Annotated in this window: 60 protein-coding genes and 1 tRNA gene (1 of these 61 running past the window's edge); 39 read left to right on the top strand and 22 right to left on the bottom strand. The window is 69.9% G+C overall.

Features of this window, described 5'->3' with window-relative positions; translation table 11 throughout:
* Window positions 1-91 precede the first annotated feature (91 nt).
* Complete coding sequence (locus BC793_RS37985) at window positions 92-1,621, bottom strand: peptide deformylase (RefSeq protein ID WP_109601456.1); 1,530 nt, start codon at window positions 1,619-1,621, stop codon at window positions 92-94.
* Between the two features lie 335 nt (window positions 1,622-1,956).
* Here BC793_RS37985 and BC793_RS37990 point away from each other — a divergent pair, with 335 nt between their 5' ends.
* Window positions 1,957-2,739 carry an IucA/IucC family C-terminal-domain containing protein gene (locus tag BC793_RS37990; RefSeq protein WP_109601553.1) on the top strand — a complete coding sequence of 261 codons (783 nt, stop codon included), beginning with the start codon at window positions 1,957-1,959 and terminating at the stop codon, window positions 2,737-2,739.
* A 372-nt stretch (window positions 2,740-3,111) separates the two neighbouring features.
* Here BC793_RS37990 and BC793_RS37995 read toward each other — a convergent pair whose 3' ends face one another.
* The gene (locus tag BC793_RS37995; protein ID WP_373871293.1) at window positions 3,112-4,992 is read right to left on the bottom strand and encodes a DUF6311 domain-containing protein; all 1,881 of its coding nucleotides are present in this window, start codon (window positions 4,990-4,992) and stop codon (window positions 3,112-3,114) included.
* A gap of 373 nt (window positions 4,993-5,365) precedes the next feature.
* Here BC793_RS37995 and BC793_RS38000 point away from each other — a divergent pair, with 373 nt between their 5' ends.
* Entirely contained in the window at window positions 5,366-6,079 is a 714-nt protein-coding gene (locus BC793_RS38000; RefSeq protein WP_109601458.1) for a class I SAM-dependent methyltransferase, read from the top strand.
* A 51-nt stretch (window positions 6,080-6,130) separates the two neighbouring features.
* Here BC793_RS38000 and BC793_RS38005 read toward each other — a convergent pair whose 3' ends face one another.
* The 4 genes from BC793_RS38005 to BC793_RS38020 form a co-directional block, all read right to left on the bottom strand.
* A complete protein-coding gene (locus tag BC793_RS38005; protein ID WP_109601459.1) occupies window positions 6,131-6,661 on the bottom strand; it encodes a YbhB/YbcL family Raf kinase inhibitor-like protein in 531 nt (176 codons plus the stop codon).
* Between the two features lie 305 nt (window positions 6,662-6,966).
* Entirely contained in the window at window positions 6,967-8,115 is a 1,149-nt protein-coding gene (locus BC793_RS51885; RefSeq protein ID WP_239170521.1) for a C40 family peptidase, read from the bottom strand.
* A 161-nt stretch (window positions 8,116-8,276) separates the two neighbouring features.
* Window positions 8,277-8,873: a DUF4352 domain-containing protein gene (locus BC793_RS38015; RefSeq protein ID WP_239170522.1), complete on the bottom strand. Its 597-nt coding sequence runs from the start codon at window positions 8,871-8,873 to the stop codon at window positions 8,277-8,279.
* Between the two features lie 159 nt (window positions 8,874-9,032).
* Window positions 9,033-9,995 carry an NAD(P)H-quinone oxidoreductase gene (locus BC793_RS38020; RefSeq protein ID WP_109601460.1) on the bottom strand — a complete coding sequence of 321 codons (963 nt, stop codon included), beginning with the start codon at window positions 9,993-9,995 and terminating at the stop codon, window positions 9,033-9,035.
* Between the two features lie 67 nt (window positions 9,996-10,062).
* Between BC793_RS38020 and BC793_RS38025 the strand changes: the two genes are divergently transcribed.
* A tRNA-Ser gene (locus tag BC793_RS38025) sits at window positions 10,063-10,147 on the top strand.
* Window positions 10,148-10,270: 123 nt separating this feature from the next.
* Here the strand turns inward: BC793_RS38025 and BC793_RS38030 are convergent.
* Window positions 10,271-10,669 (bottom strand): TipAS antibiotic-recognition domain-containing protein, encoded by a 399-nt coding sequence (locus BC793_RS38030; RefSeq protein ID WP_109601461.1) that lies wholly within the window; start codon window positions 10,667-10,669, stop codon window positions 10,271-10,273.
* Window positions 10,670-10,916: 247 nt separating this feature from the next.
* Between BC793_RS38030 and BC793_RS38035 the strand changes: the two genes are divergently transcribed.
* Entirely contained in the window at window positions 10,917-11,519 is a 603-nt protein-coding gene (locus tag BC793_RS38035) for a TetR/AcrR family transcriptional regulator (RefSeq protein ID WP_109601462.1), read from the top strand.
* A gap of 89 nt (window positions 11,520-11,608) precedes the next feature.
* Here the strand turns inward: BC793_RS38035 and BC793_RS38040 are convergent, their stop codons facing one another.
* A complete protein-coding gene (locus tag BC793_RS38040) occupies window positions 11,609-12,163 on the bottom strand; it encodes a nuclear transport factor 2 family protein (protein WP_158319504.1) in 555 nt (184 codons plus the stop codon).
* 271 nt (window positions 12,164-12,434) lie between these two features.
* Window positions 12,435-12,878: a redox-sensitive transcriptional activator SoxR gene (gene soxR / locus BC793_RS38045; RefSeq protein WP_109601464.1), complete on the bottom strand. Its 444-nt coding sequence runs from the start codon at window positions 12,876-12,878 to the stop codon at window positions 12,435-12,437.
* Between the two features lie 45 nt (window positions 12,879-12,923).
* Between soxR and BC793_RS38050 the strand changes: the two genes are divergently transcribed.
* Window positions 12,924-13,556: a thiamine pyrophosphate-dependent enzyme gene (locus BC793_RS38050; RefSeq protein ID WP_109601465.1), complete on the top strand. Its 633-nt coding sequence runs from the start codon at window positions 12,924-12,926 to the stop codon at window positions 13,554-13,556.
* Complete coding sequence (locus tag BC793_RS38055; protein ID WP_109601466.1) at window positions 13,553-14,440, top strand: transketolase family protein; 888 nt, start codon at window positions 13,553-13,555, stop codon at window positions 14,438-14,440. The genes BC793_RS38050 and BC793_RS38055 overlap by 4 nt, the downstream gene beginning before the upstream one ends.
* Here BC793_RS38055 and BC793_RS38060 read toward each other — a convergent pair.
* Complete coding sequence (locus BC793_RS38060; protein ID WP_428839534.1) at window positions 14,437-14,862, bottom strand: hypothetical protein; 426 nt, start codon at window positions 14,860-14,862, stop codon at window positions 14,437-14,439. The genes BC793_RS38055 and BC793_RS38060 overlap by 4 nt on opposite strands.
* Window positions 14,863-14,975: 113 nt before the next feature.
* Between BC793_RS38060 and BC793_RS38065 the strand changes: the two genes are divergently transcribed.
* Window positions 14,976-15,371 carry a PH domain-containing protein gene (locus BC793_RS38065; protein ID WP_109601468.1) on the top strand — a complete coding sequence of 132 codons (396 nt, stop codon included), beginning with the start codon at window positions 14,976-14,978 and terminating at the stop codon, window positions 15,369-15,371.
* Here BC793_RS38065 and BC793_RS38070 read toward each other — a convergent pair.
* Window positions 15,364-16,266 (bottom strand): rhomboid family intramembrane serine protease, encoded by a 903-nt coding sequence (locus tag BC793_RS38070; protein ID WP_109601469.1) that lies wholly within the window; start codon window positions 16,264-16,266, stop codon window positions 15,364-15,366. The two genes, BC793_RS38065 and BC793_RS38070, sit on opposite strands and share 8 nt — an antisense overlap.
* A 22-nt stretch (window positions 16,267-16,288) precedes the next feature.
* The gene (locus tag BC793_RS38075) at window positions 16,289-16,813 is read right to left on the bottom strand and encodes a peptidylprolyl isomerase (protein WP_109601470.1); all 525 of its coding nucleotides are present in this window, start codon (window positions 16,811-16,813) and stop codon (window positions 16,289-16,291) included.
* 167 nt (window positions 16,814-16,980) lie between these two features.
* Between BC793_RS38075 and BC793_RS38080 the strand changes: the two genes are divergently transcribed.
* Window positions 16,981-17,517, top strand: a complete 537-nt coding sequence (locus tag BC793_RS38080) for a hypothetical protein (protein ID WP_109601471.1) — start codon at window positions 16,981-16,983, stop codon at window positions 17,515-17,517.
* Between the two features lie 5 nt (window positions 17,518-17,522).
* On the opposite strand, the gene eccB is transcribed toward BC793_RS38080, so the two are convergent.
* From eccB to BC793_RS38095, 3 genes are all read right to left on the bottom strand, one after another.
* Window positions 17,523-18,839, bottom strand: a complete 1,317-nt coding sequence (gene eccB, locus BC793_RS38085) for a type VII secretion protein EccB (protein WP_109601472.1) — start codon at window positions 18,837-18,839, stop codon at window positions 17,523-17,525.
* 49 nt (window positions 18,840-18,888) lie between these two features.
* Window positions 18,889-20,004 carry a magnesium and cobalt transport protein CorA gene (locus BC793_RS38090; protein ID WP_109601473.1) on the bottom strand — a complete coding sequence of 372 codons (1,116 nt, stop codon included), beginning with the start codon at window positions 20,002-20,004 and terminating at the stop codon, window positions 18,889-18,891.
* Between the two features lie 79 nt (window positions 20,005-20,083).
* Window positions 20,084-21,178: an aminotransferase-like domain-containing protein gene (locus BC793_RS38095; protein WP_109601474.1), complete on the bottom strand. Its 1,095-nt coding sequence runs from the start codon at window positions 21,176-21,178 to the stop codon at window positions 20,084-20,086.
* A 122-nt stretch (window positions 21,179-21,300) separates the two neighbouring features.
* Here BC793_RS38095 and BC793_RS38100 point away from each other — a divergent pair, with 122 nt between their 5' ends.
* Genes BC793_RS38100 through BC793_RS38110 form a run of 3 tightly spaced genes read left to right on the top strand, consistent with a single transcriptional unit; the run spans window position 21,301 to window position 23,943 of the window.
* Window positions 21,301-22,032 (top strand): phosphocholine cytidylyltransferase family protein, encoded by a 732-nt coding sequence (locus tag BC793_RS38100; RefSeq protein ID WP_109601475.1) that lies wholly within the window; start codon window positions 21,301-21,303, stop codon window positions 22,030-22,032.
* A complete protein-coding gene (locus BC793_RS38105) occupies window positions 22,020-23,081 on the top strand; it encodes an iron-containing alcohol dehydrogenase family protein (protein ID WP_109601476.1) in 1,062 nt (353 codons plus the stop codon). The genes BC793_RS38100 and BC793_RS38105 overlap by 13 nt, the downstream gene beginning before the upstream one ends.
* Window positions 23,062-23,943 (top strand): CDP-alcohol phosphatidyltransferase family protein, encoded by an 882-nt coding sequence (locus BC793_RS38110; RefSeq protein WP_239170523.1) that lies wholly within the window; start codon window positions 23,062-23,064, stop codon window positions 23,941-23,943. The genes BC793_RS38105 and BC793_RS38110 overlap by 20 nt, the downstream gene beginning before the upstream one ends.
* Before the next feature lie 323 nt (window positions 23,944-24,266).
* Here the strand turns inward: BC793_RS38110 and BC793_RS38115 are convergent, their stop codons facing one another.
* Window positions 24,267-25,448 carry a glycosyltransferase family 4 protein gene (locus BC793_RS38115; protein WP_109601478.1) on the bottom strand — a complete coding sequence of 394 codons (1,182 nt, stop codon included), beginning with the start codon at window positions 25,446-25,448 and terminating at the stop codon, window positions 24,267-24,269.
* Window positions 25,449-25,526: 78 nt separating this feature from the next.
* On the opposite strand from BC793_RS38115, the gene BC793_RS38120 reads away from it, so the two are divergent.
* The 11 genes from BC793_RS38120 (at window position 25,527) to BC793_RS38170 (ending at window position 37,349) form a co-directional block, all read left to right on the top strand.
* Window positions 25,527-26,387, top strand: a complete 861-nt coding sequence (locus tag BC793_RS38120; RefSeq protein ID WP_109601479.1) for an Fpg/Nei family DNA glycosylase — start codon at window positions 25,527-25,529, stop codon at window positions 26,385-26,387.
* A gap of 176 nt (window positions 26,388-26,563) precedes the next feature.
* Window positions 26,564-28,147: a sugar transferase gene (locus tag BC793_RS38125; protein ID WP_109601480.1), complete on the top strand. Its 1,584-nt coding sequence runs from the start codon at window positions 26,564-26,566 to the stop codon at window positions 28,145-28,147.
* A gap of 8 nt (window positions 28,148-28,155) precedes the next feature.
* Entirely contained in the window at window positions 28,156-29,349 is a 1,194-nt protein-coding gene (locus tag BC793_RS38130) for a sensor histidine kinase (RefSeq protein WP_109601481.1), read from the top strand.
* Complete coding sequence (locus tag BC793_RS38135; protein WP_109601482.1) at window positions 29,346-30,086, top strand: LytR/AlgR family response regulator transcription factor; 741 nt, start codon at window positions 29,346-29,348, stop codon at window positions 30,084-30,086. The genes BC793_RS38130 and BC793_RS38135 overlap by 4 nt, the downstream gene beginning before the upstream one ends.
* Before the next feature lie 258 nt (window positions 30,087-30,344).
* Window positions 30,345-31,028, top strand: a complete 684-nt coding sequence (locus BC793_RS38140; protein ID WP_109601483.1) for a response regulator transcription factor — start codon at window positions 30,345-30,347, stop codon at window positions 31,026-31,028.
* Window positions 31,029-31,039: 11 nt separating this feature from the next.
* Window positions 31,040-32,116 (top strand): HAMP domain-containing sensor histidine kinase, encoded by a 1,077-nt coding sequence (locus tag BC793_RS38145; protein WP_109601556.1) that lies wholly within the window; start codon window positions 31,040-31,042, stop codon window positions 32,114-32,116.
* 31 nt (window positions 32,117-32,147) lie between these two features.
* A complete protein-coding gene (locus BC793_RS38150) occupies window positions 32,148-32,537 on the top strand; it encodes a DUF485 domain-containing protein (protein ID WP_109601484.1) in 390 nt (129 codons plus the stop codon).
* Window positions 32,534-34,156 (top strand): sodium/solute symporter, encoded by a 1,623-nt coding sequence (locus BC793_RS38155; RefSeq protein WP_109601485.1) that lies wholly within the window; start codon window positions 32,534-32,536, stop codon window positions 34,154-34,156. The genes BC793_RS38150 and BC793_RS38155 overlap by 4 nt, the downstream gene beginning before the upstream one ends.
* 95 nt (window positions 34,157-34,251) lie before the next feature.
* Window positions 34,252-34,914, top strand: coding sequence for a hypothetical protein (locus BC793_RS38160; protein ID WP_109601486.1), 663 nt, complete (start codon window positions 34,252-34,254; stop codon window positions 34,912-34,914).
* Between the two features lie 57 nt (window positions 34,915-34,971).
* Window positions 34,972-35,754 (top strand): ABC transporter ATP-binding protein, encoded by a 783-nt coding sequence (locus BC793_RS38165; RefSeq protein ID WP_109601487.1) that lies wholly within the window; start codon window positions 34,972-34,974, stop codon window positions 35,752-35,754.
* Window positions 35,745-37,349, top strand: a complete 1,605-nt coding sequence (locus BC793_RS38170; RefSeq protein ID WP_109601488.1) for an ABC transporter permease — start codon at window positions 35,745-35,747, stop codon at window positions 37,347-37,349. Before BC793_RS38165 ends, BC793_RS38170 begins: the two co-directional genes overlap by 10 nt.
* 56 nt (window positions 37,350-37,405) lie before the next feature.
* Here BC793_RS38170 and BC793_RS38175 read toward each other — a convergent pair whose 3' ends face one another.
* Complete coding sequence (locus tag BC793_RS38175; RefSeq protein ID WP_239170524.1) at window positions 37,406-37,594, bottom strand: hypothetical protein; 189 nt, start codon at window positions 37,592-37,594, stop codon at window positions 37,406-37,408.
* A 144-nt stretch (window positions 37,595-37,738) separates the two neighbouring features.
* Between BC793_RS38175 and BC793_RS38180 the strand changes: the two genes are divergently transcribed.
* Window positions 37,739-38,482, top strand: coding sequence for a GntR family transcriptional regulator (locus tag BC793_RS38180; protein ID WP_158319505.1), 744 nt, complete (start codon window positions 37,739-37,741; stop codon window positions 38,480-38,482).
* On the opposite strand, the gene BC793_RS38185 is transcribed toward BC793_RS38180, so the two are convergent.
* Window positions 38,458-38,703: a hypothetical protein gene (locus BC793_RS38185; RefSeq protein WP_239170525.1), complete on the bottom strand. Its 246-nt coding sequence runs from the start codon at window positions 38,701-38,703 to the stop codon at window positions 38,458-38,460. The genes BC793_RS38180 and BC793_RS38185 overlap by 25 nt on opposite strands.
* A gap of 73 nt (window positions 38,704-38,776) precedes the next feature.
* Between BC793_RS38185 and BC793_RS38190 the strand changes: the two genes are divergently transcribed.
* The 9 genes from BC793_RS38190 (at window position 38,777) to BC793_RS38230 (ending at window position 47,387) form a co-directional block, all read left to right on the top strand.
* Window positions 38,777-39,301, top strand: coding sequence for a flavin reductase family protein (locus tag BC793_RS38190; RefSeq protein WP_109601490.1), 525 nt, complete (start codon window positions 38,777-38,779; stop codon window positions 39,299-39,301).
* A gap of 117 nt (window positions 39,302-39,418) precedes the next feature.
* A complete protein-coding gene (locus tag BC793_RS38195; RefSeq protein WP_109601558.1) occupies window positions 39,419-39,778 on the top strand; it encodes a DUF485 domain-containing protein in 360 nt (119 codons plus the stop codon).
* On the top strand, window positions 39,778-41,451 hold the full coding sequence (locus BC793_RS38200) for a solute symporter family protein (RefSeq protein WP_109601491.1): 1,674 nt from the start codon (window positions 39,778-39,780) through the stop codon (window positions 41,449-41,451). Before BC793_RS38195 ends, BC793_RS38200 begins: the two co-directional genes overlap by 1 nt.
* Before the next feature lie 132 nt (window positions 41,452-41,583).
* The gene (locus tag BC793_RS38205; protein WP_109601492.1) at window positions 41,584-42,771 is read left to right on the top strand and encodes an LCP family protein; all 1,188 of its coding nucleotides are present in this window, start codon (window positions 41,584-41,586) and stop codon (window positions 42,769-42,771) included.
* Between the two features lie 112 nt (window positions 42,772-42,883).
* Window positions 42,884-44,038: an LCP family protein gene (locus BC793_RS38210; protein ID WP_109601493.1), complete on the top strand. Its 1,155-nt coding sequence runs from the start codon at window positions 42,884-42,886 to the stop codon at window positions 44,036-44,038.
* 70 nt (window positions 44,039-44,108) lie between these two features.
* Complete coding sequence (locus tag BC793_RS38215) at window positions 44,109-44,444, top strand: rhodanese-like domain-containing protein (protein WP_109601494.1); 336 nt, start codon at window positions 44,109-44,111, stop codon at window positions 44,442-44,444.
* Complete coding sequence (locus BC793_RS38220) at window positions 44,441-45,232, top strand: glycerophosphodiester phosphodiesterase (protein ID WP_109601495.1); 792 nt, start codon at window positions 44,441-44,443, stop codon at window positions 45,230-45,232. The genes BC793_RS38215 and BC793_RS38220 overlap by 4 nt, the downstream gene beginning before the upstream one ends.
* Window positions 45,233-45,316: 84 nt before the next feature.
* Window positions 45,317-46,441, top strand: coding sequence for a sensor histidine kinase (locus BC793_RS38225; RefSeq protein WP_109601496.1), 1,125 nt, complete (start codon window positions 45,317-45,319; stop codon window positions 46,439-46,441).
* Window positions 46,442-46,511: 70 nt separating this feature from the next.
* Window positions 46,512-47,387 carry a DUF5926 family protein gene (locus BC793_RS38230; protein WP_109601497.1) on the top strand — a complete coding sequence of 292 codons (876 nt, stop codon included), beginning with the start codon at window positions 46,512-46,514 and terminating at the stop codon, window positions 47,385-47,387.
* Window positions 47,388-47,412: 25 nt separating this feature from the next.
* On the opposite strand, the gene BC793_RS38235 is transcribed toward BC793_RS38230, so the two are convergent.
* A complete protein-coding gene (locus tag BC793_RS38235) occupies window positions 47,413-48,600 on the bottom strand; it encodes an arginine deiminase (RefSeq protein ID WP_109601498.1) in 1,188 nt (395 codons plus the stop codon).
* A 260-nt stretch (window positions 48,601-48,860) separates the two neighbouring features.
* Between BC793_RS38235 and BC793_RS38240 the strand changes: the two genes are divergently transcribed.
* The 5 genes from BC793_RS38240 (at window position 48,861) to pheA (ending at window position 52,148) form a co-directional block, all read left to right on the top strand.
* Complete coding sequence (locus BC793_RS38240) at window positions 48,861-49,577, top strand: hypothetical protein (RefSeq protein WP_109601499.1); 717 nt, start codon at window positions 48,861-48,863, stop codon at window positions 49,575-49,577.
* Between the two features lie 73 nt (window positions 49,578-49,650).
* Window positions 49,651-50,112: a PAS domain-containing protein gene (locus BC793_RS38245; RefSeq protein ID WP_109601500.1), complete on the top strand. Its 462-nt coding sequence runs from the start codon at window positions 49,651-49,653 to the stop codon at window positions 50,110-50,112.
* 83 nt (window positions 50,113-50,195) lie between these two features.
* Window positions 50,196-50,582, top strand: a complete 387-nt coding sequence (locus BC793_RS38250) for an ACT domain-containing protein (RefSeq protein WP_109601501.1) — start codon at window positions 50,196-50,198, stop codon at window positions 50,580-50,582.
* 24 nt (window positions 50,583-50,606) lie between these two features.
* Complete coding sequence (locus tag BC793_RS38255; RefSeq protein ID WP_109601502.1) at window positions 50,607-51,179, top strand: hypothetical protein; 573 nt, start codon at window positions 50,607-50,609, stop codon at window positions 51,177-51,179.
* A gap of 27 nt (window positions 51,180-51,206) precedes the next feature.
* Window positions 51,207-52,148 (top strand): prephenate dehydratase, encoded by a 942-nt coding sequence (pheA, locus tag BC793_RS38260; protein WP_109601503.1) that lies wholly within the window; start codon window positions 51,207-51,209, stop codon window positions 52,146-52,148.
* A gap of 7 nt (window positions 52,149-52,155) precedes the next feature.
* On the opposite strand, the gene BC793_RS38265 is transcribed toward pheA, so the two are convergent.
* From BC793_RS38265 to BC793_RS38275, 3 genes are all read right to left on the bottom strand, one after another.
* Complete coding sequence (locus BC793_RS38265; RefSeq protein ID WP_109601504.1) at window positions 52,156-52,896, bottom strand: AIM24 family protein; 741 nt, start codon at window positions 52,894-52,896, stop codon at window positions 52,156-52,158.
* Between the two features lie 29 nt (window positions 52,897-52,925).
* Complete coding sequence (locus BC793_RS38270; protein ID WP_364073559.1) at window positions 52,926-53,267, bottom strand: metallopeptidase family protein; 342 nt, start codon at window positions 53,265-53,267, stop codon at window positions 52,926-52,928.
* Window positions 53,268-53,335: 68 nt separating this feature from the next.
* Window positions 53,336-53,764, bottom strand: coding sequence for an OsmC family protein (locus BC793_RS38275; protein WP_109601506.1), 429 nt, complete (start codon window positions 53,762-53,764; stop codon window positions 53,336-53,338).
* Between the two features lie 67 nt (window positions 53,765-53,831).
* Here BC793_RS38275 and BC793_RS38280 point away from each other — a divergent pair, with 67 nt between their 5' ends.
* Both BC793_RS38280 and serS read left to right on the top strand, forming a co-directional pair.
* Window positions 53,832-54,491: a hypothetical protein gene (locus tag BC793_RS38280; protein WP_109601507.1), complete on the top strand. Its 660-nt coding sequence runs from the start codon at window positions 53,832-53,834 to the stop codon at window positions 54,489-54,491.
* A gap of 55 nt (window positions 54,492-54,546) precedes the next feature.
* Window positions 54,547-55,325: the 5' portion of a serine--tRNA ligase gene (gene serS, locus BC793_RS38285; RefSeq protein WP_109601508.1), read on the top strand. It continues 475 nt past the right edge of the window; only the first 779 of its 1,254 coding nucleotides appear in the window; the start codon lies at window positions 54,547-54,549; its stop codon lies off the right edge, out of view.

Raw genomic sequence — 55,325 nt, forward strand, 5'->3', positions numbered from 1 at the left:
GAACCCACGACGAGGCTTTTCTATCGCTATGTCCTTCTAACCGAGCATGTTCCAGCCGGAGCCGTTACGTGCAGAACCTCTGCTTACGTGCTTAGTAGTCCCAGGGCCGCCCGGTCTGCTGGTACTGGGCGACCGGGATCAGCTTGGCGTCGGGCTCCATCCGGTCCACGTAGAGCCGACCCTCCAGGTGGTCGATCTCGTGGCTGATCAGCCGGGCCAGCGCCCGTTCGAAACTGGTGACCACCCGCGTCCCGTCGAACCGCGCGTGTTCCACGTCGATCCGCAGCGGACGCGGCACCAGGCCCCGGTAGTCGAAGAACGACAGACAGCCTTCGTACTGCTCGTCGCACTCCGCGGACTCGCCGACGACCCGCGGGTTGAGCAGGACGACCGGGTCGACGTCGCGTTCCGGTGGGCGGACCACGGCGGCGGCCACCGGAACGCCGATCTGTGGCGCGGCGAGACCCACGCCTTTGCTGAACTCGTGCAGGTCCTCCAGGCGGCCGAGTGAGGTGAGCAGCCGGGTGACCGCGTTGCGGGCGGCGGCTCCCTCGCGGGGCAGCTGGAAGTGGCGGGCCCGCTGCCGGAGCAGGTCGGACCCACGCTGGATGATGCCGATGCCACGCATCCGGTGCGAGGCCCGGGGCAGGGCCGGCTCCGGAGGCCCGGTCTCCTCGTAGACCGGCGCCTCGGCGCCGCGGTACCGCCATTCCAGCCGGTATCGCGCGTTGAGCAGGGGCGCGTCGGTTGACCACTCGAAAATGGCGCGACCTCCCTCGGTGCGGCGTTCCAACGGGGTACGGACGGGCACCTCGGCGGCGAGGGACGCCTCCACACCCCAGACCTGGGGTTCGAAGCTCTCCGGGAAGTTCAGCCGCACGGTCAGCGACCGGGTCGGCAGGCGGACGGCGCGCTGGAACCACTGGCCCCACTTCTCCTCGCCGACCGTGTACGCGTACTCGATGACGGTCCGTTCGCCGGGATAGAGCGGGAACTGTCCGCGGGAGTTGGCGAACATCAGCCAGATCTCCTTGGACGCGTCCCGGTCGAGTTTGACCCGCCAGATCATGGTCTCGGCCGCGGCGCCCTCACCGGCGAACGCCTCCACGTCCATCTCGTCGAAGGTGAGCGGGTTCTCCCGGTGGTGGCGGTTGGAGCCGGCCGGGTCGTGCGGGTACCGATCGACGGAGATCTTGGCGAGGTAACGGGTGACCGGTTCCACCCCGGCGTTGTAGAGCCATCGCTGGACACGGCAGCGGTAGGCGCCGTCGGTGTAGGCCAGCTCGGCGACCTCACGCTCGACGATCAGGCCGGTGCCGGGCGGTAGCCACTGAACCGGCACCGGAGGGTCACGGTGCGGACCGGTGGCGCGGGCGTGGCGAAGTTCGTCGTACTCCTGGAATCTCTGCCAGATGGCGCCGCCGGCGCCGAGGACGGCTTCCGCCCGGCGGGCGAAGTCCTCGGTGGGTTTGTGCCGGCGTCCCTCGACATGGCTGACGTAGGAGGGATCGAAGCCCATGCGCGCGGCGAGCTGCTTCTTGGTCATCCCGCGCTCGGTCCGCCATTGCGCAAGCGCCGTGACGAACTGATCTGCGGCCCTTTCAATGGGCGAGGTGGTCATCACGGATGTCCCCTTCGCGACGGCACGTTCAGTGTCGCTGGGATCTTGTGTCCCCAAGGAGCTAGTAGCGCGTTGCCGACAGATACCTTGACGAATCAGGCAGCGCGGCCACGCTACGTTAAGTAATCATTACCTTGGGCATTCGCCCGAAAGATCCCCTTGGGTCGGTGTGGTTAGGCTACCCTTAACCGGGTACCGTGTGTCGTCGTGAGCCCCAGTCGCTCCACAAGAGCCGGCTCGCCACCATCCGCTTCAGCAAGCTCATCCGCGAGGAGTTGTGCGGTGACTCAGCGACGAGTGCCGCGGGCAGACGGCCGCCCGTGACCAGCATCACGATGGAGCTCACGCAGATCCGCCCCCGGCCGCTCGCCCCGGTCACCGCGACTCTGCGCGCCATGTTCGGCACCAGCACCGAGGTCCCCGGGCTCGCCCCCGACCTGGTCGTCCGCGACCTGGCCGGCTGGACGCCCACGGCCCGGCTCGCCGACGTGCACGCCGACACGCTCCTGGACGCCGCACGCCGCCGGTGGAATGCCCAGCCGCACGCCGCCGCCGCACTCGCCTGGAAGGCGTACACGTACTGGCTGGCCCTGCCCGCCGTCCTCGGCTGGGCCTCCGCGCGACGGGTGCCGCTGCTCACCGCCACCGACACGCTCATGCGCTTCGACGACCCGCGCCCGCTGATCACTCTCGGCATGCGCCCCGACATCCCGGTCGCCGTTCTGCCGCACGACCCGCTCGCGCTCTCCGGCCTCCCGCAGGTCAAGGTCGTCGCCGACGAAGAGGCCCTGCTGACCGAATTCCGTCGCAGCCTCCTCGACCAGCACCTCACCCCGCTGCTCGACGCCCTCCACGGCCGGGTCCGCCTCGGCAAGCGCACCCTGCTCGGCTCGCTCGCCTCCGGCATCGCCTACGGCGTCCTGCGCTCCGCCGACACCGTCCCCGGCTCCTCCGCCGACACGATCGACCGTCTGCTCGGCGCCTTCGGCGTCCGCGACCTGATCGAACTGCACCCCGGACACCAGGGCAAACTCGAAGTACAGCGCAAGACCTGCTGCCTGGCCTTCACCCTGCCGCAGCCCAAGGTCTGCCCGGGCTGCTGCATCAAAACCGCTTAGTCGTACGAGCTACGCACAGTCCCGTGGCATCCGGGGCGACGCAGGCGATCCTCCTGCCCGACAGGGCGCCGCCGGGCGTATGCGACGGTCACCGCCAACCCTCGGCTGGTTCTCACCGCTGTCTCAAGGCCTCTGAGACAGCGGTGAGAACCAGCCGAAGCTTTCGGGCGGCACGGCCGTCCGACCCGACTCGTGCCGATCCGGCCCCACTCGGCCGATCCAGCCCGACTCGGCCGATCCGGCCCAACTCGGCCGATCCAGCCCAACTCGGCCGACCCGGCCCTCGGCCGATCCGGCCCGAACAACCCGGTGCGGCCTGAATCTTGGCCAGGCCGGACCGCGGGCCGGTCGGATGAGCGCCGATCGGGTGGATCAGTAGGGCTCGCCGCCGGCGAGTACCGCCTCGGGGTCGTCGACCAGGTGGCGGACGTCCCAGACCCAGGCGCCGCCGGTCCAGGTGGGGCGGAAGCCCACCAGGTCGGACATGGTCCGGAGCATCTCGATGTCGCGGGGCTGCGGAGTCAGCACCACCACGGCCGCCTTCCAGAAGCGCAGGTCGGCCAGCGCCATCTCCCGGCGGGTGTCGTTGATCTCCGGGATCGGGTTGCCCTGCTTGATCGAGGTGATCAGTCCGCTGGTCGGGCGCCACGGTGGTGCGAACATCGCGGTCCGGTCCTGCGGATTCTGCGGGTTCTGGGCGGGCAGCAGCGCGTACGCCCCGGCGATACGCAGGTCCTGGCCGGTCTCGGCGGCCCAGCGCAGCGGGTCGGGGTAGACGCTGTCCGGCAGCGGCAGGGCGACCAGGGTGTGCCGGTCGTCGACGTACGCCCGCCAGGCTCCGGAGGTGATGAACGTGGGCACAGGGTCCATCGCGACCGTGGCCAGCGGCTTCGGGATCAGCGGGACCAGTGCCATGGCGACCGCGGTGATCATCGCGACGCGGACCGGGCCGCGCGACGCCGGCTGGCTGCGGATCATGTCGGCCGCGCGCTGGCAGCCCAGGGCGAGGACGATGCCGACGATCGGGGCGATCGCCATGGCCCAGCGGGTGGGTACCGCCGAGTCGAGCACCGGGATGCTGTGCAGCGCGGCCCAGATGCCGGGAACGCCGGTGTCGACGCCGTTGAGCACGACCCTGGGACCCAGCGACATGGCCGCGAAGAGCAGCGCGATGCCGCCGAGGACCAGCACCGCCGCGGACCGCCGCAGCCAGATCAGCAAGCCGGCGAAGAGGACGATCAGGCCCCAGCCGAAGAAGGCGTTCTCCTCGGCCGGGTTCTGGGTGAGGCGGCTGGCGATCGTGGCGTCGCCGGCCACCGAGTGCCGGGAGTAGGCGGTGAACGACGCGAGGTCGGCGCCGAACGCCCGAACGTATTCGGACAGGCCCTGGTAGCTCTGCGGACCGAAGAACTGGACGCTGAGCGGGTAGGCGAGCACGGCCAGGGTGGCGGCCGCGGTGACACCGAGCGCGCGCAGGAACGGCAGCGCCTCGCCGGGGTGGCGGCGGCGCCGGACGACCGCCATGACCGCGCAGAAGAACCCGAGCCCGACCGCGGTCATGAAGAGGATCTCGAGGTTGATGAACGCCTGCCAGACCAGGAGGCCGGCGAGGATCAGCCCGTTCCGCAGCGCCCGGCCGCGGACCCGGAGCTCCAGGGTGCGCCAGATGATCAGCGGAACGAGGAACTGCGAGACGATGTTGGGGTGGCCGCCGGCGTGCGAGACCATGCTCGGCGCGAAGGTGCAGAAGAGGGCACCCACCCAGGCCGCTGCCCGAGATGTGACGAACCTGCGCGAGAGTACCAAATACCACGACGCGCCGGTGAATGCCAATGCGCCGGTGAGAAATACGTTGAACGCCACATGCGGGCCGAACAGAAGAGTGATGGGCGTCAGTGGCAAGGAAACGGCCAACACCGAGGTGTTGGCCATCATGTTCACCCCGTCGGGGTAATTCATGCGGTCCGAGAAGAACGGATAGACGCCATCGGTGAGCACGCGCGCACCGTGCGCCAGCATCCACTCGAAGAAAGCCTGATCCTGCGGATCATCACGCAGTTCATGATCAAGATTGAGCCACACAGGGGCGGTGAGGTAGAGCGCAACAGCAAGGAGACTCGCCAGCGCAACAACATCCCGCCACGTGAGCAAACGGCGCCACGAAGGGCGTCCCACCTGCTCTTCGGCAGCCTCGAGGGTGGGCGCGGCAATGGCCGGCGCGGCCACCGCGACACTCGCCCCGAGGGCTATCAGCTCCGCGTCCAGGTCGTCGTCGGCGGTCACTTGGCGCGGCGGCAGAACGTTCTCGCCGGTCGACTGGCCTGTCGAGTCAAAACCCGTAATCGTCATAGCATCGGCCACCCTAACCGAGGTTTACGAGAAGCCAGCGGTGTGCGCCCCAGGCGTGATAGAGCCGATATGTACGCGTGTTTTCCGCGTGTCCGAGGAGGTGACCACCCGGTGAACTCCCAGTGGGGTAACCCCCGCGAGTACCGGGCCTCGCTATGTCTCAATCAGGCCAAAAAATCGGTGGTGACCAGCGCCCAACTTTCGGATAGGCGCGTCAAGTGGTTAACTTCAGCGGTCCCGCTGTCACTCAGATCGGCAAGATGAGGGAACCTCACCTATGGCAGACATCACTGGAGACCAGCGGATCCAGTCCGAAGTGCTCGAAGGCCTCGCCACCGCGGTGAACCACCGCAGGTGGTTCGTCGAGCTCGCTCTCCCGCATCTGGGGGACAACCCCATCGAAATCGGTAGCGGTCTCGGCGACTACGCGATCGAGTGGGCCGAGCACCTGCCTAAATTCACCGCGACCGAGGCGGACCCCGATCGACTCGTCCTGCTCAAGGAGCGGATGGCGGAGTACGCGAACATCGACGTGAAGCAGATGCTGCTTCCGGTCGAGAACCCCGCGGGGGAGTACAGCGCCGCCGTTTCCTACAACGTGCTCGAGCACATCGAGGATCACGTCGGCGCGCTGCGCAGCATGAAGGAGCTGGTCCGCCCCGGCGGCAAGGTGATCATCATCGTCCCGGCGTTCATGTTCGCGATGAGCCAGGTCGACATCGCCACCGGGCACATCCGCCGCTACACGAAGAAGACGCTGAGCGCCGCCTTCGTCGAGGCCGGCCTGGAGATCGAGAAGATCCACTACGCGAACGCACTGGGCCTGATCGGCTACTACACCGCGACCAGCATCTTCAAGCTGGCCCCCAAGGAGGGGCCGATGGTGAAGGTGTATGACTCGCTGGTGCTGCCGGTGACCAAGGCGGCCGAGCGTGTCGTCCGGCCGCCGTTCGGTCAGTCGGTCTTCTGCGTGGCCCGCTCACCCCGCTGATCAACGTCAATCAGGCCGCCGGCTCACGCCGGCGGCCTCTTGCGTTGTCTCTCAGCCCCGCACCTGGAAGGTCGGGCGGACGGTGGCCCGCGCCACGGTGTGGAACGCCAGGTTGAAACCGACGTAGGCGGGCGACGCGTCCGGTGTCACCTCGAGACGGTCGACGTCGATCGCGTGCACCGCGAACACATAGCGGTGCGGGCGGTCGCCGGGCGGCGGGGCCGCACCACCGTAGGCACGGTCGCCGTAGTCGCTGCGCACGCAGAACGCGCCCTCCGGCAGCGGGTCGACGCCGCGCTCGAGCGACGTCACCGACACCGGCAGGTTCACCAGCACCCAGTGCCAGAAGCCGCTGCCGGTGGGTGCGTCCGGGTCGAAGCAGGTCACCACGAAACCGCGCGTCTCGGCCGGGAACCCGGACCAGGAGAGCTGCGGCGACAGGTTCTTCCCGCCGACGCTGGTGTGCGCGTACATCTCGTCGAGGGGCTGCCCGTCCGTCACGTCCGTGCTGGTCACCGTGAAGGACGGGACCGGTGGCAGGACATCGTAGGGATCGGGCGCCGTGGCGCGGTCAAGACTCATGGATGGCCTCCGGCGTGGTCACTGAAACTGATCCGGTTTTCCCACGATGGGCAGAGACTAACCGTTCGACGTGTCGAGCGCCTTTCGTCCCCATTGCCGTACGTGGTCACTCGTACGGGTAAACGCACAGGTGGTGCGCATGGGTCGACCCGCTCTCGGTAATGCTTCTGTCAGACATCCGACCGGGTGTGTGCGGCAGAGATCCCCGCGCCTGGTCGTGATCGATCGTCGCGTTTGCAGTCGCGGCGATCAGCGAGTCGGCACCCGTCGGTTCTGGCGGGTGCTGACTGCTGTCCACGGGTGTCTCACTTCAGCCGGGACACCGACAATCCGCGGTAGACCTTGCGGTAGACCACACCGGTACGGCTGTTCCCCGCGTCGATCATCATCCCGCGGCCCATGTAGATGCCCACGTGACCGCGACCGACCACCAGATCGCCGGGACGGGCCTGGGACCGCGACACCGACCGGGCCCGGCGGGCCTGCGCGCCGGACGAGTGCGGGAGGCTAAGGCCGGCCCTGGCGTACGCGCGCTTGGTGAACCCGGAGCAGTCGAAACCGCCCGGCCCCTCGCCACCACGGACGTACCGCTTGCCGACCTGCGACTTGGCGAACGCGATGACCGCGCGCATGTCCCGGGAGCCGCCGGACGACCGGAGCGACCGCACCGTGGTGGTCCGGCTGCTGCGGCGCACGGTGCCCCGGTCGGAGATCGTCACCCGCCGCTGCTGGACGGCGACCCGCCTGCCGGCCGGACGCTCCACCCGGGCCCGTGTGGTGCGCACCGCGCGGATCTCCCGGGTGACCGGGCGCTCGGCGGCCTGACGGGCCCCCACCGGCCTGGTGGCGGCCCGGCGGGCCTCCACGGAGCGGACGGCGGCCCGGCGGGCCTCCAGGGGCCGGACAGCGCCCTCACGGACCTCCACGGGCCGGGTGACGCTCTGGCGGGCCTCCACGGGCCGGGTGACGCTCTGGCGGGCCTCCACCGGGCGTGCGGCCTGACGGGCGAGGGCGACGGGACGGCGGGAGACCGGAGATGGGCGGACCCGGGCGACGGGCCGCGCCGTGACGGCCCGGCGCGGTGCCACACGGGACACACGTTCGGCGGCCGCCGCGCGGGCCTCCAACCCGTCGCGTACCGGCGACGCCTCGAACCCGGCGTCGAACCGGAGTTCGCGGAGCCGGTTCCACGGCGCCTGTGCCGTCACCGGCACCGACTCGCCGAGCTGTCGCTTCTGGATCTCCGCGCCCAGCGGGTGATCCGCGAGGTCCGGTGTGACCGGCAGGGCCTGGAGCGGCGTGCTGACCGCTTCCGTGCCGTGCTCGACCTGGTCTGGGGCCGGTGCGATGACGGCCAGCGCAAGTGCGCCGGCGGTCAGTACCCGCCGCGTGGACGAACCGTGCAGTGTTGCCTCCGAAATAGGCCCGGGGCACTCACGCGAATCCCATCCCAACGCGACCGATGCTGCCTGCCACGTTTATGCCACCGTCGAAGGTGGGCAATGGGAACCCGGACAACCGTGCTTATTCCGTGGACCATGCCAACACAACATCGAATCCGCCGGGGCATGATTCACATAATTGATCCCCGATCACGATCCGATAAACGCTGTGTTCAGCGTGGATCCGGCAACGTCACGCGTACGCCTGAGGTGGACATCGCCCCGGTCAGTGTGGCCTCACTGAGCCGCACGTCAGAGGGCACGTCGAAGGGCAGCACCCCGGTCACGGTCTCGCCCGGTTCGACCTCGGCGAGCAGTGACGAATCACCATCGTTGAGAAACACCGCGGCCTGTTCGGCGACCGCGTAAGGTACTCCGTTGGTGTCATGGACGCGCTGTGCGCCACTGTCGAACAGTTTCGGTTCGCCGCTGTTGTTCGTCACCTTCAGGTCGAGCAGACAGAATTGCCCGGCGGCCTTCTGCTCCATGCCCTCGGGGCCGATCGACGGCACCCCGCAGCGCAGTCCGGTCACGTCGAATGCGAAACCGGCGGCCGGCGGGTCGCCCGGTTCGGCGACGGTGACGGTGGCCGGGGTGGTGACGATCGCCCAGGCGCCGAAGGCGACGAGTGCGGTGGAGACGGCGACTCCGCCGGCGATCCAGAGCCTGGCGCGCAGCGGGTGCACGTCGGCTCCGTCCTCGTGGAGCGATGCCCTGCGGGCGGGCGCCCGGTGGGCGGCGGGCGCGGAACGGTGCGGCGCGTACGTCACGGTGTCCCCTCCGGTCGGATACGGCGCGCGCCCGGATGTCGGACGCGCTGTCCGTCCATGCTGGGGATGGTGGGGCCGGATGCGGCCGCGACTCGCCGCATATCAGACCTTATCGGTCATATAACTTCGTCGCGTTCCCCCTGAAAGAGTGACTTGACGTCAGCGCTGGAGCAGGATCTTCCCGAAGTGGTCGCTCGACTCCAGCAGCTCGTGTGCCGCGGCCGCCTCCGCCAACGGGAACGTGCCGTGCACGATCGGCTTCACCAGACCGGCGGCCACCAGAGGCCACACCTGATCCCGCACGCCCGCGACGATCCGTGCCTTGTCCGCCGCCGGCCGCGCCCGCAACGACGTGGACGAGACCCGGCCCCGCTTCGCCATCAGCGCACCCAGGTCCAGCTCGGCGGTCCGGCCACCCTGCATGCCGATCACCGTGATCCGGCCCTCCGGCGCCAGCGCCTCCACATTGCGGGCCAGATACTTCGCTCCGATGATGTCCAGGACGACGTCAGCGCCTCTTCCGCCGGTGTGGTTCAGGACCGACCGTACAAAATCGTCGTTCTGATAGTCGATCGTCAGATCGGCGCCGAGCGTGCGCAGCCGCTCGTGTTTGCTCGCCCGAGCGGTGACCAGGACTTTCGCGCCGAGCGCCGCCCCCAGCTGCACCGCGAACGTGCCGATCCCGCTGCCCCCGCCGTGCACCAGCAGCGTCTCGCCCGGCCGCAACCGATCCCGATCCACCACGTTCGACCACACCGTGCACGCCACCTCCGGCAGCGACGCCGCCTCGACCAGCGACAACCCGGCCGGAACCGGCAGCAGCTGCCCCACCGGCACCGCCACCCGCTCCGCGTAGCCGCCGCCGGCCAGCAGCGCACACACCCGCTCGCCCACGTGGTGCCCGGTCACCCCCGGGCCGATCGCGCTGATCACCCCGGAACACTCCAGCCCCGGATAGGCGGACGCGTCCGGCGGCGGTGGATAGAGGCCCTGCCGCTGCATGACGTCCGCCCGGTTCACCGCCGACGCCGTGACGTCGACGACGACCTCGCCCTCGGCCGCTTCCGGGTCCGGAACCTCGGCCCAGACCAACTGCTTGTCCTCGATCACGATCGCGTGCATACGGCCGACTCTGCCCCACCGGTACGACACGATCCAAGCGCGGGTGGCAGACTGGAGCGGCACTACGGGAGGGCTCGCCTAGTGGCCGATGGCGCCGGTCTTGAAAACCGGTATGGGGAAACTCATCGTGGGTTCGAATCCCACGCCCTCCGCTCCGCCTTGAGCAGCGACAACCCCCGCCGACCTGTGAGAACGCAGGACAGCGGGGGTCTTGGTGATAGATCTTGAGTCTTAGTCGGCGCCGACCGACAGGACAACGCTCTCTCGATGCGGAGTCAGAGTCGGGCCCCGGCGTACCGCAGCATCGCCGCGCTGAAGAACTCGACCATTTTCGGATGGTAGGAGTTGTGCCAGTCCCGCATGGCGTCGTCCTCGGCGTACAGGAGGGCCATGCCGAGGTAGGCGTCCCGGCTCGGGATGTAGAACCGGCTGGTGATGGCGTAATGCCTGCCGACCAGTTCCTGGATCGCTTCGTCCTCCGGCTGGGCGCCGGCGGTGATGGCGGCCGCGACCTCGCCGTACAACTCGTGCCAGTCACGGTGAACCCGGTCCTTGTCGACGTGGGCCCAGTCACCGGTCGCGGCAAGGCTGGCGGCTTGCTCCTCGGCGAGCGAGCGGCGGCACCGCTCGGCGTACTCGGGGTCCATCGTGGAAGTGCTCATCTGCAGTGTCATGCCTTGTCGGTAGGGTTTGGGGGCCATGGCCGACCGTCACTTCCGGAGTGCCGGCGGCAGCGGACTCTGACACGCGGCTGCCAGCAGGGCAAACCAGTTTCCGACGGCCTGCAGTTCTCCGTCATGGCGCAGAGAACGCGCCCGGTCTCATCTCCACTCGGTTCCCCATCTAACGTTGTTAGGGTGGCGGTGCCGTGGCGGCGCCGTGTCTCGGTGCCTGAAACATGCTTGGAGCGAGGTGGCAGCTGTGTCGACCGGCACCCGACGGGCCCGTGAACGTGCGGGCACGCGTGAACGGATCATCGAGGCCGGGCTGCACGTCCTGGAGAGCGAGGGCGTCTCGGCGCTGACGATCCGGCGCATCGCCACCGACGTCGAATACGCCGCGCCGATCGTCTATCAGCATTTCGCCAACAAGGACGCACTCGTGCTGGAGTTGGCCGCCCACGGCTATCGCCTGATGTTGGCGGAGCTCCAGCAGACCGACGGAGAGCCCGACATCGACCGGCGCATGATGCAGCTCGCGTCGGAGTATGTCCGGTTCGCCGGGGAGCACCCGCACCTGTATCAGGTCATGAACGGCGGTGCCATCGACGCGCAGGATCGCCGACAGGCGGCGGCCGGCGCCATCGGTGTCCTGGAGGAACTGCTGACCGCCTGGTCGACCGCCCACGACGTGGTGCTGGCCGATTTCGATGAGGCCTGCGACATCGTCTGGGGCACGCTGTACGGCATAGCCTCGCTCGGCCACCTCGACACCGTCGGCAACGAGCGCGCCCGGCGGCTCGCCCAGGAGGCGTTGCGCGCGTTGCTCCGCGGCTGGCGGACCGACCTGCCGGAGAACGGGTAGGCGCCACCTGGCTCCGGCCCGGCTGCGTTTCCGCGTAGCCGGGCCGGAGCCGTGTGCCGACCTACCATGCAGCCTCGGTGACGATGTCGTCAGTTGCCGGTGGGGGTCCAGTCCGCGGGCAGGCCGGAGTCGCTCAGGATCTCGCCCCGGTTGTAGTAGTCGTTGCTCGACTGGATCAGGTTGCCGCGCAGCCGTAGCACGGTCACGGCCGGCACCGCGAACGGACGGGGCGCGCCGACGATGTGGCCGCTGAACACCCCCTCGACCACCACCTCGTCACGCCCGCCGAATCCGCCTGTCACCTCGAACCCGAGATCGTCGATGAGCTGATGGGACCCGGTCTCCCACTCCTTGACCCCTTCGCGACCGTGGAACACCAGGCTGAGAGCGCGGTCGGTGTAGACGGCGTCCCTGGTGTACAGGCGGGCGAGATCGCCGGTGTCGGTGGTCGCCCACGCGGCGGCCCAGCGTCGCCCGATCGCCGGCACCTGGTCGTTCTTCCGGCTCTGCTGCGCCTGCTCGACGACCTGTTTCGTCCCGGCCCGCACGGTCTGCTCGCTCGGTGACGCCGCCGAGGAGGGCGTTGTGCCGGCAAGGAAGGCCGTTGCGGCAGCGAGACCGGAAGCGAAGATACGCATACGCATGTGATTCCCCTTGCTGAGTCGACGCGGCATGGCGTCTAACGTTGTTAGATTTTCTAACGTCGTTAGATTAAGCGCGGCCGATGGTGCCGTCAAGGGTGGTCGAACGCCGGCCCGGCCGGGGTCCGCTGATCGCGATCCCCGGAGGCGCTAGTGAGACGCCGTTCCGGGGGGTGAGACCGCCGGGCATGGCCTGATCCCGCTGATCATCAACTTCCGGCTGAGCGAACGTGGCGCCGTCCACACCCGGCCGGACGACGTGCGGTCCAGGTGCTCAGCCGGCTGCCGGGTTGAGGATGCGCTGCGGGCCGGTACCGCCGGCGGCGAGCCGGTCGCCGGGGTTGGCCAGCTTGCATCGCTGGAGGGAGAGGCAGCCGCAGCCGATGCATCCGCTGAGCTCGTCGCGGAGCCGCTCCAGAACGGTGATCCGTTCCTGGAGGCGGTATCGCCAGCGGGCGGAGAGCCGGGACCAGTCGGCCCTGGTGGGCGTGCGGTTCTCCGGCAGCGAGTCGAGGGCCTCCCGGATCTCATCGAGCGACACCCCGACCTGCTGGGCGATCTTGATGAACGAGACCCGCCGCAACTCGGCCCGGTCGTATCGACGCTGGTTGCCGCTGGTACGGGAGGCGTGGATCAGCCCCTCCCGCTCATAGAAGCGCAGCGCCGACGGTGCGACTCCGCTACGGGCGGAGAGTTCGCCGATGGTGAGCGTCTCCATGGCACTCCTTGAGTTGAAGTGAACTTCAAGTTGCAGCCTAGACACATGAAGCTGCTCAGCCGAGTCACCGCAGACGTCAAACACTCCCCCAGCGCCCACTCCACGCTGGATGTCCTGTGGGTTCTCTACGACAGAGTGTTACGAATCACTCCGGAGACGATCGATGACCCGGGCCGGGACCGGTTCTTCCTGTCGAAGGGACACGGCCCGGCCGCCTACTACGCCGTACTCGCCGCGAAGGGTTTCTTCCCCGAGGAATGGCTCGACGACATGGGCGGCTGGGACAGCCCTCTCGGCCACCATCCGGACCGGGTGCTGATCCCCGGCGTCGAGATCGGCACCGGGTCGCTCGGCCACGGGCTGGGCATCGCCGTCGGTGCCGCGCTCGGGCTCCGCGCCCAGGGTCACCTCGACACCAGGACGTTCGTGCTGCTCGGCGACGCGGAACTGGACGAGGGGTCCAACCACGAGGCGATCGCCTACGCCGCCGCGGTCGGGCTGCCGATCACCGCGATCGTCATCGACAACCACAGCTCGACGCACGGCTGGCCGGGCGGTATCCCGGCACGGTTCCCCGGGTGGGGGGTCTCCGTGGTGAACGGGCGCGACCGCGACGAGATCGAACGGTCCCTGCGCAGCGTCGAGAACCGGCCGCGTCTGGTGGTGGCGGCGCTGTGAGAGAGACGTTCATCACCACCACGACCGCCATCCTCGACGAGGACCCGCGAACGGCGCTGGTACTCGCCGACATCTCGGCCGACTCCTTCACCGACGCGCAGCGCCGGCATCCGGAGCGGGTCCTCAACGTCGGCATCCGCGAGCAGTTGATGGCCGGGGTCGGCGGCGGGCTGGCCCTCACCGGGATGCGGCCCTACCTGCACTCGTACGCGACGTTCCTGATCGACCGGGCGTACGAGCAGATCAAGCTGGACTTCGCGCACCAGGACGTGGGCGCGGTGCTGGTGAGTATCGGTGCGTCGTACGACGCGGCCGCCGAGGGCTACACGCACCAGTCCCCGGGCGATGTGGCCCTGCTGGACACCCTCGACGGCTGGACCGTGCACGTGCCGGGGCACCGCGACGAGGTGGCGGCGATCCTGCGCGAGGCGGCCCGCCACGACGACCGGGTCTACGTACGCCTCTCCACCCAGGAGAACAGCCGTCCCCATCACGGCGCCGGCCTGCACGTGCTGCGCTCGGGTGGTCCGTTGGTGGTGGCGGTGGGGCCGATGCTCGATCCGGTACTGGAGGCGACACGCGACCTGGACGTGACGGTGGCCTACACCAACACGCCGCGGCCGCTCGACACCGCCGGGCTGCGCGATCTCGTCACCACCCCGGAGATCGTGGTGGTCGAGCCCTACCTCGCCGGCACCTCCGCACGACTGGTCAGCGAGGCCCTGAGCGGGCTGCCGCACCGGTCGCTGCACCTGGGCGTCGGGCGTACCGAAGTGCGACGGTACGGCAGCAGGGACGATCACGCCCGCGCTCACGGCCTGGATCCGGCCGGACTGCGCCGCTCGATCGAGGCATTCCTCGGCAGTTGGACGCAGAGGGGTTAGACGCAGGCCGGTTTCGCGATGAGGATCTCACGCAGGAGCGACTCGGCCCGCCACACGGTGTCCGAGTCGCCCAGCCTCATCCGGAACCGCTCGCGCACCCCGTCGATCGCGGTGACGGCCAGCTCGATGCCCGGCTTGGACAGGTCGAGACGCCAGGTCACGTTGCTCAGGTGGCGCAGGTTCGCATTGAGGTGCAGGCGCAGCCGGTGCAGCGGCCGGGTGTCCTGGGTGACGACCAGCCGACGGCCGGTCAGCAGTAGGAACCAGTCGCCGGAGAGTGGGGCGCCGGGCCGGACGCAGCGGGCCACCAGAACGGCGGGGTCGTCGGAGTCGACGCAGCTGCGGAGGATCGGCAGGTGCCGGTTCGCCTGCGGCAGGGCCGCGGTCGCCTCAGCCGCGGGGTGGAACGTACTCAAGAACACGTCCATGCAGTGTTAACGGAGTATGAATCGAGGAAGAGTCGGGCGGACCCGCTGAATATGGAATTACAGCGGCGACACGGCAGTGGTGTCGGCCATTCTGCGATAGTGATGAGATGCAGTGGCGAGTGAAACCGGCTCTTCCCGTCGCGAAACTGATCGGGGCGGCCGCGCTGCCGGCCCTGGTCGCCGGTTTCGCCCCCGATGACCTGGCCCGCTGGCTCATCGCGGCCGTCGTCGCCGCCGGCATCGTCGTCTGGGCGGCCCGCGACGTACTGCTCCCGGTGCGCCTCACGGCGGACGACGCGGGCATCACCGTGCTCACCGGATTCGCGCGGCGCCGCCATCTCCCGTGGTCGCAGATCGAGGCGGTACGGGTGGAACGCCTCCGACGCAGCGAGGTGCTGGAGATCGACACCGGAGACACCGTCTACGTCCTGAGTGAGCCGCAGCTCAGCGCCGTCCCGCAGGAGGTGGCCGGGACGCTGGCCGAGCTCCGCCCGGTCAGTTGAGCAGAGCCGCCGTCTGCATCCAAGCCGCCACCAGGATCGCCAGGACGATGACCGCACCACCGATCAGCTGCTTCACCGACCGGTGCGGCAGTGTCGGGTAGACCAGCGCGGCGGTGATCAGGCCACCGGTGGCGAGACCGCCGAGGTGACCGGCGATCGAGATCTGCGGCACGGTGAACGTGAAGATCAGATTCATGATCAGCGTCGACATCATCGGGCCGGAGTCCCGCACCAGCCGCCGGTTCACCACGATGACGGCGACGATCAGGCCGAACGTGGCCGTGGAGGCGCCGGCGGACATCCGGTTGGCCGGCTGGAAGACGTAGGCCGCCACGTTGCCGCCGAGACCGGCGATCAGGTAGAGCGCGGCGAACCGGAGCGGGCCGAGCTGAACCTCGAGATAACGGCCGACCTGGGCGACCAGCATCATGTTGAGCAGCAGGTGCACCACGCCGTAGTGCAGGAACATCGCCGTGACCAACCGGTACCACTCGCCGGAGGCGACGCCGTGCACGGCCTCGCCATACCACGCGTAGCCGAGCACCGCACCCCACTCGGTCAGTGGGGTGCCGCTGCCGAACAGACTCCAGGCGCCACTACCGACGATGGCGCGCGGGCCGCCGAGGATCGCCGACGCGATCATCACCAGTGAATTGATCACGATGATCGTGGTGGTGACGTAGCCGAGCTGACCGGCGCGGCTGCCGCCGAAGGCGGTGCGCGCCGGCCGCTGGCTGCGGCGTCCCTCCTTGACGCAGTCGGGGCAGTGATGACCCACGACCGCGTCGTTCATGCAGCTGGTGCAGATCGGACGCTCACACCGGCTGCATGAGAGCAGGGTCTCCCGCGACGGATGGCGGTAGCACACCGGTGCCGTCGATGGAGCCTCACTCATGGCACCAAAGGTACCTTGAGACTCAGGACCGCTCGATCACCACTCGCTCGATGACGACGTCCTCGCGCGGCCGGTCGCCCGGGCCGGTCGGCGTGTTCGCGATCGAGTCGACGACCTTCGCCGACTGCTCGTCCGCGACCTGGCCGAAGATGGTGTGCCGACGGTTCAGGTGCGGGGTCGGCGCGACCGTGATGAAGAACTGCGACCCGTTGGTGCCCGGCCCCGCGTTCGCCATGGCGAGCAGGTACGGACGGTCGAAGTGCAGCTCCGGGTGGAACTCGTCGCTGAACTGGTAACCCGGGCCGCCACGACCGGTGCCGGTCGGGTCGCCCAGCTGGATCATGAAGCCGGGGATGACCCGGTGCGAGATGGTGCCGTCGTAGTACGGCCCGCTACCCGGCTGGTTGGTCCGGGGGTCCTTGTACTCCTTGGTGCCCTCGGCCAGCTCCACGAAGTTCCGGACCGTCGCCGGGGCGTGGTCCTGGAAGAGCTGGAGGCGGATGACGCCGTGATTGGTGTGCAGGGTGGCGTAAAGGGTCTCGGCCACGGGTACTCCCGTCATCGTGATGGGCTGTTCTCGTGCAATTCGGATCCTGCCCCATGTCGGGGATCCGGCCGCGCGGGGGTACCCGAGAAGGCAACATGGCTGGAAGAAACCACAGGAGGTGGGCACTGGTGTTCGCAACGATTCGCCGACGGAGCCGGAAAGCGCAGATGCGCAACGAGCTCGGGCAGAGCGTCGACCACTTCAAGCGCGCGGCCTCGATCGCGGCTAACGAGACCAGCGCGACCGTCGCACCCAGGATCAACGCCGCCAGGGAGCGGGTCCAGCCGGCCGCCAGTGCCGCACGGGACGCCGCCTCGCAGAGCTGGGACAGCGCGCTCGCCGCGCTGAACGCCGCGTCGGAGAACGTCCGGCAGGCCGGTAAGACCACCCGTAAGGCGACCCGCAAGGAGCTGAAGTCCGAGGCCAAGCAGGCTCGCAAGCTTCAGAAGAAGGCGGAGAAGGCGGTTGGGCGCAAGCAGAAGAGCCGCACCGGCCGGCTCGCCGGCTGGGCGCTGCTCGGTACCGCTGTCGGGATCGGCGCCGCGTACGTCGCGCGTCGCCGTCGCGAGGCGCAGTGGGACGAGTACGAGCCCGCGTCGTCCCGCACCGGCGCCGACGACGCCGCGTTCGAGCCGATGGAGCCGACCGCATACACCACCGCGAACGGCACCGTCACCGAGCAGAGCAAGCAGGAACCCCGGTAGAACCGCTACCGTCGGCCGGCCCGGACCGGATCCAGGGCCGGACCGGCCGGCAGGTAGGCGACCAGCTGCGCCGGGATCCGGGTGGGACGCACACTGCCGTACCCGAACCGGCTCAGCAGGTCACGGCTCGCCAGCGGGTAGTACAGCCCCGCGTCGGTGATCAGGCTCACCGTGCCACTGCCTTCCGCCGCGTCCGGTGAGGCCGTCGCCTCCACCAGGGCGCCTTTGCCGCGGGCCACGTGCACCAGGTCGACCCGCGACTTGGCGGACGGGGCCGTTCCCGCCGGGATCGTGGCGTTCACCTTGACCGTGGCGCCCGGCAGGGTCAGGCAGGCACTCGCCGGGGCCTCGGTGACCGCCGGAACAGTGACGGGCAGACCGTCGGCCGCGGCGATCAGCTGGGTGTCCGACGGGGGCAGTTTGACGAACACCTCGGCGTCCACCGTGATCGGTGTCGTGGCCAGCAGTTTCGCCTGCATCTCGGTGAGCGCGGCGATGCCGTCCGCCAGCACGACGGCGAACGTCCGGCCATCGCCGGTCAGCACCTGTCCGACCTTGCGGCCGGCGATCACCGAGTTCTTCCGCCCGCCCGGGATCACCGGCGCGGTCAGGTCGGGACCGGCCGGGACGGCGTCGACCCAGGCGGTCGAGACGAGCCAGGGTCGCGTGCCGTACCACCCGAGGGCACGCTGGACGGCATCGACACGTGCGGCGGGCAGCAGGTGCCGCCGGCCGGCATGGATCAGATGGGTACGCCCGGACGCGTCCCGCACCAGCAGGCCACCGGCCGGCTCGCTGCCACCGGACGGAGCGGACCCGACGAGCAGGGTGCTGCGCGGCCGTCCCGCGACCGTGTCGGTGCACACCGACCAGGCGCCGCCGAGCAGGCTGCCGGCGGCCGGCAACGTGTCCGGGGCGTCCGGGATACCGAGCGGGGCGCCGAGCGGGAGCTTGGCCAGTTTCGCGGCCGGTACGGCCTTCATCTTCGGCGTGTCACTCTCGGTCAGCAGCAGCCCGGACGTGTAGTTCAGCACCGGATGCAGCTTGCCGTCGGACTTCAGATAGACGTACCGCGCGCCGCTGTTCTTCTCCACCAGCACCGACCCGGTGTCGTTCGCCTCGGCCATGCTGTGCCCGGTGAAGAGCCCGTAGACCGCGAAGCCGCCGACGATGAGAGCGGCGACCAGTAGGCCGACGAGTGCCGTGACGCCGGCCCGGCGCAGCGGTGACCGGTGTGGATCCGGGTCGTGCGAGACCAGCGCCGCGACCACACGCTGCACCGAGTACTGATACGAGTGCAGCTCATCCTGACGCGACGGCACCCCGACACTCTAGAGGTCGATCTCGATCCCGTGGGGGGGTCACCAGGGGTCACAACCATCCGTTGCGGCGTAGCGCGCGGTAGAGAGCGACCGTGACCAGCGACAACAACGCGATCAGGGCGGGGTAGCCGTACTTCCAGCCGGTTTCCGGCATGTAGTCGAAGTTCATCCCGTAGACCCCGGCGAAAGCGGTCCAGACCGTCGCGATGGCCGCCCAGGACGCGATCTTGCGCATGTCGTTGTTCTGGTCGACGGTCACCTGTGCCAGCCGCGCCTGGAGGATCGAGTTGAGCAGGTCGTCGTAGGAGGAGACCTGCTCGACCGTACGGGTCAGGTGGTCCTGCACGTCGCGGAAGTAGCGCCGGATCTCCTTGGGCACCACACCCTGACTGGACGTGATCGACGCGAGCGGACGCTGGAGCGGGACGACCGCCCGACGGAACTCCACGAGCTCTCGTTTGAGCTGGTAAACCTGCTGTATCGGGGCGATGCGGTCGCGGGAGAACACACCCTCCTCGATGATGTCGAGGTCGGCCTCGAAGTCGTCGGCCACCTCGAGATAGTGGTCGACCACCCGGTCGGTCACCGCGTAGGCCACCGCCCACGGGCCCTGCTGCAACAGCGCCGCCCGCTGCTTCTCCAGGTCGGCGCGGACCGGGGACATCTCGGAGGCGTCGCCGTGCCGGACGGTGATGACGAACCGCTCACCGATGAAGATCATCATCTGGCCGGTCTCGACCACCTGGGAGCTCTCGGTCAGCTCCTGGTGCGGCACGTACCGGGCGGTGCGCAGCACCAGGAAGTGCACGTCGTTGAACTGCTCCAGCTTCGGCCGCTGCTCGGCCTTGACCGCGTCCTCCACGGCCAGCTCGTGCAGGCCGTAGACCTGGGCGATGGCTGCCATCTCCGGCTCCTCCGGCTGGTGCAGACCCAGCCACACGAAAGCGCCGTCCCGGCTGCACGCCTCGGCGAGCGCCTGGTCCGGGCTGAAGTCACCGGGCAGGCGGTGGCCGTCGACGTAGACGCCACAGTCCACCACGGAGCTGGTGCCGGCGGCGTCGAAACCCGGCCGGCCCGGGTTGTCACCGTTGTTGAGCAGACCCCGCATCCGCTCGGCCCACACCTTGCCGAGGGGCCGGCCCCGGGTCCATGAACGTTCCGTCATGCGCAGCCTCCCCCGGGACGACAAACCAGCCGAGGGTACCCGCGCCGGGCGAACATCAGTCCACCCGGCGCGGCGCACCTCAGCCCCGTACCTCCTCGATCGCCTCGGCGAGCCGCCGCACACCCTCGTCGATCTGGTCGACGGTGACCGCGGAGTAGGCGAGGCGCAGCGAGCTGTGGCCGCCCTCCAGCAGGAAGTCGCTGCCCTTGACGACCGCGACCCCCTTCTTCATCGCGGCCGGGAACAGCTTGTCCACATCGACGTCGGAGGGCAGGTCCACCCAGAGGAAGTAACCACCGTCCGGCTCGGTGAAGGTGGCGCCGGGGATGTGCTTGCGGATCGACTCGGCCAGCACCCGGGCGCGTTCGCCCAGCGCGGCGCTGACCGTCCGCACCGACTTCTCGATGTCGCCGGACACACAGAACTGGTGCACGATCGCCTCGGACACCATGCCCGGGGAGATGTAGAGGTTGGTCGCCTTCTTCGCGATCGCGTCGATCAGCGCGGCCGGGCCGACCAGGTAACCGACGCGGACGCCGGGGCAGACCGTCTTGGTGAAGCTGGAGGCGTGCACGACCAGGTTCTCGGTGTCCAGCGACAGCATCGAGGGCAGCGGCTCGCCACGGAACCGGATGTCCACATACGGGTCGTCCTCGAAGATGAGGAACTCGTACTGCTCGGCCAGGGCCAGCAGTGCGCGCCGCTTCTCGTCGGAGAGCGTCACACCGGCCGGGTTCTGGTAGTTCGGGATGATGTGCGCCAGCTTCGGCCGCACCCCGGACTCGAGCAGCGCACGCAGCTCGTCGGTGTCGATCCCGTCCGGCTGAACGGTGACCTGGTGCACCTTGGCACCCAGGTTCTGGAGGTTGAGCAGCGTCCGGTCGTAGGTCGGGCGCTCCACGACCACGTCGTCGCCCGGCTTGACCAGGTGCCCGAAGAGGAAGGCGTCCGCCTGGAGCGAGCCGTTCGTCACGATGACCTGGTCGGGGGAGACGTTGTGCTTGTCGGCGATCCACTTCCGCAGCGGGAGGTAGCCGACGGAGGTGCCGTACGCGGTGACCCCGGCGGGATCGGCGTCGAAGGCGCGCGCGGCGGCGGCCTTGAGGCCCTCCACGTCGACGATGTCCAGCGACGGAGCGCCACGGGCAAAGGAGATCAGCTGCTCAGCGGTCATACCCGACAGCTTAGAAGCCGGGTCTATACCATTTTCCGTGTGCCCCTCGCGAGTCCTACGGATGGGACACATGCCGTTATCCTCGCTGGGCACCCCTCATCGCATTGGAAGGAACCACCCCCATGATCGGATTGGTACTCGCCGCCGGCGCCGGCCGCAGGCTGCGCCCGTACACGGACACGCTTCCGAAGGCGCTGGTCCCCGTGGACGGGGAGACCACGATCATGGACATCTCGCTCCGTAACCTCGCGGCCGCCGGCCTGTCCGAGGTCACCATCGTCGTCGGCTACTGCGCCGGCGCGGTGGAGGAGCGCGTCGAGGGTTTCGAGCAGAAGTACGGCGTGAAGATCTCCCTGGTTCACAACGACAAGGCCGAGGAGTGGAACAACGCCTACTCCCTGTGGCTCGCCCGGGACCACTTCGCCCAGGGCGCGCTGATGGTGAACGGCGACACCGTCCACCCGGTCGGCGTGGAGCACACCCTGCTGGCCAAGCGCGGCCCGAGCATCCTCCTCGCTGTCGACACTGTGAAGAAGCTGGCTGACGAGGAGATGAAGACCGTCTTCAATGCGGATGGCCAGCTCACCAAAATCACGAAGCTGATGGAGCCGTCCGAGGCGTACGGCGAGTACATCGGCGCCAACATCATCGAGGCGTCCGCGGCCGGCAAGCTGGCCGACGCGCTCAAGGCGACCTTCGAGAAGGACCCGAACCAGTTCTACGAGGACGGCTTCCAGCTCTACGCCGACCGCGGCAACGAGGTGCGGGCCGCGGAGATCGGCGAGGTCTCCTGGGTCGAGGTCGACAACCACGAGGACCTGGCGAAGGCGCGGGACATCGCATGCCGCTACTAGCCCGTAGCGTCCAGACCCCGCTGCACATCGAGGTGCGGCGGGGCGCGGTCGCCGACCTCGGCAAGATCCTTCAGGACGGGCGCATCTCGTCCGGCGGGGACGTCGCCGTGGTGGTCGGGCCGGGCCTCGGTGAGAGGGTCGTCGACCTGCTCCGCCCGTCGCTGAACTCGGCGGAGATCTACGTCACCGGCGGCGGCACCCTGGACGCCGCCCTGGAGCTGTCCAACAAGCTGCGCTCCGGCCACTTCGACGCGGTCGTCGGCATCGGCGGCGGCAAGACCGTCGACACCGCGAAATACGCCGCGAGCCGCTGGGGCCTGCCGATGGTCTCGGTCGCGACGAGCCTCGCCAACGACGGCATCGCCTCCCCGGTGGCCAGCCTGGTCAACGACGGCATCAAGGGGTCGTACGGGGTGCACATCCCGTTCGGTGTGATCGTCGACCTGGACTTCGTCGAGCACGGCCCCGAGTTGGTCAACCGGGCCGGCATCGGTGACGTGATCAGCAACATCAGCGCCCTCGCCGACTGGGAGCTGGCCCGCCAGGTCCGCGGCGAACCGGTCGACGGCCTGGCCGCCTCCCTGGCCCGGATGGGCGCCGAGGCGATCCTGACCATGCCCGGCGACATGTCCGACGACGCGTTCGTCACCGTGCTCGCCGAGGCCCTGATCTCCAGCGGCCTGGCGATGGCGGTGTGCGGCAGCAGCCGGCCGTCCAGCGGCGGCTGCCACGAGATCATGCACGCCGTCGACTCGCTCTTCCCGGACACCGCGTCGCACGGCGAGCTGGCCGGTATGGGCGCGCTGTTCTGCACGTTCCTGCGCGGTGACGAGCGCCGGCTCAAGCAGATGTCGGACTGTCTGGCCCGGCACCAGCTCCCCCGTACGCCGTCCGACGTCGGCCTCGACGCCGACCAGTTCGTGCAGGTCATCGAGTTCGCGCCGCGTACCCGCCCGGACCGCTACACCATCCTGGAACACCTCGCCATGACGCCGGAGCAGACCCGGCAGAAGCTGGCCGAATACAACGATGTCATCGCGACCCTCTGACCACGGCAACGGCCGCCCTCTCACCGAGGGCGGCCGCCCGCCCGCCGCGCGCTCCGGCGTCAATCCCACCCGGATCGACAACCCCGGCGCGGCGCCCGCGTCCGGTCCGGCACCGTCGGCGGCCGCCGGGTCGTCCGGTCCTTCCGGCACACCCTTGAGGGGTACGCCCACAGCAGCCGACTACTACGCGGCCAACCGCGGTGGCGGCCTGTTCAGCGAGGGTGTCAGCCAGCGGATCGGCGCCCGGATCGCGGTCGCCGCACACAAGCGGCACCTGTCCCCGACCGTCCTGTCGATCCTCAACCTGGGCCTGGGCTGCCTGGTCTCGTTCATCGTGATCGCCACCGCCGGCCCGGTCGCCGACAGGACCCTGTGGGCCGCCCCGATCGGCCTGCTCGCTCTGGTCGGCTGGCAGCTCGCCTACGCCTTCGACTGCGCCGACGGCCAGCTGGCCCGGGTGACCGGCCAGTCCAGCCCCGCCGGTGGCCGCCTCGACGTGCTGTGCGACGTGGCGGTCCAGTGCTCTCTGGTCGCCGCCCTGGCCGCGACCGCGATAGCGCAGGAACCGGCCACTCCCGCCTGGCTGCTCGCCGCGTTCGCCGCCACCTGGATGGTCAACCTGGTCACCTCGGTGATGCAGTCCGGAACCCAGGCCGCCAGCATGGTGAACAGCACGTCGTTCCCGGTCCGCGTCGCCAAGCTGGTCCGCGACTACGGTGCCGTGATCGCCCTGGCCGGCGTGGTCCTGACGATCGCGCCGCAGTGGGCGGTCTGGTTCGTCGCCCTGTTCACCCTGATCAACGGTGGTTTCCTGGCCGCATCGATCGCCTTCGCCGGCCGAGCCGCCCTAAAGGGCTCCTGACCCCGACCAGCTGGCCCCCACCGCTGCCTCACAGGCCCCGAGACAACGCTGACGACCAGCCGACACCACCCGGCTGGCTCCCACCGCTGCCTCACGCCTGCCGAGACAACGGTGACGACCAGCCAGCACGACCCGGCTGGCTCCCACCGCTGCCTCACACGCGTTGAGACAGCGGTGACGACCAGCCGACACCACCCGGCTGGCTCCCACCGCTGCCTCGCGCGTGTTGAGACAGCGGTGAGGACCAGCCGGCACCGCCCGGCTGGCTCCCAACGGTGTCTCGCGCCTGCTGGGGCAGCGGTGGGGGCCGGCTGGGGCGGGGTCTACCGCTTGCCGGTGAGGCTGCCGGCCATCTCCGCGTAGATGGAGATCAGGCGGGGGGTCAGGACGTCGGGGTGGAAGTGTTCCCGGTAGCGGGCGCGGGCGGCGACAGCCGCCGCGGCCGCATCGGCGCGGGCCAGCGGAAGAGCGGCCGCAAGCGAGACCGGATCGGGCTCGGCGAGCCAGCCGGCGGCGGCCGGGCCGGTGCCGACCAGGTAGGGGATGCCGCCGACCGCGGTGCCGAGGACGGCCCGCCCGGTGGACATCGCTTCCAGGATCACCGTGGGCAGCACGTCCTCCCAGGTGGGGACGGCGACGACGACGGCCGAGGCCTGCCGGGCGGCGGTCATGCCGGCCCGGTCGAGCGGGCCGAGGTAGACCACGTCGGAGCGTTCGGCGGCGGCCGCCTCGGCGAGCGGCCGCAACTCACCGTCGCCGGCGATGCGCAGCAGGCCGAGACTGCCGTCGGGGTGCCGGCGCCAGGCGTCGAGGAGCAGGCCGAGGCCCTTCTCCGGGGAGAGCCGGGCACCGTAGAGGAAGCCCTCACCGAGGGGCGCCGGGTCACCGGGGTCGGGCAGCCCGTTCGGCTTGATCACGATGCGGTCGGCCGGGATGCCGTAATCGGTGAGGTGTGCGGCGATCTTGTCGGTGAGGGCGATGTAGCGGTCCACCGACCGCCAGGTGGGCCGGTGCACGGCCAGCGTCGTCGCCATGATGGCGCTCTGCGCGGCTGATCCGCGGTAGCAGCGGTTCCTGATCGCGGGCAGACCGATCAGTTTGCCGCGGCAGTCGTGGCAGTTGTGGCCGTCCCGGAAGTAGAGGCCGGACGAGCAGACCTGCCGGTAGTTGTGCACGGTCTGGACCACCGGGACGCCGTGGGCGTGCGCGGTACGGATCACCCAGGGCGAGAGCAACGGGTACGGGTTGTGCAGGTGCACCACGTCCGGGCGTTCGGCCCGGAGCACCGCCGCGAGTTCACGCTGGGCCGCCGCGCCGTAGACCGGGGAGATCGGCAGCAACGCCTTGCGTGCCGCCGACATCGCGTCGATCGAATCCGAACTGCGCTGGAACGGAACCACCTCGACGCCGGCCTCCCGCAGCTGGCCGATCTCCGTGTCGACGATCACGTTCTCGCCGGAGGGGATCGCCTCGCGGTACCGGTTGTGCGCCACCACCACCTTCATGGGGCGGAGCCTAACGGTCCGCACTGCGGGGCTCGCTTCGCTCTCTCCTCATTCGGACGGGAACGCTACCGTGAGGAGGTGCCCGAACTTCCCGAGGTAGAGGCGCTCGCCGCCTATCTGCGTGAGCGTGCGGTCGGCCGCGCCGTGGAACGCTTCGAAGTCGCCTCGTTCAGTGCTCTGAAGACCTATGATCCGCAGCCGTCGGCGCTGGCCGGGCTGGCCGTCACGAGTGCCGGGCGGCACGGCAAGTTCCTGGACGTCGGTGTCGGTGACGACCTGCATCTGGTCGTGCATCTGGCCCGGGCGGGCTGGCTGCACTACCGGGAGTCGTTCAAGTCGCCGGCCCCGCTGAAACCGGGCAGTGGCCCGATCGCGGTGCGGGTGCGGCTGGACGACGGGTCCGGGTTCGACCTGACCGAAGCCGGTACGCAGAAGTCGCTGGCCGCCTATGTGGTGCGCGATCCGTCCGAGGTGCCCGGGGTGGCCCGGCTCGGCCCGGATGCCCTGGCGGTGTCGCTGGAGGAGTTCGCGACCCGCATCCGGGGGCGAAAAGGACAGATCAAAGGGGTGCTCGTCGACCAGGAGGTGCTCGCGGGTATCGGTAACGCGTACTCCGACGAGATCCTGCACGCCGCGAGACTGTCCCCTTTCGCGCTGACCGGAAAACTGAGCGATGAGCAGGTCGCCACGCTGTACGAGGCGATGCGCGAGATCGAGACGGACGCGGTGGCGCGTTCGGTGGGGCAGAAGGCGGCCGAGCTCAAGGGCGAGAAACGCGCCGGTATGCGGGTGCACGCCCGGACCGGCCTGCCGTGCCCGGTCTGTGGCGACACGGTCCGGGAGGTGTCGTTCGCGGACAAGAGTCTCCAGTACTGTGCGACCTGCCAAACCGGAGGGAAACCGCTGGCGGACCGCCGGTTGTCCAAGCTGGTCCGGTGAGCCGCTACCGGATGATGACAGTGCGTATACATCACGATTGCCGCCGTCACGTCACCTTCTCTCCGGCCGATCCATCGGTATAGTGGCCCGGTCCCTGGCAACCGTCTTGACGCGAACGGGTATCGGCGGACCCGCCGATGATCCCAAGGTCGTGGCGGTGCGTAATCTTTTTCCGGATGCGGGAGGACGTAGGCGGAGTGACTACTAGCCTGCATCGCCCAACTACCGACAGCAGCCGGAGCAGACCCGTGCGGTACGACAGCTTCGAGTGGCAGGAGCCGCCACCGAGCAACGGGGTGCCGCGGAACGCTTGGGGCCGGCAAAGCCGCAGAGTGTCCCGCTGGCACCGGCCGTACACGGTCCTGCTCATCGTCTTCGATTTGATCTCCACGCTCGGCGCCAGCCACATCGCCAGTTCGCTGGAGAAGTCGCAGGCCGGTTTCCAGAACCGGTCCTGGGCCTTCCTCGACGGCACGGAGCTGTTCAACTTCTTCGCGTACGTCGTGCTGCCGCTCGGCTGGCTCGTCCTGCTGTGGACCAACGGCACCTACGACCGGCGCTACCTCGGTCTGGGCAGCGAAGAGTTCAAGCGGGTCCTGCGGACCTCGGTCACCGTCGTCGCCGCCGTCTCGCTGCTCGCGTTCGCCACCAAGGCCGACCTGTCCCGTGGGACGGTCGCCACGGTGTCGCTGAGCGCCCTGCTGCTCCTGCTCCTGGGCCGGGCCATCGCCCGGCAGATCCTGCACCTGGCCCGCCGACGGACCGGTCACGGCGCGCACCGGATGGTGCTGGTCGGCACCCTGCCGGAGGCGCTGGAGGTCTACACCGCGGTCACCCGCAGCCCGGCCGCCGGCCTCATCCCGGTCGCGATCCACCTGACGGACGGGTTCTCGGCGGCCCGCGGTATCGAGACTCCGGTTCCGGTCTACGCCGGGCGCGACGTGCTCTCCCTGGTCCGTGAGGTGGGAGCCGACACGATCGCGGTCTGCGGCTCCGCCAGTTCCGAGCCCGGTGAGCTGCGCCGTCTGGCCTGGCAGTTGGAGGGCACCGGCGTCGACCTGGTGGTCGCGCCCCAGCTCACCGACATCGCCGGGCCGCGTGTGCACATCCGCCCGATCGAGGGCCTGCCGCTCCTGCACGTCGAGGAGCCGACCCTGTCCGGGCCCGGCTGGCTGGTGAAGAACCTGATGGACCGGATCGCGGCGGGTCTCGGTCTGCTGGTGATCAGCCCGATCCTGCTGCTCATCGCGCTCGGCATCCGGATGTCCGACCCGGGTCCGGTGTTCTTCCGGCAGACCCGCGTCGGCCACGACGGCCGCACGTTCCGGGTGTGGAAGTTCCGGACGATGTATGTGGACGCCGAGGAGCGTAAGGCCACGCTGGACGAGCTCAACGAGACCGACGGCATGCTCTTCAAGATGAAGCACGACCCGCGGATCTTCTCGTTCGGGGCGAAGCTGCGGGCCACCTCGATGGACGAGCTGCCACAGCTGATCAACGTGCTGAAGGGCGAGATGTCCCTGGTCGGCCCGCGCCCGCTGCCCGCGGACGACGGCGACTACCTGGGCGATGTGCGGCGGCGACTGCTGGTGCGCCCCGGCATGACCGGGTTGTGGCAGGTCAGCGGCCGCTCCGACCTGTCCTGGGACGAGGCGGTCCGGCTGGACCTCTACTACGTCGACAACTGGTCCCTGACCTACGACCTGAGCATCCTGTGGCGCACCATCGGCGTGGTTCTCCGACGCAAGGGCGCCTACTAGGACCCGGCATGACGGGCCAGGTCGGAAGCGTGGTGGCGGTGGTCGCCGTGCTCGCCGCCCTGGCCACGGCCGTGGTGGCGGTGCTGCGGCTGCGGGCGCGGCGCGGGATCGCCACGGCGATGCAGCGGGCCACGTACGACGTTCTGCACACGGCGGTACTCGCGGCCGAGCCGCTGCGCGCCGGCCTGACGTCGGCGACGGCCGGAAAAGCGGTCCGGCATCTGCGGGTGCTGGTCGGTTCGGTGGGCCTGGCGATCGTCGACGGGGACAAATGCCTGGCGTACGACGGCCGGGGCTCCCACCACGAACAGGAGCTGATCGCGGCGGCGCGCAAGGCGGTGAAGGCACAGCGTTCGGTCGTACTCAACGGGTCTGATCTGTCCTGTGACCGCGTCGACTGCGTGGCGCGTGGTGCGGTGATCGCGCCGTTGGGCGGGCCGGGTGGTGCGGCGAAGGCCGCGCTGATCGCGGTGGCCGACGGGCAGCCGGCGCCGGGTCTGGTGCAGGCGACGCTGGAGGCGGCACGCTGGGCCGGGTCGCAGTTGGCGGTGGCCGAGCTGGAGTCGTCGCGGGAGCGGCTGGCCCGGGCCGAGGTGCGGGCGCTGCGGGCGCAGATCAGCCCACATTTCATCTACAACGCGCTCACCGCGATCGCGTCGTTCGTGCGCACCGACCCGGAGCGGGCGCGGGAGCTGATCCTGGAGTTCGCCGAGTTCACCCGCTACTCGTTCCGGGCGCACGGCGAGTTCACCACGCTGGCCGAGGAGCTGCGGTCGATCGATCGTTATCTGACGATCGAGCGGGCCCGGTTCGGGGACCGGCTACAGGTGCGGCTCCAGATCGCCCCGGAGGTGCTGGGAGTGGGTCTTCCGTTCCTGTGTCTGCAGCCGCTGGTGGAGAACGCGGTCCGGCACGGGCTGTCGCGTAAGCCGGGCGTCGGTATGGTGAGCATCCAGGCACGCGACGCGGGGGCGGAGTGCCACATCACGGTCGAGGACGACGGGGTCGGCATGGATCCGGCGGTGTTCACGCTGGACGGGCCGGACTCCGAGGACGGGCAGCACGTCGGTCTGGTGAACGTGGACGAACGTCTGCGGTCGGTCTTCGGCGACCACAACGGCCTGGTGGTGGAGACCGCACCCGGCTCGGGTACGAAAGTGAGCATGCGGGTGCCGAAGTTCCACCCCCAGGTGCGGGCATGAGCAGCCTCGTCGTGCTCGCCGTCGACGACGAGCCACCGGCGCTCGATGAGCTGGCCTATCTGCTGAACGCGGACGGCCGGGTGGCGCACGTGCACCGGGCCGGTGACGCGACCGAGGCGCTGCGGGTGCTGCGGGACACCGAGGTGGACGCGGTGTTCCTGGACATCCGGATGCCCGGCCTGGACGGTATGGAGCTGGCCCGGATCCTGCGGCGGTTCGCGCAGCCACCGGCGATCGTCTTCGTGACCGCCTACGACGACGGTGCGGTGGACGCCTTCGACCTGGGCGTGACCGACTATGTGCGCAAGCCGGTGCGGGCCGAGCGGCTGGCCGAGTCACTGCGCCGGGTGGCGGGCCTGCAGGCGGCGCCGGCACCGCCGGTTCCGGCCGACGAGCCGGCCATCCCGGTGGAGCTGGCCGGCACCACGCGCATGCTGCCGCGGTCGTCGGTGCGGTGGGTGGAGGCGCAGGGCGACTACGCCCGCCTGCACACCGGGGAGACCTCCCATCTGGTACGTGTCTCGCTGGCGACCCTGGCCGAGCGGTGGGCCAACGCCGGTTTCGTCCGCATCCACCGCTCGTATCTGGTGCAGTTACGGCTGGTCACCGAGTTGCGCCTGACCGGCTCGGGCTACGTGGTGGCGGTCGACGGTGCGGAACTTCCGGTGAGTCGCCGGCACACCCGGGAGCTGAAAGATCGCTTGATCAGAGCCGCGAAACACGACTGGAACCGCTGAATCCACACGGTTGTCCACAGCCTCACCGGCTTGTCCACAGAGTTATCCACAGGCTCGGAGCGGTTATCCCGGATCAGTGCCAATCCGCGCCGTGCCCGCGCTGTGCGGGCGTACCCGCTCACAGGATGCATCTCCACAGCTTGTTCACATCTCCACCGCCGGCTCTGCGCAGGCGATCAATAAGCTCCTGGCCACCGGCCGGTGCGTCACGGGGGCACACCGGCCGGCGACCAGGGCTGCCCGGGAGGTGCCAGGAGCATGGAGAGTGTCGAGCGACGGGTCCTCGTCGTGGAGGACGAGCGCGCCATCGCGGACGCGGTGGCCGCCCGGCTTCGCGCCGAGGGCTTCCTGGTGCAGGTGGCCGGAGACGGACCCGGTGCGGTCGCCGCGGTCCGCCAGACCCCGCCGGATCTGATCGTCCTCGACGTCATGCTGCCCGGCTTCGACGGCCTCGAGGTGTGCCGGCGGATCCAGGACCAGCGGATACCGGTGCTGATGCTGACCGCCCGCGACGACGAGACGGACCAGCTGGTCGGCCTGGCGGTCGGCGCCGACGACTACATGGTCAAACCGTTCTCGATGCGGGTCCTGGCGGCCCGGGTGCACGCGCTGCTGCGCCGGGCGGACCGGGTCGCCGCCCCGGCACCGGCGCCCGGTCTGCGGCTCGGTGATCTGGAGATCAACCACGCGGAGCGGCGGGTGCTGCGCGGTGGTGTCGAGGTGCATCTGACACCGACCGAGTTCGACCTGCTCACGCATCTGGCCGGTAGGCCGCGCACGGTCGTGCCCCGGGAGCGGCTGCTGACCGAGGTGTGGGGCTGGGCCGACACGTCCGGCACCCGGACGGTGGACAGCCACGTCAAGGGCCTGCGGCGCAAGCTGGGAGCGGACCTGATCCGTACGGTCCACGGCGTCGGATACGCCCTGGAGGTCGACCGGTGATCAGCCGGCTGATGGTGCGGGTCCACGACCTGGTCGCCCCGCTGTCGGCCTGGTTGCCCCGGCCGCTCGACCCGGTCCGGTCGATCAAGGCGAAGCTCTCCCTGGCGCTCGGGTTCGCCGGTGGGGTGGGCCTGCTGGTGTTCCTGTGGAGCATCGACTTCTACCGCGTCGACCTGCTGTGGATGGCGATCGCCGCGGCTCTCGGCCTGGTCACGTTGCAGGTGATGGCGCACGGTGCGACCGTGCCGCTGCGGGAGATGACGGTCGCGGCCCGGGAGATGGCCCACGGCGACTACACCCGGCGGATCCGGACCCGGTCGCAGGACGAGGTGGGCGAGCTGGCCTCGGCGTTCAACCAGATGGCGGCGGATCTGGCGGCCTCCGACCGGCAGCGGCGTGAGCTGATCGCGAACGTGTCGCACGAATTGCGTACGCCGATCACCGCCCTGCGGGGCCTGCTGGAGAACATCGTCGACGGGGTGGCCGCGGCCGAGCCGGAGACGATGGAGACCGCCCTGGCCCAGACCGAGCGGCTCAGTCGCCTGGTCACCGACCTGCTCGACCTGTCCCGGCTGGACGCCGGGGTGGTGCCGATGCGGCGGGAGCCGATCGACGTGCCGGTCTTCCTGGACCGGGTGGCGCGGGAGGCCACGGTGAACGCCGGCGGCACCGGCCACGACGTGCGTTTCGAGGTGTCGGCGCCCCGCCTGGTGGTGCCCGGCGACCGGGAACGCCTGCATCAGGTCTTCGCGAACCTGCTGGACAACGCGGCCCGGCACAGCCCGCCCGGCGGGGTCGTCACGGTCCGGGCCGAGCGCCACGACGATCACGTGGTGCTGGCCGTCGTGGACCAGGGCGACGGGATCCCCGCCGGGGAACGGGAGCGGGTCTTCGAGCGGTTCACCCGGGGTGAGCGGGCCACCGGCGGCGGCACCGGGCTGGGCCTGGCGATCGCGCGCTGGGTGGTGCAGCTGCACCGGGGCACCATCGCCGTGGTCGAGCCGGACGACCGGCGCGGGTGCCACATCCAGGTACGACTTCCGCTCCGGGCACCTGAGGAGAGTGCGCGGACACCGTCGCGGTCTTGACATTCGGCGGAGGGCGGAGAGACTGCCGGACATGGTCGTCGATGATCCGCCCCCGCGCCCACGCGTGACGGTCGTGCTCGCCGATGCCGCCGCCCGGCGCGGCGCGGCCGACCGTGGCAGCAGCGACCTCACCGAGCAGACCCCGATCGGTGAGGCGCTCGTCAAGGGCCTGGTCCGTGCGCAGTTCGCACTCGCGCTGCGGCTCGCCCTGGTGGTCGCGGCCGGACTGGGCACCCTGCCACTGCTGTTCGCCGTCGCGCCGGCCGTCGGCGAGGTCAAGGTCTTCGGCGTGCACCTGCCGTGGGTCCTGCTCGGGGTGCTGTCGTTCCCGTTCCTGGTGCTGGTCGGCGCGGCCTACGTGCGCTGGGCGGAACGTAACGAGCAGGACTTCGCGGCCCTCATCCGCAGGCCGGAGCCGTGAACCCGTACCTGGCGCCCGGCCTGGTCCTGGTCCTGCTGCTGACCGTGGCGATCGGGGCGTACGGCCTGCGCTTCGCCCGGACCACATCGGACTTCCTGGTCGCCTCCCGATCGGTGAGCCCGTCCTGGAACGCGGCCGCGATCAGCGGTGAATACCTGTCGGCCGCGTCCTTCCTCGGGGTGGCCGGACTGATACTGCGCTACGGCGTGGACGTGCTCTGGTACCCCGTCGGGTTCGCCGCCGGTTATCTGGCGCTGCTGCTGTTCGTGGCCGCCCCGCTGCGCCGCTCCGGGGCGTTCACCCTGCCCGACTTCTGCGAGGTACGGCTCAGGTCGACCGCGCTGCGCCGGCTGGCGACCGCGTTCGTGCTGTTCATCGGCTGTCTCTACATGCTGCCCCAGTTGCAGGGGGCCGGTCTGACGTTCGCCACGCTGACCGGTGGGTCGTACGCCTGGGGTGCCCTGGTGGTGGCCGTGGTGGTGACGGCGAACGTGGCGTTCGGCGGGATGCGGGCGATCACCTTCGTGCAGGCGTTCCAGTACTGGCTGAAGCTGACCGCTCTGGCCGTACCGATCATCTTCCTGGTCCTCCAGTGGCAGGCCGACGGCCGCCCCGCGGTGACGCCGCCGCCGGGCGCGGTCTTTCCGGCGGCGACGACCGTGACGATCCAGCAGGACGCGGTCCTGGACGGTACCCAGCGGGTCGAGAAGGGCCAGGAGCTGCATTTCGACCAGGGCGCGCCGGTACCGACGGTGAGCACCGTGGACGCGGAGTCCGGCGACGCGTGGCTCCTGCCCGGCGGGACCGGACTGTTCTCGACCTACTCCCTGATCCTGGCGACGTTCCTCGGGACGATGGGACTCCCGCATGTGCTCGTGCGCTTCTACACCAATCCGGACGGCGCCTCGGCCCGCCGCACCACCCTCGTGGTGCTCGCCATGGTCGGCCTCTTCTACCTGCTCCCGACGGTGTACGGGGTCCTCGGCCGGATCTACACACCGCAGCTGCTGATGACCGGCAACACCGATGCGGTGGTGCTGCTGCTGCCCGAGGCGGTCCTGGGCGACGGCCATCTGGGCCGGCTGCTCGGCGCCCTGGTCACCGCGGGCGCGCTGGCCGCCTTCCTCTCCACCTCGTCCGGCCTGCTGACCAGCGTCGCCGGGGTGATCTTCACGGATGTGCTGCGACCGGGCCGCAACGGCTCGATCCGGGACTTCCGGATCGCCACCCTGCTGGCCGCGTCGGTGCCGACCGGACTGGCCCTGTTCGTGTCCGACATGGACGTCTCCCGGGTCGTCGGGCTGGCGTTCGCGGTCGCGGCGTCGAGCTTCTGCCCGCTGCTGGTGCTCGGTATCTGGTGGCGGCGGCTCACCGACGTCGGTGCGATCGCCGGCCTGATCGCCGGCGGCGGTGCGGCGATGGCGGCGGTCCTGCTGACCGTCCTGGGGCCGCCGCTGACCGGCTGGCCGGCCGAGATCATCGGGCAGCCGGCCGCCTGGACCGTGCCGCTGGCCTTCCTCGTCATGGCCGGCGTCTCCCTGGCCACCGGCCGCCGCGTCCCCCCGGACGTCGGCGCGACGATGCTGCGCCTGCACGCTCCCGAGGCCCTCCGAAGCTGAGTGGGCCCGGCGGCCGTACCGCCGCGGTCGTTGATTTAAGGATCTTTAATGTTGGACCCTCGACCGCGCGCCGCAACGCGCTCGTAATCCTGGGCATGAGACGCACATACCGCCGCCCGGGCCAGACCGGGAACAAGCGCAAGATCGTGATCGGTGTCGCCGTGGCCGCTCTGGTCGGCGGCGGTATCGCCGTGGGCACCGGTCTCAGCAACGCCTCCTCCGTCTGCGACGGCATGGATGCGGCGATCCGGCAGAACCAGCAGTTCATCGCCACCCAGCGGGCCAACCCGAACTCGCAGACCGAGGCCGTGGTCGCCAACCGGCAGGCGGTGATCGACCTGATCAACGTGCAGAAGAAGCAGGCGGGTTGCAGCGGCGCCGTCGCGGCTCCCCCGGCCCAGCAGGCGACCAAGCCGCCCGCGCAGCAGGCCACCAAGCCGCCGGCCCAGCAGGCGACGACTCCGCCCGCCGCCGCGCAGCCGCCCGCGAACAACGGCGGCGGCGCGGCCGGCCAGGTCGTCTGCGCGGGCTCGACGGTCACCCTCTCCGGTGAGGGCGGCGCCCCGGCCGCGTCCAGCGGCACCTTCCCGATCGGCACCACGCTGCGGGTGAAGAACCTGGACAACAACAAGAGCATCACGGTCAAGGTGGCCAGCACGTCGGGCAGCTGCATCCTGCTCAACAACGCCGCCTTCGAAGAGGTCCGGGAGCCGGGCAAGTTCCTGATCCGGCGGGCGGTCATCGAGCGGGTCGGTTGATCGGTTCGGGCGGTCCGGGTGTTTCCGGACCGCCCGCCGGCCCGATACGTTCTTTTCATGAGCGTTCCGGCACAGCGTCCGCCCGACGGCGGCACGGCGGCGATGTCGCTACGCGGGCTCGTCAAACACTTCGACACCCGGCTGGCGGTCTCCGGCGTGAGCCTGGAGGTGCCGGCCGGTTCGTTCTTCGGCCTGCTGGGCCCCAACGGGGCCGGCAAGACCACCACCCTCTCCATGGCGGTGGGCCTGCTGCGGCCCGACCAGGGCGAGGCCGTCCTTCTGGGGTACGACGTCTGGCGCGCCCCCGCCGAAGCGAAGGCCCTGGTCGGGGTTCTGCCGGACGGTGTGCGGATGTTCGACCGGCTGAGCGGCGCGGAGCTGCTCGCCTATCACGGTCTGCTGCGCGGCATGCCCGCCGACGTCGTCGATCAGCGGGCCCGTGACCTGCTCGACGTGCTGGAGCTGGGCAGCGGCAACCGCACTCTGGTGGTCGACTACTCGGCCGGCATGAAGAAGAAGATCGGCCTGGCCTGTGCCCTGTTGCACGCGCCCCGGCTGCTGGTGCTGGACGAGCCGTTCGAGGCGGTCGATCCGGTGTCGGCGGCGCTGATCCGGGACATCCTTCACCGGTATGTGTCCGGCGGCGGCACCGTCGTCTTCTCCAGTCACGTGCTGGAGGTGGTGGAGCGGCTCTGCTCGCACGTGGCGATCATGTCGGACGGGGTTCTGCGGATGTGCGGGACACTGACGGAGGTGCGTGGCGAGCGCTCACTTCAGGACGTGTTCGTCCAGGTCGTCGGGGGCCGGGTGGCCACCGGGTCGGAACTCGCGTGGCTTTGACCCCCACCGCCGGGCGGGTCCCGGTCTGGGCGTTCGTCCGGCTGAAGCTGCGGATCACCGGTAACGGTCTGCGCGGCCGGCCGGCCCGGATCGTCATGTTCGTCCTCGGCCTGGTCGCCGCCTGCTTCTTCGCGATCCTCGGGCACGCCGTCTTCGCCCTGCCCGGTCTGCTGGACCGGCCGGAGGCGGGGGAGATCCTGTTCCCGTTCGGCGGGGCGGTGCTGATCCTCGGCTGGGTGTTCCTGCCACTGCTCTTCTTCGGCGTCGACAACACCCTCGATCCGGCCCAGTTCGCGCTGCTGCCACTGCGCCGGCGCACCCTGATCACCGGGATGGGCGCGGCCGCGCTGGCCGGTCTTCCGGCGCTGGCGACGTTCGCCGCCACCCTCGGCATGGTGACCTCGGCGGCCCAGATCGGCGGGTTCGGAGCGGCTCTCGCGGGGTTCACCGGGGTGGTGCTGGGGCTGCTGTTCTGTGTGGTGCTGAGCCGGGCGGTGATCAGCGCGTTCGCCACCGCGCTGCGCTCCCGGCGGGCCCGTGACCTGGCCACCATCATGCTCGCGGTGGTGGCCGCGTCGATCGGGCCGCTGGAACTGACCCTGCTCGGGGTGCTGAACCGGGCGGACTGGGAGTCGGTCGAGGTGATCGCCCAGGTGACCGGGTGGACGCCCTTCGGTGCCCCGTACACGATGGGTCTCGATGTCGCGGCGGGCCGGGCGTGGGCCGTACCCCTCAAGGTCCTGATCGTCGTGATCGCCGTCGGCGGTCTGCTCTGGTGGTGGAGTCGGACGGTGGAGCAGGCGATGGTCGGTGCGGCGGGCGGACCGGGGCGGGGCCGGGCCGGGACGTCCGACGGTCGCGGGCCGGTGGAGCAGCTGTTGTTCCGCTGGTCGCCGCGGAGCCGTTTCGGTGCGCTGACGGCGCGGGAGATCCGTTACTGGTGGCGGGAGACGCGGCGGCGTGCCGCGCTGGTCACTCTCGGCATGGCCGGCGTCTTCCTGCCGCTGTCCACCGCCTTCGCCGGTGGTGCGGGCAGCGCCACCGGCCTCGCGTTCGTCGTCGGCGCCATCGCCCCGATCGCTCTGGCCAACCAGTTCGGGTACGAGGGCAGCGCCTATGCCACCAACCTGGCCACCGGCGTTCCGGGGCGCCTGGAGGTGCACTCGCGGGCTGCCGCCCATGCCCTGTTCACGGTGCCGTTGCTGCTGCTCGTGGCGGTGGTGACCGCCGTTCTGGAGCGCCGGCCGGCGGACATCGCGCCCCAGCTCGGCACACTGCTGGCCACCTACGGTGCGGGCCTGGCGCTGGTGATGCCGATCTCGGTACGGGCCGCCTACGCGCTGCCGGACACGACCGCCCCGTTCTCGCTGTCGTCGGGTGGCGGGTTCAGCAAGACGCTACCCGGCGTGGCCGCACTCTTCGGCGCTCTGATCGCCGGTGTGCCGGTGCTGGTGCTGACCCTGTGGTGGCCGTGGCTGGGACTCCCGGTGGGCCTGGTCTACGGGGTGGGCGCCTACCTGCTCGGCGCACACCTGGCCGGTGCGATGCTGGACCGCCGGATGCCCGAGTTGCTGGCGGCCGTGACACCGCGCTGACCGTCTTCGGTCGGCCTCGGGGCGTCGCGTGACTCCGCCGGCCGACGGCGAAGAGGTCAGCGGAGGTGGCGCAGACCGTCGCGTCTGACGAAGATGACCCGCCGCTCGGTCGCCTCCCCGGTGGGTCCCAGCACGTAGCCGTCGATCCACAGCCAGCCGTCGTAGGTGATCCGCGGGTCGACCCGGATGACCCGGAAGGTCAGCGCCCGCGCCCCGGCGAACTGGACACTGGCCGCCGCGCCCACATGGAGCACCTCCCCGGCCCGGGGCAACGCGTCGCTGATGGTCCGCCTCCCATCCTCGCCGCTTCCGACATTACACAAATTGTGTAAACCGGCGACACTCATGGATCGTCCACTTTCGAGCGACGATGCGGCAGCATGATCCTCATGAGCGGTCCCGATCCCGAGATACCCGACGACCGGCATCGATCCCGTCAGCGCCAGCTCGCCGGTGACCTGCGGGCCCTGATCCTCGCCGGCGACATCGGCCCGGACCAGCGGCTCCCCAGCACCGCCGAGTTGACCCGTCGCTACGCGGTCAACAACCAGACCGTCACCCGGGCGCTCGCCATCCTCAAGGCGGAGGGCCTGGTCACCGGCCACAGGGGACGCTCGGTGGTCTCCACCCGCCGCCGGCCGGCCGTGGTGCGGGCCGGTCACCACCCGGCGCCGGTGACGCCCGGCCGGGAGGCGGTGACCCGTCTGCTCGACGTGGGCGAGACGGGTGCGCCGGCTCAGGTCGCGCGGGCCTTCGGCATCCCGGACGGCGATCCGGTCGCGGTCCGGCACCAGATGCTCGTGCTGGACACCGAACCCGCCGAGCTCATCTGGACATACCACCCGACCGGGATCGCCCGGGGCACCGCACTGACCGAGAACCGGCGGCTGCGCGGCGGTTCTCCGGCCGTCCTGGCCGCGCTCGGGCACCCGCTGCGGCACGCGGTCGACCAGGTCTCGGTCCGGCCTGCCACGGTCGCCGAGTTCATCGCGCTGCAACTGACCGGGGACATCCCGGTGCTGCGGCAGTTCCGGGTCGCCTACACCGACGGCGACCGGCCGATCGAGGTGACCGTCATGATCAAAGCCGGCCAGCAGTTCGAGATCCGTTACGAGTTGCCGTCGCCGGGCTGACCGCGCCGCAGACCCACCTCGCGGACGAAGATGCGCCGCCGCTGGAGTGCGCCGCCCGCCTGATCGAGGACGTAACCCTCCAGCCAGATCCAGCCGTCATAGGTGGCCCGCGTGTCGACCCGGATGACCCGGAAGATCAGCGCACGGTCGCCGGAGAACTGGACGCTCGCCTCCGGGCCGACGTGAACGACGTCCCCGGGCCGCAGCATCACCTGACTCATCTCTCGAAAATAGTAGTTGATCAATTGAATCGGGTAGCCGCATGCGCAATCTGTAATCCCCGAGAATGATCGGATGACGACCGACGAGCCGGGTGGCCGCATCCACTCCACCGATCCCTTCGCCGTTCCGGAGACCGGGAAGTCCCAGGTGCGGCGCCTCCGCGGGCGGTTCGCCGCGACCGTGACCCTGTGGACGGCGCCCGGCCCGGCGGGCCTCACCGTGTCCTCCGCGATGATCGCCGACGGCGACCCCGGCCGGGTACTCGGCCTGATCGACGAGGAGAGCGACTTCTGGGAGGCCGTCTCGGCGGCCGGGCGATTCGCGGTCACCCCGCTCGCACCCGACGACCGGCAACTCGCCGACCGGTTCGCCGGCCTCTTCCCGGCACCGGGTGGGCTGTTCGCGTCCGGAGAGTGGGAGCAGACCGCGTACGGTCCGGTGCCCGCCGGCGCCACCACCTGGGCCGGGTGTGTCCTGGACAGCAGCCGCCCGTGCGGGTGGGCCGTGCTACTCGACGGGGTGATCGAGACGGTGCGGACCGGCTCCGGCGGGCCTCCTCTGGTCCACTACCGGGGTAGGTACACCGAGCTAGTCTGACTGCCGCTCAGCGCAGTCAGACCACCACTCAGCGCAGACCCCGACCGGCGGACGGTGACACGACTCACTCCTTCGTACGGTGCCGGAAAGTCAGCTCCCACGAAGGTGGTGAATCCCGTGCCGGCATCCGCCGAGAGATACCTCGAAGTGCAGCGCTCCGAGGAGTTCGCTCAACTGCGCCATCGACTGCGCAGCTACATCTTCCCCACGACGGTTGCGTTCATCGTCTGGTACTCGCTCTACGTACTGCTCTCCGCGTACGCGCGGGACTTCATGGCGATCAAGGTGATCGGCAACATCAACGTGGCGCTGATCTTCGGCGTCCTCCAGTTCGTCTCGACCTTCGGGATCGCGTGGCACTACTCGCGGTACGCCGCGCAGAAGCTGGACCCGCTCGCCGATGCCCTCTACAAGGAGCTGGAGGACGGTCCGTCGACCGAGCCCGCGGCCACCACGCCCGACGGGGGTAAGGCCTGATGGCTGCACAGATCCTCGCGGCCGAGTCCGCTGCCAGCTCCCGCTCGCTGACCATCACGCTGTTCCTGGTCTTCGTGGCGATCACCCTGGCGATCACCATCTGGGCCAGCCGGCAGACCAAGACGGCCACCGACTTCTACGCCGGCGGCCGGCAGTTCTCCGGTTTCCAGAACGGTATGGCGATCGGCGGCGACTACATGTCCGCCGCATCGTTCCTCGGCATCGCCGGCATCATCGCCCTGTACGGCTACGACGGCTTCCTCTACTCGATCGGCTTCCTGGTCGCCTGGCTGGTGGCGCTGCTGCTGGTCGCCGAGTTCCTGCGCAACTCGGGCCGGTTCACCATGGCCGACGTGCTGGCGTTCCGGATGCGGCAGCGCCCGGTCCGGACCGCGGCCAGCGTCTCCACCATCGTGGTGTCGATCTTCTACCTGATCGCCCAGATGGTCGGCGCCGGCGCCCTGGTCTCGCTGCTGCTCGGCATCAAGCCGGGCGCCACGTTCCTGGGCATGGACGCGAACACCGCCAAGGTCGCCACGATCATCCTGGTCGGCGCCCTGATGATCACCTACGTGACGGTCGGTGGCATGAAGGGCACCACCTACGTGCAGATCGTCAAGGCGTTCATGCTGATGGGCGGCGCCCTGATCATGGTGCTGATGGTGCTGGCGCACTACAGGTTCAACCTGTCCGCGCTGCTCGGTGACGCCGCCGCCCAGTCCGGCAAGGGCGCCGCGTTCCTAGAACCGGGCCTGCGCTACGGCGTCGAGACCGCGGGCGACGCGGCCAAGACGTTCTACAGCAAGATGGACCTGCTCTCGCTGGGTCTCGCGCTGGTCCTCGGCACCGCCGGCCTGCCGCACATCCTGACCCGCTTCTACACCGTGCCGACCAGCCGGATCGCGCGCAAGAGCGTGCTCTGGGCGATCGGCATCATCGGCACGTTCTACCTGTTCACCCTGGCTCTGGGCTTCGGCGCGGCGGCTCTGGTGGGCGGCGCGAACATCACCGCGCAGGACAAGGCCGGCAACACCGCGGCCCCGCAACTCGCCCAGCAGCTCGGTATCGACTACCTCGGTGGCGACACCGGCGGCGCGATCATGCTGGCGGTCATCGCGGCGGTCGCCTTCGCCACCATCCTGGCCGTGGTCGCCGGTCTCACCCTGGCCTCGTCGTCGAGCCTCGCGCACGACTTCTACGCCAGCGTGATCAAGCGGGGCAACGCGTCCGAGCGGGAGGAGGTCCGGGTCGCCCGGTTCTCCGCCCTGTTCATCGGTGCGGTCGCCATCGCCCTGTCGATCTTCGCGCAGAGCCTGAACGTCGCCTTCCTCGTGGCGCTCGCGTTCGCGGTGGCGGCGTCGGCGAACCTGCCGGCGATCCTCTACAGCCTGTTCTGGCGGCGGTTCAACACCGCGGGGGCACTCTGGTCCATCTACGGCGGTCTGAGCTCCGCGGTGCTCCTGGTGTTCTTCTCGCCGGTGGTGTCCGGCTCGGCCACCGCGATGTTCCCGAACGAGGACTGGCACTTCTTCCCGCTGTCGAACCCGGGCATCATCTCGATCCCGCTCGGCTTCTTCTTCGGCTGGCTCGGCACGGTCCTCTCCAAGGAGACCGACCCGGAGAAGTACGCGGAACTCGAGGTCCGGTCCGTGACCGGCCACGGAGCACACTGACCCTGCTCGCAGTGCACGGACCGGCACAGTCGCCAGTGCCGGTCCGTGTCCGTGCCGTCACTCCTCCCACCTTCGTGCCGAAGCGGCGACGAGGCGCCTGATCCACGCCGGGCACTACGTAACCTTGGTGACATGTCTGCCACCACCTCTCCCAGCGGCAACTCCTCCGGACGAGCGTCCGTGCCCGGGCCGGGTCGTCCCGACCGGGGTCAGCCCCCGCACGGCGCCTCCTCGTACGGTGGTGACGACTTCCAGCCGGCCGGCCCGCGCGGGCCGCGGCCCCCGGGCGGCACCGGCCGTGCCTACGGCGGCGGCGGCGGTCGTCGCCCGCGTCCCCGATGGGGCCGCATCGCCATGGTCGGGGGTGCGGTCTTCCTGGTCATCGCGATCGTCGCCGGCATCTCGGCGTACGGCTACTTCTCCGGCCTCGACGACAACATGAAGCGGACCAACGCCTTCTCCGGGATCACCACGGACCGCCCCGCCAAGGCCGTCGAGGGCGCCTTCAACATCCTGCTGATCGGCACCGACTCGCGTGACCCGGACGCCGTGCAGAACAAGGCGAACCAGTGGCGCGCCGACACGCTGATCCTGATGCACGTGCCGGCGGACCACAACTCCGCCCAGCTCATCTCGATCCCGCGTGACCTGTGGGTGAGCATCCCGACCGAGGACAACGCGCCGTGCGGCACCAGCAGCCGGGCGAAGATCAACGCCGCGTTCGCCTTCGGCGGCATCCCGCGGGCGGTCCGGACCGTCGAGTGCATGACCGACGTGCGTATCGACCACGTCATGACGATCGACTTCAGCGGCTTCAAGGAGGTCACCGACGCGCTCGGCGGTGTCGACCTGAAGGTGGAGCAGGACATCACGTCCATCCACAAGCCCTTCCGCCAGTTCAAGAAGGGCATGATGCACATGAACGGGGCCCAGGCCCTGGACTGGGTTCGCCAGCGCAAGCAGTTCGCCCGTGGCGACTTCGCCCGCATGCAGCACCAGCAGGACTTCCTCAAGGCGATCATGGACAAGGCGGCGAGCAGCGGCACGCTGACCAGTCCGACCAAGCTCAACGCCTTCCTCGGTTCGGTGACCAAGGCGGTGACGGTCGACGAGACGTTCTCGCTGAGCGACATGGCGGTCCAGTTCCGCAACCTGCGGGGCGAGAATCTCACCTTCATCACCAGCCCCAACAAGGGCAGTGAGACCATCGACGGCCAGTCGGTCGTGGTCGCCGACCGGGAGAAGGCGCTCTCCCTCTACCAGGCGGTGGCCGCCGACAAGGTGGGCGAGTGGCTGAAGGCCAACCCGGTCAAGAAGTGAGCGCCGGCTGCCGGAGAGCCATGACTTCATCTTGAAACCAGAAAGACCTTCAGCTGGCGTATGAGCCGTCCGTAAGGTGATGCAGCCCCCGATCTCCCCCTTGGAGTGCTGCATGACCGTCACGGCGAACCGGCCGTCGCCACCCGTCGTGCCGCCGTCATCTCCCGAGAAGATCCGCAAGCGTCGGTCACCGCTCTGGGCGCGGCTCTCCGCCACGGCCGGAGCGGTGCTGCTGCTCGCGAGCGGGGGCGGCCTGATCGGCGGCAGGATGCTGATCAGCGAGACCACCGCGACGATCGAGGTCCAGAACCTCACCGGCGACGCCAAGAAGACGGTCGAGGAGGGTGGCGGCGCCACCATCGAGGGCCCGATCGACCTGCTGCTGATGGGCGTCGACAAGCGCGCCAGCTGGTCCGACGACACGGTGCACGCCGACACGATCATCATCCTGCACATCCCCGCCACCCACGACCAGGCGTTCCTGATCTCCGTCCCGCGCGACACCGAGGTCGAGACGCCGGCGTTCGCGCCGAGCCGGTGGGAGGGCGGCACGGTGAAGGCGACCGAGGCGTTCTACTGGGGCGCCCAGAACGGCGCCGGGGCGGCCGGTGGCGCCCAGTTGCTCGCCAAGACGCTCAAGAACATGACCGGGATCAGCTTCGACGGAGCCGCGATCATCAACTTCAACGGCTTCAAGGGTGTGATCGACGAGCTCGGCGGCGTCGACATGTGCGTCGACCAGCAGGTCACCTCGAAGCACCTGGGGTTGATCGACGGTGGGCCGGTCTATCTCACCGAGGCCCAGAAGCAGGGCCGGAGCCCGAAACCGGTGGTGCACAAGGTGGGCTGCCGGCAGATGGCGGGCTGGGAGGCGCTCGACTACGCCCGTCAGCGCTACGGGCTCAAGAACGGCGACTACGACCGGCAGCGTCACCAGCAGCAGTTGCTCAAGGCGATGGCCAGGAAGGCGTCGGACAGCGGCGTGATGACCAACCCGATCAGGATCAGCTCGCTGATCAAGTCGGCGGGTAAGGCGTTCACCCTGGACATCGGCGACATCGAGATCGCGGACTTCGCGCTCGGCCTCAAGGACGTCGCCGCCAACGACATGGTGCTGCTGCGCACCAACAGCGGCACCTTCTCCAGCAACGGCAACGGGCGTGAGCAGTTCCAGGACGTCAGCCTGGAGATGTTCCAGGCGGCGAAGAGGGATCAGCTGGGCGAGTTCGTGCTCGATCATCCCGAGGTGGTGGCGAACGAGAAGTGATCCACCTCCCTGGTGGAACACCGGCGACCCCGCCCCTTGAATGGACCGGAGACGGGCCTAATCTGATCGGGTGTTCGGACCTCAGGTTCCCAGCGTCACCGCTGACCAAGTCGCCCCCGGCGTCTACCTGCTCGACGTGCGCGAGCCCGACGAGTGGAAGGCCGGCCACGCGCCCGGCGCCCACCACCTGCCGATGATGGAGGTCCCGGCCCGGATGGCCGAGGTGCCCACCGACGGCGAGGTGGTCGTGGTGTGCCGGGCCGGCGGGCGTTCCGGCCAGGTCGTGGCCTATCTGATGAACAACGGCTGGGACAACGTGCGCAACCTCGACGGCGGCATGCAGTCGTGGTCCGCTCTCGGTAAGGACATGGTCACCGACAACGGGCAGCCTGCCCGCGTGCTGTGACTACCGGGTACCGCCCACTGGTCTTCGCCCACCGCGGCGGAGCCGACGCGCTGCCCGAGCACACCCTCGGCGCCTATCTGCGCGCCCTCGACGAGGGTGCCGACGGGCTGGAGTGCGATGTCCGGCTGAGCCGGGACGGGCATCTGGTCTGCGTGCACGACAGCCGACTCGACCGGACCAGCGACGGGCGGGGCCGGGTCAGCTCGAAGACCCTGGCCGAGCTGGACGCGCTGAACTTCGGCTCCTGGCATCCCGGCTATCCGGCCGACGCCGAGCTGCCCGAGCTCGCCCGGCTGCTCACCCTGGAGCGGCTGCTGGAGGCGGTGCTCTCCTCCGGCCGGCCGGTGCGGCTGCTGATCGAGACGAAGCACCCGTCCCGCTACGGCGCCGAGGTGGAGCGCCGGCTGATCCGGATGCTGCGGCACTACGGCCTGGCCGACCCGAAGCCGGACGACGACGTCCAGGTCACCGTGATGTCCTTCGCGGCGCTCGCGCTGCGCCGGGTCCGGGCACAGGCGCCCGGTCTGCCCACGGTCTATCTGATGGAGCTGCTGCCGCCGGGTGCCGGCCGCGGCCGGTTGCCGTTCGGCGCCCGGACCGCCGGGCCCGGCATCGAATTGATCAGGACGCGCCCGACGCTGTTGCCGTCGATCAAGGCGGCCGGGCATCAGGTGTACGTCTGGACGGTCAACGACGAGGCCGATCTGAGTCTGGTGCTGGAGCACCGCGTCGATGGAGTGATCACCGACCGTCCCCGGTTCGTGCTGGACCAACTCAACCGGATGTGACGTGCACCACTGGGTGCTGGTCAGCATCAGGATTCGCTTAGGTTCGTCTGCCCAAAACCCGGCGGGCGAGGCAAACTCGCAGGCATGCCGGACCGCCCCGACTACGCGGCCCTGACCCGCGGTCAGGTCGCGCTCCTCGGCCGCCTCGACGCGGGCGAGGCGGGCCTGTCGGTGCTCCAGCAGTTGGTCGGCCTGGCCGAGGAGGCACTGGGCGCCGAGGGTGCCGTCTTCGTCGAGGCGGCGGCGGACCACGGCCGGATCATCGTGGCCACCGGCGTGTGGGCTCCGGCGCTGGGCCGCCGGGTGGATCCCCGATCCGATCCGGTCACCGATCTCGTCGACGGCGTCGACACCCGCCACGTGCTCGGTGCCCGGTGCCACCATCGCGGCCGCGCGGTCGGCTCGCTGCACGTCTGCCTGGGCAGCGCGCCGGCCCCGGAGTTCAGCGCCGTCCTGGAGCTGCTGGCCGGGCTGGCCGGGCGCCTCTACGGGCTGAACGCCGGGCTGCCGGCGCACGACGAGCCCGAGCCCGACGCCGATCGTGACCTGTGGGTGGCGGTGACCAGCCACGAGCTGCGCACCCCGGTCACCGTGATCAAGGGCTACGCGGACACGCTGACCAACCACTGGGAGAGCCTGGGTGAGCCGGGCCGGCGCGAGGCGGTCCGGGTGATCGGCACCCGCGCCGGGGAGCTGGCCCGGCTGGTCGACCGGCTGCTCTTCGCCGCGAGCGAGCAGGACGGCGCGGTCGGCGCCTCTCCGGCCGGCCCGTTCGACCTGGTGGAGGCGCTGCGCGAGGCGGCCGGCACACTGCCCGGCGATCTGCGCCGGCGGCTGGTGCTGTCGCACATGCCCGAGGACCTGCCCAAGGCGTACGGGTCCCGCGACTCGATCGCCACCATCCTCACCGAGCTGGCCACCAACGCCGAGAAGTACTCGGAGCCGGACACCACGGTCGAGGTGTGTGCCGGGGCCGACGACGACACGCTGCGGTTCCGGGTGTCCGACCGGGGCACCGGCATCGCCCCCGAGCACGTGGAGCACGCCTTCGACCGATACTGGCAGGCCGACTCGGGGCACCACCGGGCCGGCGCCGGGCTCGGGCTCTACCTGGTCAGGCGGCTGGCGGAGCGGCAGAACGGGTGGGTGTCGCTGCGCCCGCGGGAGGGTGGCGGCACGGTCGCCGAGGTGCGCCTGCCGCGCGCGTGAGCCACGGCTGAGCGACATCAGGTGGCCCAGGTCACCGGATCGCGGGAATGACCGCTTACCCTGGTTCCCCGTGAGCAAGCGTCGCAAGTCCCGCGAAACCGCACCGAAGACGAAGGTGCGCGACATCTTCGTCGCCCGCCCGTTCGAGGGCCTGGCCGACGAGCCGGAATGGATCGCCCTGCGCGAGCTGGTCCCGGCCGCGTCCGCGCCGCTGACCCTCAAACCGGAGATCGTCGAGGAGTACGGCGACCGCTCGGTGACCCTGTCGACGGTGTTGCCGATGGCGTGGCCGGCCATGTCCCGCCGCGACGGGCACGTCTTCATCGGCCTCCAGCGGCACGTCCAGTCCGGTGACGTGTCCCGCGACCTGGCCGTGGCGATCCTGAACGCGCTCCAGACCGAGCCCGGCACCACCGTGTCGGTGCCCGCGCTGCCCGGTGAGGGCCCGCGCCTGCAGGACATCCTGGTCGACAACCCGCTCGAGATCACCATGCACGAGGGCTTCGAGTACTGGCTGGACCCGGAGCAGATGCAGGACGCCACCGTGAAGGCGTCCCTGGAGCGGGCCAACGCCTCGATCTACCCGACCGTGCGGCTGGCCGCGGCCAAGGCGGCGTACTGGTGCCGGGTCGCCCCGGACAAGAGCCACGTCCGCTGGGTGCTCGGCGAGCCGGAGGACCGGGCACTGGACGCGCTGTCCCGGCTGTCCGCCTCGGGTGAGCTGCTGCTCGGTGAGGGCACCAAGTTCGCCGGCATGTTCCGGGCGCACGGCCTGCTCGTCCCGGTCTGGGATGTGCCGGGTGAGCCGGAGGGCACCGAGTTCGACGCTCCGCTGGCCGACTTCGTCAAGCGTTACACCGACATCCTGGCCATGGACGAGCCGCTGGACGCCGCTGCCCGGCGCGCGAAGCAGGGCCTCATCGGCCGCCAGCTGACCCTGCGCTAGGCGTACCCCTATCAGGGGTTGATCTTCATCGCAGTGGGTCGCGCTGAATGGGGCAACTCATGCAGCGCGGCCCGCCGCGGCCCGAACCCAGCTCGGACCCGCTGATCCGGACCACCTCGATGCCGGCGCGCTCCAGCTGGGCGTTGGTCTCGACGTTGCGTTCGTAGGCGACGCAGAGCCGGGGTGCGATGGCGAGCGTGTTGTTGCCGTCGTCCCACTGTTCGCGTTCGGCGGTGACCGGGTCCAGGCCGGTGTCGATGACCCGGAGCCGGTCGATGCCCATCGCCTCGGCCGCCGCCTCCAGGAACGGCCGGGGCGCACCGACCCGCAGCTCACCGTCGAGGCCGGTGACGGTCCACGCCTGGAGGCTGTCGGCCAGGTTCGGATACATCACGACGGCGTCGACGTCCACCATGGTGCAGACGGTGTCCAGGTGCATGGTGGCGCGTTCCTGAGCGATCGGCACGGCCAGCACGGTGTGCGCCAGACCCGCCGCGATGACCCGCTGGGCGAGCCGCTCGGCGCCGGCCGGGGTGGTCCGCTCGCCGACGCCGATGGCGAGCACCTCCGGCGCCAGGACCAGCACGTCCCCACCCTCGACATGCTCCAGCGACGGGTCGAAGAGCAGCTCGGCGCCGGCGAACCGGGGATGGTGGCGGTAGATGGCGTGGGTGATGGTGGTCTCCCGCCTGCGGGCCCGCATCGCCAGGCTGGTGACCGCCACCCGATCGCGCACCCACACCGACGAGTCACGGGTGAACAGCAGGTTGGGCAGCGGATCGATGACGAAGTCGTGCCGGTCCATCATCTCGTACACGAGACCGCCACCCGTCGACTTGATCTCTTCATGGGCGAGGCCGGCGACCAGGATCTCGCCCAGCCGGTCCGGGTCCTGATCGGCCAGGTAGCCGGCGACGGTGGCGCGCAGCGAGTCACCGAGACGACGGGCGGCCAGGACACCGGCGGTCAGCTCGGCGCGCGCCTCCGGCAGGGTGAGCGTCTCGGCGAGCAGGTCACCGAGGTAGAGCACCTCGACACCGCGGCTGCGCAGCGCCTCGGCGAACGCGTCGTGCTCCTCCTGGGCCCGGCTGACCCAGGGGATCCCATCGAACAGCAACGAATCGTTGTTCCTGGGTGTGAGCCGTGCGAGTTCCGCTGACGGACGGTGCAGCAGTACGGTACGGAGGCGGCTGACTTCACTGTCGACGTACACCTCCCCGACGTTAGTCCGTACCGAGCGCTATCGGGTCGTGACGTTGTGACTAGATCTTGGGACGGCCATGCATCGGCAGGGGGCGGGCGATAGCTTGAGAAGGTGCACATGCACCATCCGAAAGAAGATGTTGTCGTGAATGCGGCATTCATCCATACTCACTCCCCTTTCTTTCCCACCCGCCGCCCTGTTCCGTAGGGACGCGAGCACGTACGGTAGTTGGAAAAGAGAGCCCAACTGACCTTTTGCCGGAGGTCGCAGTGACTGTCTTCCCCGCCCGCCCCGCGCTGCCCATGCCGTCACAAACGTCCACTGCCGTGGACCGAAGGCATCCGTCCTCTCTCGTGGACGAGCCGCCGCGCATCATCACACCCACCGAGTGGGCGCGCCGTCGTCGCGCCGAGCGTGGTGTCCGTCGCCTCGAGGCCGCCGGAGCCCGCGCACTCACGAGGCTCGACCGCCTCGGACCGAACTGGCACATCGTGGACTGGCCGCGAACGGATGTCTCGCACGCCTACTACGAGCCCAACCCGGCCGACGAACGGGCCGGATTCCTCGCGATCGGCCCCGGCGGCGTCTACGCCGTCACGGTGGTCGACCACGGTCGCTCCCGCGTCCTGATCGCCGGTGACGTGGTCCAGATCAACGGAAAGCGCCCGGAGTACGTGGTGGAGGCCCGCAAGGACGCCCGCCGCGCCGCCAAGGCACTCACCTCCGTGGTCGGGCTCAACGTCCCGGTGACCGCCGTGCTCACCTTCGTCGGAAACGGCGTGATCAGCGTCCACGGCCTGCCCAAGGACTGTCTCGTCTCCACCGACAAGGAACTCGACCGCCTGCTCATCGCCGGTGGCGCGAAGATCTCCCCGGCCACGGCGAACAAGCTGTCCTCGGTCGCCCACCACCCGGGCACCTGGTCGAACTACTCTTCGTACGGCAACGGACAGACGGCCGCTGACAAGCGGCTGAGCCGCCGGTAACGTTCCTGACGACGCCATCGCGGGCCGGCGTTCTGCGCCGGCCCGTGATGCGAAGAGGAACGAGGAGGAGCCGGTGGCGCATGTTGAGCTCTCCCTCTCGGGAGCGTTCGTCCCCCAGGCCCGGACACCGTCGGAGGCCGAGTTCATCACCGGCGTCGAGCGCTGGACGATGACGGTCGCGACGGCTGACGAGCCCTGTCTGGTGATCGACGTCGAGGGCTCGATCGTCGCGGTGTCCCCGTCCGGGAGCGAGCTGCTCGGCCTGGGCAAGCCCGCCGATGCGGTCGGCCGGCGGTTCAGCACCGCGGTGCGCCTCATCGACTTCACCGCGGGCGGTGGCCGCCTGGAGGACCCCGAGGCGGAGAACATCCCGCCGCTGCTCGCGCTCCGCAGCGAGCGGCTGGCCCGCGGCCTGATCCGGGTGGTTCCGGGTGAGGGCGAGGCCCCGCTGACGGTCGACGCGATCTCGACACCGCTGATGGCCGGCGACCGGGTGGGCGGAACGCTGACCTTCCTGTCCCCGGTACGGTACTGACGTCCCTTTTGCTCACTACGGTGTGTCGTTTACCGCACGTGGCAACCGTTGGACGTTACAGATCCGCAACGTAGTCTGCGAACATGCTCGATCTAGACCTGTTACCGGGTGAATACGCGGTGTGTCGGCTTCCCGCCGGCTCGACCCTGCCCGCCTCGCTCACCGCAGGTCCGGACGACAAGAGCGTCATCTCGGTGACCTGGGGTGTCGACGAGCTCTCGGTGATCTGCCCCAACGACCGGATCCCGGCGGACGCGGTCGCCGACACGGCGTGGCGATGCCTGCGCGTGGCCGACCTCAACCTGGCCATGACGGGGGTGCTCGCGTCGCTGGTCGGGCCGCTCGCCGAAGCCCGCGTCAACATCGTGACGTTCTCGACCTACGACACGGATTACCTGCTCGTGCCCACGGTGCGGCTGACCGAGGCGGTCAATACGCTCACCGCGGCCGGGCATCGGATCGCCAGCTGACACTTTCGCTCTTACCATGAGCGCGTGTCCCCCCGCACACGCCTCCTCGCGCCGGCCGTCGGCCTGCTGATCCTGAGCGCCTGCGGCGCCCCGCCCGAGGCCCTGCCGACCTCGCCGCCGCTGCCGCCCGCCGGGGGCAGCGTGTCCCCCGGCAGCGTCCCGGCCGGTGGCCTGGCGCCGCCGTCGATCTACTCGCCGCCGCCGATGGTCACCCCGACGTACACGTATCCGACCGGCCCGGTCACCGCCACCACCACGATCACCCGGCCGGCGACCACGCTGCCGACCACCACGGCCGGCCCGGCGCCGTCCTACGCGCCCCGGTGCACCGGCCAGCCGACCGGGCCGCAGATCGTCGCCCTGGCCAAGTCCAGTCCCGCCGTGCCGGACGGGAACCTGGCCGTGCTGGACGGGCCGTACTGCGCGGGCGGATGGAGCTTCACCACGGTCGGGATGACCGGAGAGGAGCCGTTGTCCGTGGTCGCCACCGGCACCGGCACCGCATTGGAACTCGTCACCGCGGGCACCGACGTGTGCAACCCGACGGTCAAGGCCCGGGCACCGGCCGGGATCCGGGCGATGGCCTGCGGATCCTGAGGCCGCGCGACGACTAGACTTTCGAAAATGCCCGGTACGCCGCCCAAGCACTTCACCTACCTCGGCCCCGAGGGCACCTTCACCGAAGCTGCCCTGCGCACCATCTCCGCCGCTGAGCACGGAGTCCGTACCCCGGCGCGCAGTGTGCCCGAGGCTCTCGAGGCGGTCCGTGCCGGTGACGCCGACGCCGCTCTCGTCCCGCTGGAGAACTCGGTGGGCGGGGCCGTCCCGGTCACCCTCGACGAGCTGATCACCGGCAGCCCGCTGATGATCACGCGGGAGGTGCTGCTGCCGGTCGAGTTCGTGCTGGCCGCCCGCACACCGGCGCCGCTCGCCTCGATCCGCTCGATCGCCGCGCACCCGCAGGCCTCCGCACAGTGCCGGCACTGGCTGCAGGCCAACGTGCCGGACGCGGTGGTCGTCGACGTGCTCTCCAACGCGGCCGCGGCGATCAGTGCGGCCGCCGGTGAGTACGACGCGGCCCTGTGCGCGCCGATCGGGGTCGGCCGCAACAACCTGGCCGTGCTGGCCGAGAAGGTCGCGGACCGGGCCGAGGCGGTCACCCGCTTCGCCCTGCTCACCCGGCCGGGGCCACCGACCGCGCCGACCGGCGACGATGTCACCTCGCTCGCCGTGTCGATCCGGCACGACCAGGTCGGCGCGCTCCTCGCGGTGCTCACCGAACTGGCCGTGCGCGGTGTCAACCTGTCCCGGATCGAGTCCCGGCCGACCGGTGAGCAGCTCGGGACGTACGTCTTCTTCCTCGACTGCACCGGGCACGTCGCCGAGGCCCGCGTCGGTGAGGCCCTGCAGGGTCTGCGACGTATCTGTGCCGAGGTCCGGTTCCTCGGCAGCTACCCGAAGCACCGTCTGCAGCCGGAGCCGCCGGTGGCGGCGCCGCCGGGCCTGTCCGACGGCGACTTCGCCGACTCCGCGGCCTGGCTGGCGGGTCTGCGCACAGGGAGCTGACCGCGAGCTAGTCGTCGAAGAGGTCGCCCAGGATGCTGCTGCCGCTGCTGCCCGACTTCTTCTCGGCGACGCCGGCCAGGCCGCCGGGCGGCTCCTCGGACGGCTGGACGATGACGAAGCCCTGACCGGCGAAACTCATCGTGAAGCGCTCACCGGTGGTCCGGCCCAGCAGGGTGCCCAGACCGAACTGCTCGGCCTTGTGGAAGCCGGTCTGAAGGTTCGCGGACCAGGCGATCGCGGCTTGCGGGTCGACGTAGGTCGGCTGGTCGACGTTGAGCACCACGGGCGTGCCGCGGGTGGTGACCGCGATCCGGCCGTGTCCGCTGAAGACGCAGTTGAACAGGCCCGCGCTGGAGAACATCCCGGCGCCGCCGACCATCTTGATGTCGTAGTTCAGCGTGGAGTCGAAGGCCAGCACGTTCGCCCCGTTGATGGAGAGGGCGTCGCCGGGTTCCAGGTCGATCAGGTGGATGTCGGCCGCGTTCTCGGCGAGGAAGACGTCGCCGTTGCCGCGCACCCGCATCAACGGGACACCCTCGCCGGTCAGCTTCTGCTTCAGGAACTTGCCGAGGCCACCGGAGCCGAGCGCCTCGAACGTCACCTGCCCCTGGTAGGCGACCATCGACCCGGTCCGGGCCAGGAAGTCCCCGTTCAGCTCGGCTTTGAGAAGCTTCGCATTCTGCAGCCGGAGGCCCGGCTGGCTGTGCTCTTTTTCCAGGTTGTCGGCCGAGAAGAGTTCGCTGCGCATGGTTCGAGCGTAGGTCCACCCGACAAGCGTCAGCCCCAGCCGAGGTCGTGCAGGCGCTGGTCGTCGATGCCGAAATGGTGGGCGATCTCGTGCACCACCGTCACGGCGACCTCGTCGACCACGTCCTCCTCGGAGTCACACATCTTGAGCGTGGGCAGCCGGAAGATGGTGATCCGGTCGGGCAGCGCGCCGGCGTAGTCCCAGCCGCGCTCGGTCAGTGCGGTCCCCTCATACAACCCCAGCAGATCGTCACCGCCGCCCGGCGGCAGATCCTCCACCAGGAAGACCACGTTGTTCATGAGCGACATCAGCTCGACGGGCACCTCGTCGAGCGCCTCGCCCACCAACTCCTCGAAGCGTTCAGGACTCATATCGACCGGCACACACTCATTGTGCCCGGGTTCCCGGCGCGGCCGCTCCCGGCCGCGCCGGGACGGACTCAGGCGAGCTTGGCGACCAGGCTGATCTCGGCGCCCGGCTTCAGCAGCCGCGAGATCGGGCAGTTCTCCTTGGCGGACTCGGCCAGCTCCTGGAACTTGGCGTCGTCGATGCCGGGAACATCGCCGACCGTCTCCAGGTCGATGCGGGTGACGCCGAAACCGGCGTCGTTCTTGTCCAGGTGGACCTTGGCCACGGTCTCCACCGAGGTCGGCGTGAAGCCGGCGTCGGCGAGTCCCTTGGAGAAGGCCATCGAGTAGCAGCCGGCGTGCGCGGCCGCGATCAGTTCCTCGGGGTTGGTCCCCTCGCCCTCCTCGAAACGCGACTTGAAGGAGTAGGCGCCCTGGAGGCCACCCTTGCCGGTCTTGACGGTGCCGGAACCCTCGGTGAGGTTCCCTTCCCAGCGGGCTGAAGAAGAACGAATAGGCATGGGCAGAACGCTATCCGATATGCCGCCCGTTGGTTCGCAGACCGGGCGAGGGGTCATCATGGACCCTATGGCGGAGTCCGTGATCTCCTTCGGTGCCGGCGACAGTCCCCGGCGGGCGATCCTTCGTGACCTGGGACGGGACAGACGGCTGCCCGGGCTGGTCGCCGGTCTGGGCGCGGTCGCGGCGTTCGGGTCGCTCATCTCCGAGTGGCAGAGCACCGCCATCCGGGAGCTCGGTGTCGACGGCGAGCAACTGCCCGAGGAACGGGTGCTGCTCGCCAATCTGCTCGATCTGGGCGGGGTGGGCGCCGGCTACCTGATCGGGTTGTTGCTGCTGGCGGTCGCGGTCGTGCTCACCCTGTTCGGGCCGGCGCCCGGCCGGGCGTACACGAGGGTCGCGGGTTTCGCCCTGGGCGGTGTCCTGCTCGCGCTGCTCCTCTCGCTGGTCCAGTATCTGAACGAGACGAGCGCGCTGCTCCCGAAATACCTGATGGCGTTCAACGTCACCGAGGAGGACTCGCTGCGGACGGCACACGGGCGCGGGTTGTGGTGTGCGCTGGCCGCCGTGACTCTCGCGCTCGTCGCACTGTGGATGCCCGCACGGACCGTCGCGGAGGATCCGGAACCGCCGGTCACCGAGGCCGACGACGCGCTGGACGTGACCATCACACCGACCACACCGTTCGCGTCGTACCCCGGAGAGCTGGACCAGCCGCACCGATCGTGACACCGGGGGATATCCGGGTGCTGATCGGACCGGGACGCCGGTAGGCTCGACAACCGTGATTGACCTGCGTCTGCTTCGTGACGACCCCGAACTGATCCGCGCCAGCCAGCGGCTGCGCGGTGAGTCCACCGAGCTCGTGGATGTGCTGCTGCGTGCCGACGAGGAGCGCCGGGCCGCCACCCAGCGGTTCGAGACGGTCCGGGCCGAGCAGAGATCCATCGGCAAGGAGGTCGCCAGGGCTTCCGGGGACGAGCGGGCGGCGCTGCTGGCCCGTACCAAGAATCTCGCTGGAGAGGTGAAGGCCGCCGAGGCCGCCGCGAGCGAGGCGGAACAGGCGCTCAAGCGGGCGCACCTGGCCGTGTCGAACGTGGTGGAGGGCGCACCGCCCGGTGGCGAGGACGACTTCGTCGTGCTGCGCGAGGTCGGCGACATCCCGCAGATCGCCGAGCCGAGAGACCACCTGGAGATCGGCGAGGCACTGCGCGCCATCGACACCGAGCGCGGCGCGAAGGTGTCCGGGTCGCGGTTCTACTTCCTCACCGGGGTGGGCGCGCTGCTCCAGCTCGGCATGCTGCAACTGGCCATCCAGCAGGCGGTCGAGCACGGGTTCATCCCGTCGATCACGCCGACGCTGGTCCGGCCCGAGTCGATGGAGGGCACCGGCTACCTGGGCGCCCACGCCAGCGAGGTCTACCGGCTGGAGGCCGACGACCTGTATCTGGTCGGCACCTCTGAGGTCGCGCTCGCCGCGTATCACTCGAACGAGATCCTCGACCTGGACGGGCCGCGGCGCTACGCGGGCTGGTCGTCGTGTTACCGCCGGGAGGCCGGCTC

Origin of the sequence: Actinoplanes xinjiangensis (assembly GCF_003148685.1) — a bacterium.
In the GTDB taxonomy this organism is placed as follows: domain Bacteria; phylum Actinomycetota; class Actinomycetes; order Mycobacteriales; family Micromonosporaceae; genus Actinoplanes; species Actinoplanes xinjiangensis.

Bases quoted from the DNA above. Each gene is read 5' to 3' on its own strand.
- BC793_RS37985 (WP_109601456.1), bottom strand. From the start codon at position 1,621: ATGACCACCTCGCCCATTGAAAGGGCCGCAGATCAGTTCGTCACGGCG.
- BC793_RS37990 (WP_109601553.1), top strand. From the start codon at position 1,957: ATGGAGCTCACGCAGATCCGCCCCCGGCCGCTCGCCCCGGTCACCGCG.
- BC793_RS38000 (WP_109601458.1), top strand. From the start codon at position 5,366: ATGGCAGACATCACTGGAGACCAGCGGATCCAGTCCGAAGTGCTCGAA.
- BC793_RS38005 (WP_109601459.1), bottom strand. From the start codon at position 6,661: ATGAGTCTTGACCGCGCCACGGCGCCCGATCCCTACGATGTCCTGCCA.
- BC793_RS38020 (WP_109601460.1), bottom strand. From the start codon at position 9,995: ATGCACGCGATCGTGATCGAGGACAAGCAGTTGGTCTGGGCCGAGGTT.
- BC793_RS38030 (WP_109601461.1), bottom strand. From the start codon at position 10,669: ATGACACTGCAGATGAGCACTTCCACGATGGACCCCGAGTACGCCGAG.
- BC793_RS38040 (WP_158319504.1), bottom strand. From the start codon at position 12,163: ATGCGTATGCGTATCTTCGCTTCCGGTCTCGCTGCCGCAACGGCCTTC.
- soxR (WP_109601464.1), bottom strand. From the start codon at position 12,878: ATGGAGACGCTCACCATCGGCGAACTCTCCGCCCGTAGCGGAGTCGCA.
- BC793_RS38050 (WP_109601465.1), top strand. From the start codon at position 12,924: ATGAAGCTGCTCAGCCGAGTCACCGCAGACGTCAAACACTCCCCCAGC.
- BC793_RS38065 (WP_109601468.1), top strand. From the start codon at position 14,976: ATGCAGTGGCGAGTGAAACCGGCTCTTCCCGTCGCGAAACTGATCGGG.
- BC793_RS38070 (WP_109601469.1), bottom strand. From the start codon at position 16,266: ATGAGTGAGGCTCCATCGACGGCACCGGTGTGCTACCGCCATCCGTCG.
- BC793_RS38080 (WP_109601471.1), top strand. From the start codon at position 16,981: ATGCGCAACGAGCTCGGGCAGAGCGTCGACCACTTCAAGCGCGCGGCC.
- BC793_RS38090 (WP_109601473.1), bottom strand. From the start codon at position 20,004: ATGACGGAACGTTCATGGACCCGGGGCCGGCCCCTCGGCAAGGTGTGG.
- BC793_RS38095 (WP_109601474.1), bottom strand. From the start codon at position 21,178: ATGACCGCTGAGCAGCTGATCTCCTTTGCCCGTGGCGCTCCGTCGCTG.
- BC793_RS38100 (WP_109601475.1), top strand. From the start codon at position 21,301: ATGATCGGATTGGTACTCGCCGCCGGCGCCGGCCGCAGGCTGCGCCCG.
- BC793_RS38105 (WP_109601476.1), top strand. From the start codon at position 22,020: ATGCCGCTACTAGCCCGTAGCGTCCAGACCCCGCTGCACATCGAGGTG.
- BC793_RS38110 (WP_239170523.1), top strand. From the start codon at position 23,062: ATGTCATCGCGACCCTCTGACCACGGCAACGGCCGCCCTCTCACCGAG.
- BC793_RS38115 (WP_109601478.1), bottom strand. From the start codon at position 25,448: ATGAAGGTGGTGGTGGCGCACAACCGGTACCGCGAGGCGATCCCCTCC.
- BC793_RS38125 (WP_109601480.1), top strand. From the start codon at position 26,564: ATGCGGGAGGACGTAGGCGGAGTGACTACTAGCCTGCATCGCCCAACT.
- BC793_RS38130 (WP_109601481.1), top strand. From the start codon at position 28,156: ATGACGGGCCAGGTCGGAAGCGTGGTGGCGGTGGTCGCCGTGCTCGCC.
- BC793_RS38135 (WP_109601482.1), top strand. From the start codon at position 29,346: ATGAGCAGCCTCGTCGTGCTCGCCGTCGACGACGAGCCACCGGCGCTC.
- BC793_RS38140 (WP_109601483.1), top strand. From the start codon at position 30,345: ATGGAGAGTGTCGAGCGACGGGTCCTCGTCGTGGAGGACGAGCGCGCC.
- BC793_RS38145 (WP_109601556.1), top strand. From the start codon at position 31,040: ATGGTGCGGGTCCACGACCTGGTCGCCCCGCTGTCGGCCTGGTTGCCC.
- BC793_RS38150 (WP_109601484.1), top strand. From the start codon at position 32,148: ATGGTCGTCGATGATCCGCCCCCGCGCCCACGCGTGACGGTCGTGCTC.
- BC793_RS38160 (WP_109601486.1), top strand. From the start codon at position 34,252: ATGAGACGCACATACCGCCGCCCGGGCCAGACCGGGAACAAGCGCAAG.
- BC793_RS38165 (WP_109601487.1), top strand. From the start codon at position 34,972: ATGAGCGTTCCGGCACAGCGTCCGCCCGACGGCGGCACGGCGGCGATG.
- BC793_RS38180 (WP_158319505.1), top strand. From the start codon at position 37,739: ATGAGCGGTCCCGATCCCGAGATACCCGACGACCGGCATCGATCCCGT.
- BC793_RS38185 (WP_239170525.1), bottom strand. From the start codon at position 38,703: ATGAGTCAGGTGATGCTGCGGCCCGGGGACGTCGTTCACGTCGGCCCG.
- BC793_RS38190 (WP_109601490.1), top strand. From the start codon at position 38,777: ATGACGACCGACGAGCCGGGTGGCCGCATCCACTCCACCGATCCCTTC.
- BC793_RS38200 (WP_109601491.1), top strand. From the start codon at position 39,778: ATGGCTGCACAGATCCTCGCGGCCGAGTCCGCTGCCAGCTCCCGCTCG.
- BC793_RS38205 (WP_109601492.1), top strand. From the start codon at position 41,584: ATGTCTGCCACCACCTCTCCCAGCGGCAACTCCTCCGGACGAGCGTCC.
- BC793_RS38210 (WP_109601493.1), top strand. From the start codon at position 42,884: ATGACCGTCACGGCGAACCGGCCGTCGCCACCCGTCGTGCCGCCGTCA.
- BC793_RS38225 (WP_109601496.1), top strand. From the start codon at position 45,317: ATGCCGGACCGCCCCGACTACGCGGCCCTGACCCGCGGTCAGGTCGCG.
- BC793_RS38250 (WP_109601501.1), top strand. From the start codon at position 50,196: ATGCTCGATCTAGACCTGTTACCGGGTGAATACGCGGTGTGTCGGCTT.
- pheA (WP_109601503.1), top strand. From the start codon at position 51,207: ATGCCCGGTACGCCGCCCAAGCACTTCACCTACCTCGGCCCCGAGGGC.
- BC793_RS38265 (WP_109601504.1), bottom strand. From the start codon at position 52,896: ATGCGCAGCGAACTCTTCTCGGCCGACAACCTGGAAAAAGAGCACAGC.
- BC793_RS38270 (WP_364073559.1), bottom strand. From the start codon at position 53,267: ATGAGTCCTGAACGCTTCGAGGAGTTGGTGGGCGAGGCGCTCGACGAG.
- BC793_RS38275 (WP_109601506.1), bottom strand. From the start codon at position 53,764: ATGCCTATTCGTTCTTCTTCAGCCCGCTGGGAAGGGAACCTCACCGAG.
- BC793_RS38280 (WP_109601507.1), top strand. From the start codon at position 53,832: ATGGCGGAGTCCGTGATCTCCTTCGGTGCCGGCGACAGTCCCCGGCGG.